At 51.8% G+C, this 57,671-nt stretch carries 44 protein-coding genes and 1 tRNA gene; 23 read left to right on the top strand and 22 right to left on the bottom strand.

Annotated features, from left to right (window positions below; all coding sequences use genetic code 11):
• Positions 1-43 precede the first annotated feature (43 nt).
• On the bottom strand, positions 44-1,651 hold the full coding sequence (gene murJ, locus JWJ90_RS15180; RefSeq protein ID WP_205228085.1) for a murein biosynthesis integral membrane protein MurJ: 1,608 nt from the start codon (positions 1,649-1,651) through the stop codon (positions 44-46).
• A gap of 366 nt (positions 1,652-2,017) precedes the next feature.
• Between murJ and fusA the strand changes: the two genes are divergently transcribed.
• Both fusA and JWJ90_RS15170 read left to right on the top strand, forming a co-directional pair.
• Positions 2,018-4,087 (top strand): elongation factor G, encoded by a 2,070-nt coding sequence (gene fusA, locus JWJ90_RS15175; RefSeq protein ID WP_205228084.1) that lies wholly within the window; start codon positions 2,018-2,020, stop codon positions 4,085-4,087.
• A gap of 4 nt (positions 4,088-4,091) precedes the next feature.
• On the top strand, positions 4,092-4,607 hold the full coding sequence (locus tag JWJ90_RS15170; protein ID WP_205228083.1) for a MogA/MoaB family molybdenum cofactor biosynthesis protein: 516 nt from the start codon (positions 4,092-4,094) through the stop codon (positions 4,605-4,607).
• A gap of 85 nt (positions 4,608-4,692) precedes the next feature.
• On the opposite strand, the gene purM is transcribed toward JWJ90_RS15170, so the two are convergent.
• Positions 4,693-5,742, bottom strand: coding sequence for a phosphoribosylformylglycinamidine cyclo-ligase (purM, locus tag JWJ90_RS15165; protein ID WP_205228082.1), 1,050 nt, complete (start codon positions 5,740-5,742; stop codon positions 4,693-4,695).
• 157 nt (positions 5,743-5,899) lie between these two features.
• Between purM and JWJ90_RS15160 the strand changes: the two genes are divergently transcribed.
• The 3 genes from JWJ90_RS15160 to JWJ90_RS15150 all read left to right on the top strand — a co-directional run bounded on the left by JWJ90_RS15160 (position 5,900) and on the right by JWJ90_RS15150 (position 8,399).
• Positions 5,900-6,136 carry a DUF2065 domain-containing protein gene (locus JWJ90_RS15160; protein WP_240194969.1) on the top strand — a complete coding sequence of 79 codons (237 nt, stop codon included), beginning with the start codon at positions 5,900-5,902 and terminating at the stop codon, positions 6,134-6,136.
• A 199-nt stretch (positions 6,137-6,335) separates the two neighbouring features.
• Entirely contained in the window at positions 6,336-7,268 is a 933-nt protein-coding gene (corA, locus tag JWJ90_RS15155) for a magnesium/cobalt transporter CorA (RefSeq protein ID WP_205228081.1), read from the top strand.
• Between the two features lie 39 nt (positions 7,269-7,307).
• Positions 7,308-8,399 carry a S1C family serine protease gene (locus JWJ90_RS15150; protein ID WP_205228080.1) on the top strand — a complete coding sequence of 364 codons (1,092 nt, stop codon included), beginning with the start codon at positions 7,308-7,310 and terminating at the stop codon, positions 8,397-8,399.
• 15 nt (positions 8,400-8,414) lie between these two features.
• Here the strand turns inward: JWJ90_RS15150 and JWJ90_RS15145 are convergent, their stop codons facing one another.
• Together JWJ90_RS15145 and JWJ90_RS15140 are read right to left on the bottom strand one after the other, a co-directional pair.
• Positions 8,415-9,140, bottom strand: a complete 726-nt coding sequence (locus JWJ90_RS15145) for a TIGR04211 family SH3 domain-containing protein (protein WP_205228079.1) — start codon at positions 9,138-9,140, stop codon at positions 8,415-8,417.
• Positions 9,141-9,161: 21 nt separating this feature from the next.
• Positions 9,162-10,202 (bottom strand): CNNM domain-containing protein, encoded by a 1,041-nt coding sequence (locus JWJ90_RS15140; RefSeq protein ID WP_205228078.1) that lies wholly within the window; start codon positions 10,200-10,202, stop codon positions 9,162-9,164.
• 163 nt (positions 10,203-10,365) lie between these two features.
• Here JWJ90_RS15140 and JWJ90_RS15135 point away from each other — a divergent pair, with 163 nt between their 5' ends.
• The 4 genes from JWJ90_RS15135 to JWJ90_RS15120 all read left to right on the top strand — a co-directional run bounded on the left by JWJ90_RS15135 (position 10,366) and on the right by JWJ90_RS15120 (position 15,541).
• The gene (locus JWJ90_RS15135; RefSeq protein ID WP_205228077.1) at positions 10,366-11,919 is read left to right on the top strand and encodes a leucyl aminopeptidase; all 1,554 of its coding nucleotides are present in this window, start codon (positions 10,366-10,368) and stop codon (positions 11,917-11,919) included.
• Between the two features lie 112 nt (positions 11,920-12,031).
• Positions 12,032-13,051, top strand: coding sequence for a class 1 fructose-bisphosphatase (fbp, locus tag JWJ90_RS15130; RefSeq protein WP_205228076.1), 1,020 nt, complete (start codon positions 12,032-12,034; stop codon positions 13,049-13,051).
• 285 nt (positions 13,052-13,336) lie between these two features.
• Entirely contained in the window at positions 13,337-15,028 is a 1,692-nt protein-coding gene (gene leuA / locus JWJ90_RS15125; RefSeq protein WP_205228075.1) for a 2-isopropylmalate synthase, read from the top strand.
• 6 nt (positions 15,029-15,034) lie between these two features.
• A complete protein-coding gene (locus JWJ90_RS15120) occupies positions 15,035-15,541 on the top strand; it encodes a CreA family protein (RefSeq protein ID WP_205228074.1) in 507 nt (168 codons plus the stop codon).
• A gap of 155 nt (positions 15,542-15,696) precedes the next feature.
• Here JWJ90_RS15120 and JWJ90_RS15115 read toward each other — a convergent pair whose 3' ends face one another.
• Both JWJ90_RS15115 and JWJ90_RS15110 read right to left on the bottom strand, forming a co-directional pair.
• Entirely contained in the window at positions 15,697-17,007 is a 1,311-nt protein-coding gene (locus JWJ90_RS15115) for a methyl-accepting chemotaxis protein (RefSeq protein ID WP_205228073.1), read from the bottom strand.
• Positions 16,970-17,749: an MCP four helix bundle domain-containing protein gene (locus JWJ90_RS15110; protein ID WP_205228072.1), complete on the bottom strand. Its 780-nt coding sequence runs from the start codon at positions 17,747-17,749 to the stop codon at positions 16,970-16,972. The genes JWJ90_RS15115 and JWJ90_RS15110 overlap by 38 nt, the downstream gene beginning before the upstream one ends.
• 761 nt (positions 17,750-18,510) lie before the next feature.
• Here JWJ90_RS15110 and JWJ90_RS15105 point away from each other — a divergent pair.
• Positions 18,511-20,667 carry a methyl-accepting chemotaxis protein gene (locus JWJ90_RS15105; protein ID WP_205228071.1) on the top strand — a complete coding sequence of 719 codons (2,157 nt, stop codon included), beginning with the start codon at positions 18,511-18,513 and terminating at the stop codon, positions 20,665-20,667.
• Between the two features lie 171 nt (positions 20,668-20,838).
• On the opposite strand, the gene JWJ90_RS15100 is transcribed toward JWJ90_RS15105, so the two are convergent.
• Positions 20,839-22,653 carry a SulP family inorganic anion transporter gene (locus JWJ90_RS15100; RefSeq protein WP_205228070.1) on the bottom strand — a complete coding sequence of 605 codons (1,815 nt, stop codon included), beginning with the start codon at positions 22,651-22,653 and terminating at the stop codon, positions 20,839-20,841.
• A 261-nt stretch (positions 22,654-22,914) separates the two neighbouring features.
• Entirely contained in the window at positions 22,915-24,552 is a 1,638-nt protein-coding gene (locus JWJ90_RS15095) for a fatty acid--CoA ligase (protein ID WP_205228069.1), read from the bottom strand.
• A 648-nt stretch (positions 24,553-25,200) separates the two neighbouring features.
• On the opposite strand from JWJ90_RS15095, the gene JWJ90_RS15090 reads away from it, so the two are divergent.
• The 8 genes from JWJ90_RS15090 to atzF all read left to right on the top strand — a co-directional run bounded on the left by JWJ90_RS15090 (position 25,201) and on the right by atzF (position 35,494).
• Positions 25,201-26,178, top strand: a complete 978-nt coding sequence (locus tag JWJ90_RS15090) for an ABC transporter substrate-binding protein (RefSeq protein ID WP_205228068.1) — start codon at positions 25,201-25,203, stop codon at positions 26,176-26,178.
• Positions 26,179-26,200: 22 nt separating this feature from the next.
• On the top strand, positions 26,201-27,247 hold the full coding sequence (locus JWJ90_RS15085) for an ABC transporter permease (RefSeq protein WP_205228067.1): 1,047 nt from the start codon (positions 26,201-26,203) through the stop codon (positions 27,245-27,247).
• A complete protein-coding gene (locus JWJ90_RS15080) occupies positions 27,234-28,127 on the top strand; it encodes an ABC transporter ATP-binding protein (protein WP_205228066.1) in 894 nt (297 codons plus the stop codon). Before JWJ90_RS15085 ends, JWJ90_RS15080 begins: the two co-directional genes overlap by 14 nt.
• Before the next feature lie 15 nt (positions 28,128-28,142).
• Entirely contained in the window at positions 28,143-28,604 is a 462-nt protein-coding gene (gene nikR / locus JWJ90_RS15075) for a nickel-responsive transcriptional regulator NikR (RefSeq protein WP_205228065.1), read from the top strand.
• Positions 28,604-29,329, top strand: coding sequence for an urea amidolyase associated protein UAAP1 (locus JWJ90_RS15070; protein ID WP_205228064.1), 726 nt, complete (start codon positions 28,604-28,606; stop codon positions 29,327-29,329). Before nikR ends, JWJ90_RS15070 begins: the two co-directional genes overlap by 1 nt.
• Before the next feature lie 24 nt (positions 29,330-29,353).
• Entirely contained in the window at positions 29,354-30,001 is a 648-nt protein-coding gene (locus JWJ90_RS15065; protein WP_205228063.1) for an urea amidolyase associated protein UAAP2, read from the top strand.
• A gap of 120 nt (positions 30,002-30,121) precedes the next feature.
• Entirely contained in the window at positions 30,122-33,718 is a 3,597-nt protein-coding gene (gene uca, locus JWJ90_RS15060; protein WP_205228062.1) for an urea carboxylase, read from the top strand.
• Between the two features lie 3 nt (positions 33,719-33,721).
• On the top strand, positions 33,722-35,494 hold the full coding sequence (gene atzF / locus JWJ90_RS15055) for an allophanate hydrolase (protein ID WP_205228061.1): 1,773 nt from the start codon (positions 33,722-33,724) through the stop codon (positions 35,492-35,494).
• Positions 35,495-35,574: 80 nt separating this feature from the next.
• Here the strand turns inward: atzF and JWJ90_RS15050 are convergent, their stop codons facing one another.
• The gene (locus tag JWJ90_RS15050) at positions 35,575-36,888 is read right to left on the bottom strand and encodes an MFS transporter (RefSeq protein ID WP_205228060.1); all 1,314 of its coding nucleotides are present in this window, start codon (positions 36,886-36,888) and stop codon (positions 35,575-35,577) included.
• Between the two features lie 328 nt (positions 36,889-37,216).
• Here JWJ90_RS15050 and JWJ90_RS15045 point away from each other — a divergent pair, with 328 nt between their 5' ends.
• On the top strand, positions 37,217-41,146 hold the full coding sequence (locus tag JWJ90_RS15045) for a GAF domain-containing protein (protein ID WP_205228059.1): 3,930 nt from the start codon (positions 37,217-37,219) through the stop codon (positions 41,144-41,146).
• Between the two features lie 84 nt (positions 41,147-41,230).
• Here the strand turns inward: JWJ90_RS15045 and JWJ90_RS15040 are convergent, their stop codons facing one another.
• The 3 genes from JWJ90_RS15040 to JWJ90_RS15030 form a co-directional block, all read right to left on the bottom strand.
• Positions 41,231-42,115 carry a GNAT family N-acetyltransferase gene (locus JWJ90_RS15040; protein ID WP_205228058.1) on the bottom strand — a complete coding sequence of 295 codons (885 nt, stop codon included), beginning with the start codon at positions 42,113-42,115 and terminating at the stop codon, positions 41,231-41,233.
• Between the two features lie 247 nt (positions 42,116-42,362).
• Positions 42,363-42,482 carry a helix-turn-helix domain-containing protein gene (locus JWJ90_RS23965; protein ID WP_205228057.1) on the bottom strand — a complete coding sequence of 40 codons (120 nt, stop codon included), beginning with the start codon at positions 42,480-42,482 and terminating at the stop codon, positions 42,363-42,365.
• Positions 42,451-43,161 carry an AraC family transcriptional regulator gene (locus JWJ90_RS15030; RefSeq protein WP_205228056.1) on the bottom strand — a complete coding sequence of 237 codons (711 nt, stop codon included), beginning with the start codon at positions 43,159-43,161 and terminating at the stop codon, positions 42,451-42,453. The genes JWJ90_RS23965 and JWJ90_RS15030 overlap by 32 nt, the downstream gene beginning before the upstream one ends.
• Before the next feature lie 87 nt (positions 43,162-43,248).
• Between JWJ90_RS15030 and JWJ90_RS15025 the strand changes: the two genes are divergently transcribed.
• Positions 43,249-44,010, top strand: a complete 762-nt coding sequence (locus JWJ90_RS15025) for a class I SAM-dependent methyltransferase (protein ID WP_205228055.1) — start codon at positions 43,249-43,251, stop codon at positions 44,008-44,010.
• Between the two features lie 300 nt (positions 44,011-44,310).
• On the opposite strand, the gene JWJ90_RS15020 is transcribed toward JWJ90_RS15025, so the two are convergent.
• From JWJ90_RS15020 to JWJ90_RS15000, 5 genes are all read right to left on the bottom strand, one after another.
• Positions 44,311-44,384: transfer RNA gene (locus tag JWJ90_RS15020), tRNA-Gln, on the bottom strand.
• A 128-nt stretch (positions 44,385-44,512) separates the two neighbouring features.
• Complete coding sequence (gene amrB, locus JWJ90_RS15015; protein ID WP_205228054.1) at positions 44,513-45,319, bottom strand: AmmeMemoRadiSam system protein B; 807 nt, start codon at positions 45,317-45,319, stop codon at positions 44,513-44,515.
• A 154-nt stretch (positions 45,320-45,473) separates the two neighbouring features.
• On the bottom strand, positions 45,474-46,934 hold the full coding sequence (gene cysS / locus JWJ90_RS15010; RefSeq protein WP_205228053.1) for a cysteine--tRNA ligase: 1,461 nt from the start codon (positions 46,932-46,934) through the stop codon (positions 45,474-45,476).
• A gap of 84 nt (positions 46,935-47,018) precedes the next feature.
• Positions 47,019-48,248: an AmpG family muropeptide MFS transporter gene (locus tag JWJ90_RS15005; protein WP_205228052.1), complete on the bottom strand. Its 1,230-nt coding sequence runs from the start codon at positions 48,246-48,248 to the stop codon at positions 47,019-47,021.
• Positions 48,249-48,329: 81 nt separating this feature from the next.
• Positions 48,330-49,517: a TIGR03790 family protein gene (locus JWJ90_RS15000; RefSeq protein WP_205228051.1), complete on the bottom strand. Its 1,188-nt coding sequence runs from the start codon at positions 49,515-49,517 to the stop codon at positions 48,330-48,332.
• Positions 49,518-49,531: 14 nt separating this feature from the next.
• On the opposite strand from JWJ90_RS15000, the gene mutY reads away from it, so the two are divergent.
• Positions 49,532-50,641 (top strand): A/G-specific adenine glycosylase, encoded by a 1,110-nt coding sequence (gene mutY, locus JWJ90_RS23630; protein ID WP_205228050.1) that lies wholly within the window; start codon positions 49,532-49,534, stop codon positions 50,639-50,641.
• Positions 50,642-50,972: 331 nt separating this feature from the next.
• Positions 50,973-52,457 carry a sigma-54 interaction domain-containing protein gene (locus JWJ90_RS14990; protein ID WP_205228049.1) on the top strand — a complete coding sequence of 495 codons (1,485 nt, stop codon included), beginning with the start codon at positions 50,973-50,975 and terminating at the stop codon, positions 52,455-52,457.
• Positions 52,458-52,566: 109 nt separating this feature from the next.
• Here JWJ90_RS14990 and JWJ90_RS14985 read toward each other — a convergent pair whose 3' ends face one another.
• From JWJ90_RS14985 to JWJ90_RS14975, 3 genes are read right to left on the bottom strand one after another with little or no spacing between them, the layout of a single operon-like run.
• A complete protein-coding gene (locus tag JWJ90_RS14985; RefSeq protein ID WP_338032338.1) occupies positions 52,567-52,818 on the bottom strand; it encodes a type III PLP-dependent enzyme domain-containing protein in 252 nt (83 codons plus the stop codon).
• The gene (locus tag JWJ90_RS14980; RefSeq protein WP_205228047.1) at positions 52,715-53,782 is read right to left on the bottom strand and encodes a type III PLP-dependent enzyme domain-containing protein; all 1,068 of its coding nucleotides are present in this window, start codon (positions 53,780-53,782) and stop codon (positions 52,715-52,717) included. Before JWJ90_RS14980 ends, JWJ90_RS14985 begins: the two co-directional genes overlap by 104 nt.
• Positions 53,779-54,258, bottom strand: a complete 480-nt coding sequence (locus JWJ90_RS14975) for an SET domain-containing protein (RefSeq protein ID WP_205228046.1) — start codon at positions 54,256-54,258, stop codon at positions 53,779-53,781. The genes JWJ90_RS14980 and JWJ90_RS14975 overlap by 4 nt, the downstream gene beginning before the upstream one ends.
• A 766-nt stretch (positions 54,259-55,024) precedes the next feature.
• Between JWJ90_RS14975 and JWJ90_RS14970 the strand changes: the two genes are divergently transcribed.
• Positions 55,025-56,023, top strand: a complete 999-nt coding sequence (locus JWJ90_RS14970) for a TIGR00266 family protein (protein ID WP_205228045.1) — start codon at positions 55,025-55,027, stop codon at positions 56,021-56,023.
• Between the two features lie 105 nt (positions 56,024-56,128).
• Here the strand turns inward: JWJ90_RS14970 and JWJ90_RS14965 are convergent, their stop codons facing one another.
• Positions 56,129-56,593, bottom strand: a complete 465-nt coding sequence (locus JWJ90_RS14965; protein WP_205228044.1) for an REP-associated tyrosine transposase — start codon at positions 56,591-56,593, stop codon at positions 56,129-56,131.
• 118 nt (positions 56,594-56,711) lie between these two features.
• Positions 56,712-57,401 carry a DUF533 domain-containing protein gene (locus JWJ90_RS14960; RefSeq protein ID WP_205228043.1) on the bottom strand — a complete coding sequence of 230 codons (690 nt, stop codon included), beginning with the start codon at positions 57,399-57,401 and terminating at the stop codon, positions 56,712-56,714.
• Between the last annotated feature and the right edge of the window lie 270 nt (positions 57,402-57,671).

The following is a 57,671-nucleotide window of genomic DNA, read 5'->3' as shown; positions in this document are numbered from 1 at the left end:
TATTCACCGCCCCACTAACGTTACATCTTTTGTCTATCGTTATTTATCTCCGACCAAATCGGCTGTGCACCTTATCGGTGAGCAGAGTAAACTCCGGCAGCCCAAGAACCTGCAACCCCACCGCATAGACACCCATCGATGTAGAAATCACCACGCCAAGGGTAACAATCTGCATTCCCATATTGCCTGTCATCCAGTCTCCCAGCCCCAGCTTGAGCAGCAGAATCCATCCCCCCATACAAGCGGTTGCCAGGATAATCTTACCCACTCCTTTCAGGACATATCCAAGGGGATATCCCCCCAGCTTGCGGTAGAGAATCAAACTTAAGAAAAGAAAGTTGAGAATCATGGCGCAGGAGGTGGACAGGGCTATCCCCCGGTGCTGGAGAAAATCAATCACCAGGGTAATGGTGAGGATATTGGCTGCCACGCCTATGAAGGAGCCGATTACCGGAAACTTGGTATTGCCGATCGCATAGAAGACCGGCACCATCACCTTGATGGCGGAGTAGGCAAAAAGACCTACCGCATAAAAGGCGAGGGCATCGGCGGTTTGAGAGGTGTCAAAGGTGCTGAAGGCTCCATGTTCAAAGATGAGGCGGATAATCGGCTCGGCGAGCATGACCAATCCGGCAGTGGCTGGAATCGCCAGGGAGAAGACCAACACCAGGGAGGAGGTAAAAGTCTCTTTGAGGCTGGTGAGATCTTTTTGGGCTGCCTGTTTTGCCAGCACCGGCATCACCGCGATGGAAAGGGCCACTCCAAAAACACCAATGGGCAACTGCACCAGACGGAAGGCGTAGTTGAGCCAGGAGACCGATCCTTGGGCGCAGCTGGCGGCAAAGTTTGTATTCACAAAGATGTTTATCTGGGTGGCGGAAAGACCGATGGTGGCGGGCAGCATCAAGAGCAGTATGCGTCGCAGTCCCGGATCAGCGGGCCTGAAACTCAAGAATAAACGAAACCCAACCTTGAAGAGTGTGGGCAGCTGCATCATCAGCTGCAGACAGCCGCCAATCAGCGTGCCCCAGGCCATGCCGGCAATGGCGGGCTGGCCGAAATGCGGCAGGATAAAGGCAAGCGACAAACCACCAACAATGGAGCCCAGGTTAAAGAAGGTAGAACTCATGGCGGGCACAAAAAATTTGCCCTTGGTGTTGAGCATCCCCATCACCACCGCTCCCAGTGAGACGAAGAGGAGGAAGGGGAACATGATCCGGGTCAGGCCAACGGTGAGCTCAGTCTTGCCGGCAACCAGAGCGAAGTCCGGGGCCAGCAGGTTCACCAGTGGTTCGGCCCAATAAATCCCAATCAGGGTCAAGGCGCTGATCAGGAGGGTGAAAAAGACCAGAACATTGCCTGCTAATCGCCAGGTGGCCTCCTCTCCTTTGTTGGTGCCGTATTCGGTAAAGACGGTGACAAAGGCGGCTGAAAGTGCTCCCTCAGCAAAGAGGTCGCGCAACAGGTTCGGAATACGAAAGGCAACGACAAAGGCATCATAGGCAAATCCCGCACCAAACATTCCGGCAAAGACCTGTTCACGCACCAGACCCAGTACGCGGCTGCACATGACAGCAACGCTGACAGCACCTGCTGAGCGGGCTATTTTTGTGGTTTCCCCGGAAGGTTTGGCAGAAGTTTTGTCGCTCATTGATCGTACAACGGTATCAGTAGGTTATCACTTGACTTTGCAATATTAATACGAATATAACAAAAGCTCGTTTTTGTGGACACGATGGTTACCATTCTTGCCCGGAAAGAGAAAGGGCTTTTCACCGGTTAGCGAATGAGCTTCGGTGAGAACTCATCTTCTTGGGGCTTTCCCCGTGATCAGTTCTTGCGTCAATTTCTGGCTGGAAGGAGGCCGCTTCATCGCAAATCTTGCAAAAAATACACAAAAAAGAAGGCTGCACACCATAATGAGTTGATTTTTTTGGAATGTAGAGTTTTCATTTTATTAGTTTTTGCAAGTTTGTCCCCCCTATAACAACACCCGTTTCATTCACTGGAGGTATCCATGCAGGACGTACATCAGATTAGGAATGTGGTTATTCTTGGCCATGGCAATAGTGGAAAATCGACGCTTGCCGAGGCCTTACTGTTTACTGCAGGTGTGGTGAAACGGCAGGGGAAGGTTGATGAGGGAACCTCTTCCATGGATTTTGAGCCGGAAGAAGTCAAACGCCAGATTTCCATCGGCGCTGCCTTTAACCAGATTCCCTGGCAGAAAAAAGATATCTTTCTCACCGATACCCCAGGTGATGATAACTTCTTCAATGAGAGCCGCTTTGCAGCCGCTGTAGCCGATAGTGCCATTTTGACCGTTGGAGCGGTGCTTGGCGTTCGCCCTCAGACAGAGCGATTTGTCGATCTGGTGCGGGAAAATGAACTACCCTGCCTGATCTGTATCACCAAAATGGATCGGGAGCGGGCCCAGTACCAGAAAACGGTTGATGCCATCCGGGAAACCACCAGTCTCAATCCTGTTACTCTGTTTTTGCCCATAGGAGCGGAAGATAACTTCAAGGGCGTGGTTGATATTGTCGGTAAGAAGGCGGTCATGTTTGAAGAGGGGGGGAAGACCAGCCTCACTGATGTGCCACCCGAGCTTGCCGAGGAGGTTGCCACCCTGCGGGAGAACGCCATGGAGTATGTGGCGGAAACCGATGACGATCTTCTTGAGAAGTTCCTGGAAGAGGGGGAACTGACCGACGAAGAACTCAAATCTGGACTGGCAGCTGCCATTAAAAAGGCTCAGATAGCCCCGGTCATCGCCTGTGCGGCCTTATCCAATTTGGGCTCAAGTGTGATTCTCGATGCCATTGTGGAGCTGCTGCCTTCTCCTGCGGAGCGTCCTGCCCGTATCGGCACCAACCCCAAAAATGACGATATGGTTGAGCGCGGTGCCGCAGCTGACGAGCCTTTCTCTGCCCTTGTTTTTAAGACCATGGCAGACCCCTTTGCCGGGCGCTTGACGATCTTTCGCGTTTTTTCCGGTACGCTGAAAGGCGATGCCTTTTATAACGCCAATAAGGAGACCTCCGAGCGGTACGGGCAGTTGTATGTCATGTCCGGCAAGGAGCAGAAACCCGTTGAACAGGCCATTCCGGGAATGATTGTCGCGGTCGCCAAGTTGAAAGAAACCGCCACAGGCGATACCCTCAGTGAAGAGGCCAACCCGATCATTTACCCCATGATCGAGCCGTTGCCCACGGTTATCTCCTACTCGGTCAGCGCCAAGAAAGGCGATGAGGAAAAACTCTTCTCCTCCATTACCCGCCTGCTTGATGAAGATCAGACCCTCAAACTGACACGTGAGCAACAGACCCATGAAACCTTGATTTCCGGTGTGGGCCAGGTGCATCTTGAGGTCATTGGCGAGAAGATTAAACGTAAATTTAGTGTCGAGTTGGAACTTAAAGCCCCTCGCGTACCGTATCGTGAAACCCTCAAAGGCAAGGTCACTGTTCAGGGGAAACATAAAAAGCAATCCGGTGGACGTGGTCAGTTTGGCGATTGTACCATCGAGATGGAGCCCTTGGCCCGCGGCGAGTATTTTGAGTTTGTCGATAAGATTGTTGGTGGTGTTATTCCTCAGCAGTATCGGCCTGCCGTTGAAAAGGGTATTCTTGAGGCCATGGAAAAAGGTGTTATCGCAGGGTACCCTTTCGTCGACCTCAAGGTGAACCTGGTTGATGGTTCCTACCATACAGTCGACTCCTCGGAGATGGCCTTTAAGGTTGCCGGTTCGCTCGCCTTCAAAAAAGGTGTGGTCGATGCCAACCCGATTCTTCTTGAGCCGATTATGGAGGTCGAGGTGCGGGTACCCAAAGATTTTGTCGGCGATGTCATGGGCGATCTCAACAGCCGTCGGGGACGCGTACTGGGGATGGACTCCTCGGATAAGGCGGAGATTATTAACGCCCAGGTGCCCCAGGCGGAGATTCAACTCTATGCCCTGGATCTGACTTCCATGACCGGTGGACGTGGTGCCTTTACCGTTCAGTTCTCCCATTATGAGGAGGTTCCGGCACAGATCGCCGAGAAGATCATCGCCGAGTATCAGAAGGAGAAGGCGGAGGAATAAAGGTATGGCGCAGGCAACTTCCCCGGCATACAGATGCGGGGTCCTGACCTTGAGTGACAAAGGCTCACGTGGTGAACGTGAGGACACCAGTGGCCCTATGCTGCAGGAGATGTTACGGGCTCAGGGCTTTTCTATAGCCCTGGCCCAGATTATACCTGATCAGCAGGCGCTGATCGAAAAAACGCTGATAGACTGGGTGGATGAACAGCAGCTCGATCTGATCGTCACCACCGGCGGAACCGGTGTTGCGCCTTCGGATCAGACGCCCGAGGCCACCCGCGCTGTCATTGAGCGTGAGGTGCCTGGCCTTGCCGAAGCCATGCGTATGGCCAGTCTTGAAAAGACGATTCAGGCGGTCTGGTCTCGCGGGATTGCTGGGATTCGCAAAAACTGTCTGATTTTGAATCTGCCTGGAAGTAAAAAGGCGGCGAAGGAAAATCTCGAGGCAGTACTCCCGGCGCTTACCCATGGGCTGTATAAGCTGCAGGGGGGGAGACAAGACTGCGAAAACATCATCTAGAAAGTGTTTCTTGGGTAACGAGCATAAAAAAAATGCCCGGATGAATCATCCGGGCATTTTTTTTTGCTCCATGGCTCAGTCGATGTTAGGCGATAACAACCTGCTCTTCGGAACCAGCCGTCAGTGATTTTATCTCGCCGATGAGATAGGGCTTTTCGCCATTAGCCTCGAACTGGTGCATCAGGTCCTCGATGTTTTCGTCCGGGACAACAGCCATCATGCCAATGCCCATGTTGAAGGTGCGGTACATCTCCGCCTCGGAGACGCCACCTTCGTTTTGGAGAAAAGAGAAAATCGGCAGAAGAGGCCAACTCTCTTTTTTGATGTGGGCAGCACAGCCGCTGGGAAGGATACGGGGGATATTGTCGATAAAACCGCCACCAGTGATATGAACCAGGCCGTGGATCTTGAAGCGGCGCATCACGTTGGTTAAGCTCTCCACATAAATGCGGGTGGGGCGCAGGAGTTCTTCGCCAACGGTGCAGCCAAAGCTCTCAATAAAATCATCGACTTTCTTGCCCAGCTCTTCAAAGAAGATTTTGCGGACTAAAGAGTAGCCGTTGGAGTGAATACCCGATGAAGCCAGGCCGATTATTTTATCGCCGACGCGAACATCGCTGCCATCAATCAGGGCATTACGATCGCCAATGCCGACAACAAAACCAGCCAGGTCGTAATCCTCTGTCTGATAGAGGCCCGGCATCTCGGCGGTTTCTCCACCAATAAGAGAGCACTGGGCCTGTTTGCAGCCCTCGGCGATACCACGGACGACGTCGGTGGCCACTTCCAAGTCAAGCGCGCTGCAGGCAAAGTAATCAAGAAAGAAAAGCGGCTTAGCCCCACTGACAATGACATCGTTGACACACATGGCAACCAGGTCAATACCAATGGTATCGTGCTTGTTACACAGTTTTGCAACACTGAGCTTGGTGCCCACGCCATCGGTTGCGGCAAGCAAAACCGGGTTTTTCAGATCCTCGTTGCCGATGGCAAAAAGGCCGGCAAAGCCACCAATATCCGTGAGGACGCCTCGGCGGTGGGTGCTGGAAACAATATCTTTGATGCGAGAGACAAAGTGGTTCCCTTTGTCTATGTCGACACCGGCCTCTGTATATTTCGAAGGTGTTTGCGTCATGAAAGTACGTTAGTCAATCTGCCGGATTTGAGAAAATGGTTGCGGAAAATGGCCACGCTAACCTCGTGAAAGGCAGGATACAGGGAAAACAGAAAAATTGTAAGAGTACTCGAAAGGTACTTTTTTTACCAGCCCATTGTCAATAGGTTTGTGCAGCTTGCAGACCTTGGCGCTTTCTGGTATTGCTGCCGCCATGAAACTGCTTATCACTCTTATTGGGCTCATACTTATATTAGAAGGGCTTCCCTATGTGGCCTCACCTGAATCCATGCAGCGGTGGCTGCGCCAGATTCAGGAGTTGGCACCTGGGCAACTGCGCCGTTTTGGGCTGTTTGCCATGGCACTCGGCTTTCTTCTTTGCTTTCTTGCCCAGCGAAGCCCCCTGTTTAACTAATACTTGAATCCGTGACGACGGGTGAAACTGAACAAGACATAAAATTTCCCCCAAAAACGTCACGTTGGAAGGATGCGTTGTTCAGTGCTCATCCGCCATCACTATTCAGGTAATATTCCCATCTTGTCGCAGGCCAGGAAAACAGGCGAGCGGGGCGACAAAACTTATCCAAACACCATTTTGATTCAGGGGTGTTGTAATGGTCAATTATTTTTTTCTCGATAACAAGATGGTAATGATGGAGAGTGGAAACAGCTCCATCAGTCCCAATATTTTTTGGATTGACCTGATTAATCCCACCCAGGATGAAATTGCACAGGTGGAACAGGATTTTCGGGTTGAACTATTCACCAAGCAGGAATCCGAAGAGATCGAATCCAGTTCGAAATATGTGGAAACGGAAGATGAGATAGGTATCAACCTGAACTTCCTCATTCCCGAGGAAAATACCTTCTCAAACGAGCCGGTCTCGTTCATTCTCAAAGATAAGATTCTGATTACCCAGCGTTCCCATGAATTCCGTTCGTTTTCTGAAACCTACCGAAAACTGCGTGCTATTAAGCCCGTGGATGGTGAAGATATTTTTCTGGCCATCCTCGAAACCCGCATTGACTACGATGCCGACCTGATCGAGCATATCACCGATCAGATTACTGCCATCAGCCGACAAATCAGTGTGGACAAGGATCCGGATCGAGAACTGCTTTTAAATATTTCCGCGTTGCAGGAAACGACCATTGCCATCCGCGAGAACATTGTGGAGAAACAGCGCATTATCTCCTCGCTGCTCAAGAGCAAGATGTTTCCCAAGGAAGATTACGAAAACATGCGCATCATGATCAAGGACGTAGGTTCGCTTCTGGACCATACCTCCTTTAACTTTGAGCGCTTGGAATTTCTCCAGAACACCTTTTTGGGTCTGGTCGACATGGAGCAGAACCGGGTTATCAAGATCTTCACCGTTGTTACCGTAATTTTTATGCCACCAACCCTCATTGCCAGTGCGTATGGTATGAACTTTAAGTTCATGCCGGAGCTTGGCCAGGTCTGGGGCTACCCCTTTGCTATTTTACTCATGATGCTTTCCTCGGCCATGACACTGCTCTTTTTTAAACGCAAGAAGTGGCTCTAGAAATCTCACGGATTCAGGCATATATTTGAGGTCCGTCGTATGAAAACCAAAACACTCTATATTATTGCTCTTATCGGTGTCATTGTCTGGCTTGCTGTCCAGACCTTCCAACCCTCGCTCCACGATCCCAATGCTGTCCCGCGAACAGTGACCGCGCGGGGCGATCTCGCCAGCGACGAACAAAATACCATTGATATCTTTCGCAAATCTGCGCCTTCGGTGGTCTACATCACCAGCATCGCAGTGCGCCGTGATTTTTTCAGCCTGAATGTCTATGAGATTCCCCAGGGAACCGGATCGGGCTTTATCTGGGATACACAGGGGCGTGTTGTCACCAACTACCATGTGATCTCCGATGCCAGCCGTCTGGAGGTTACCCTGGCTGATCATTCGACCTGGAAGGCTGTGCTTGTCGGCGCGGCCCCTGACCGGGACCTGGCTGTCCTGCAGATCAATGCACCGGCGGACAAACTGCAGGCCATCGCTATTGGCGAATCCGACAATTTACTTGTCGGCCAGAAGGTCTTTGCCATCGGCAACCCCTTTGGTTTGGACCAGACCCTGACCACTGGTGTGGTCAGCGCCCTGGGGCGTGAGATCAAGGCCGTGACCGGACGGACGATCCATGATGTTATCCAGACCGATGCTGCCATTAACCCTGGTAACTCCGGTGGGCCGCTTTTGGATAGTGCGGGCCGTCTGATCGGGGTAAACACTGCTATTTACAGCCCTTCCGGCGCCAGTTCAGGCATTGGCTTTGCCGTGCCCGTGGGCGAGGTGAACCGCGTGGTCCCGCAGATCATCAGCAAGGGAAAGATGATTCGACCGGGGCTTGGTATCACCCTAGCGAACAGGCGTCTGACTCGGGAGTTGGGCCTGGAAGGAGTGATGGTGTTGCGGGTCTTGCCCGGATCAACAGCGGCCAGGGCAGGTTTACGTGGGACCACCCAGAAGCGTGAGGGATTGGTCCTCGGGGATATCATCCTGGCGGTGAATGGCAAGGCTGTCAAAGATTACGACAGCCTACGTGATGCAATCGAACGCTATGATGTCGGGCAGCAGGTCACGCTCACCCTAATGCGGGATACGTCCCCTATTGATGTGGCGGTAGAACTGGAGGCGATGGATTAGATCCTTCCCGCTCTCTTAAGAGAGCAGGGAGGAGGACCGGCGTTTCTTGTTATTGCGGCTGATGCGGCCGATGATCCAGCCGACGAGCAGCACCATGGAGCCTGTGAAAAACCACTTGATCGATTGATTTTTGCGCAAGACCGTATTCTCGATCTCTGCTTCGGAGAGCTGTTGTTGTAATGACTCGATCTGTTCTTTGGCGCTGTTGAGTTCCCTGCGGGTATTGAGCGCACTGGTCGGGTCCCCCACCACTGTCTGGTATTTATCGGCCAGGGTACTGCGATCGGTGGTGCAGGCCGTGAGTTCTTTTTTCAGCCCTTCATTTTCTTTGTTCAGTCGCTCGGATTCAAGCACCGGGTTGATAATATTCCCCTCCGCATCCTTTTGCAGGTGGATGTTGGCCTCGGGAATCACCGGTTCATGGTCAAGGTAGCGGGTTCGAACCCAACCTTCCATGTGGTTTTGGAGCTGCACATGGGACCAGATTTTCTCCTTTTTTAATACTTCCACAGAGGTGCCCATGTTGATAATGGCAACGGCTTTGGAGTTGTCGCTTTTACTTGTCCGCACCGCAATGTTCATATTGGGCTTGATGTAAAAGGTTGTATCCACCGCCTGTGCAGTCGATGCCAGGAAGAGACCCGCTCCGCAAAGCAACGGCAGAATGCGGTTTGTGGGTACTGCTCTTCTCCGGGGTTTCTTTGTCTTTTGTCGAGGTACGCTGTCCTGCTGGTTTAACACAATCTCTCCTTTTGGGTTTTATTATCCCTGGGTAGCATGCAGTTTCTTTTTTCGAATCAGGGCCAATTCACGCATGTTTCGGGCCTTGTCCGATTCATCGACAATCTCCCGCCCGATGATCTCTTCGATGATATCTTCCATGCTGATGACACCGGTGATACTTCCGTATTCATCAACCACAACAAAAAGGTGCTGGTAACGTTCAAAAAAATCAACAAAGATACGATCAAGCGGGGCTGTTTCCGGCACAAAATGAACCGGGCGCATGATCTGTGAGAGTTTGACGCTCTCCTGACCGACAGCCATGGCCATGAGAACATCCTGACTCATGACCAGCCCGACCACATTATCAAACTCGCCATCGTAGACCGGGACACGGCTGTGCATCCGCCATTTTCCTTCCATCTTGGCCGCCTCCTTGATGGTTAAACTCTGTGAGGCCGTGAAGGTAACGGTGCGCGGGGTCATGACCTGGCGGACTGTTTTGTCGCCGAGCTGCAGAATGTTGGCAATCACCTTTTCCTGGTCTGCTTCGATCTCGCCTGATTTACAGCTGAGACTGGCAATGGTTTTAAGCTCTTCCGCGGAGATATGATGAGTTTTCGGACTGTTGGGGACCAGCTTGGTCACAATTTTCGTCATCCAGATAATGGGCCGTAAGACCAGAATCATCACATGCAGGGGCATGATGATAAAGGGGGCGACCTGACGAGAAAAGGTGACTCCAATAGTCTTGGGCAGTATTTCTGCAAAGAGCAGAATAGAAAGGGTAAAACAGACCGAGAACCAGGCCAGTCCCTGTTGCCCGAAGAGGGCAACTGCCGAAGCTCCGGCCACCGTGGCACCAATGGTGTTGGAGATAGTGTTCAGTGCTAAAATCGCGGTAATGGGCTGCTCGATATTTTCTTTAAACTTACGCAGTTCAGCAGCCTGACGCGGATGGGTCTGCGTCATGAGTTCAACCTGCGTTGTTGAAAGTGAAAGCAGCGTGGCCTCAAATAAAGAGCACATCAACGATGTGAACAGGGCACAGCTGATGGAAAGAATAAAGACGATGAGCAATGGTGCCTCCACGAAAAAGAGAGAAAAATACGGTCAGGTATCGTGAGTGTGGAAAGTTTTGTCGATTGAGCTTCGATCTATTTTTGTGTAAGAGACTACAATAAACAGTTCTCGCAGGTTTTAAAAGCGCGAATGTACTACTAGTATAGGAGGAAAACGTCCCGTGGACACCGACACATTGACAATCCAGGTCTTTGCGCAGAACCCCAAAGATTTTTCTGGAGATCTTCTCGTTTACTTGGTGGAGGAAGATATTGCCCACCTGGGAGATTTCGGAAAACCGCTCAATCCTGTTCTGCAGCAGATCTGGAGTACCGGAGACTTTAAAGGAAGCAAAAAACAGACTTTTCTTTTTTATCCGGCGTTACTTGATAAAAAGCAACCTGTGGCTGCAAAGCGGGTGCTGTTGGTTGGTCTGGGGAAGCAGGACGATGATATTAATATCCGGCGGGAACAGCTGCGTCTTGCCTGTGGCACCATCGCCAAACAGGCGGCCTCCATCAAAGCAAAGGATGTCTTGCTGGTGTTGGCCAAGGAGTTTTTGCTGGATGCCGAGGAGATTGCCCAGTGCAGTGTCGAGGGGGTGATGCTTGGGAGCTATCGTTTTGATACCTACAAGCAGGACAAAGAAGGTGATGATGCCCCGGTACGCTTGGAGCGGTTTGCGCTGCATCATGGCGGGCTTTCAGCATCAGCAGTCCAGAAAGGACTTGAGCGGGGACGTATCATCGGCCAGGCAACTTTGGCTGCCCGCGACATGGCCAACCAGCCGGGGAACGGCTGGACTCCGAACCATTTTGCTGAGTATGCCAAAAAACTGGCCAAAAAGACCTCGCTCAAATGCAAGGTGCTCGATAAATCTGCCCTGCAGAAGCTCGGCATGGGAGGAATCCTCGGGGTAAATCAGGGCTCTGCCCAGCCACCTGCCCTGGTCGTAATGGAGCATAAGACCAGTAAAAAGAATCCAACCATTCTTCTGGTAGGAAAAGGGCTCACCTTTGATTCCGGTGGTATCAGCATCAAACCGGGCTCAGGCATGGAAGACATGAAATATGACATGTGCGGTGGCGCTGCCGTTATGGGGGCTATGCAGGCCATTGCCGAGATCGGGCTTGCCAATGTCAATGTCATTGGTCTGGTCCCGGCAACGGAGAATTTGATTGGATCTGCCTCGCTTAAACCAGGCGATGTGATCCGCCATTACGGCGGCAAAAGCTCAGAAATAATCAACACCGATGCAGAGGGACGCTTGATTCTTGCCGATGCCCTGGCATATGGTATTGAAACCTTTGAGCCTGATGCAGTGATAGATCTGGCCACCTTGACCGGTGCCGTCATCATTGGTTTGGGACACCATCATACCGGCTTGCTTGCCAATAACGATCAGTTGTGCAATCGTCTTCTTGATGCTGGCTCCCAGGTGAGTGAGCCGCTCTGGCGTCTGCCGCTTGGTCCTGAGTACCGCAAGCAGATGGATTCGCGTGTGGCGGATATAAAAAATGCAGGCAGTGACCGCAGCGCCGGTTGTATCACCGCAGCCTGTTACCTGCAGGAGTTTGTCGGTGAGACGCCCTGGGCCCATATGGATATCGCTGGAACAGCCTGGGATTTTACCGAAAAGACATATATACCCAAAGGCCCTTCCGGTACAGGCGTGCGTACGTTGGTGGCCTGTCTGAGTCAGTGGGAACCATTGAAGCCAGCGGAGAAAAAATAACCTGAGCACTCACGGGTTCAGATGTGAAAAAACTGAATCCGTGACGGTCGGTTGTTATTGAACAACGTAGGTATCTTCTCATTTCGCAACCCGCTTATACGAGGGAAATAATATGCTATCAAAACGAAAAGGAATTACGGTCAGCCGCCAGATTATGGATGATCAGCAAATGCATCCCGATGCAACCGGTGAGTTGACCGGTCTGTTGAACGATTTGGTTGTTGCCGGAAAAATTATCAGCGCTGAGGTCAATATGGCCGGGCTTGCCGATATTCTTGGTCAGTCCGGACGGACCAACATTCAGGGTGAGGACGTGCAGAAACTCGATGTCTTTGCCAACCAGACCATCAAACGGCGTATGGAGCAGTGCGGCCATGTCTGCGTTATGGCCTCGGAAGAAGACGACGATATTATTCCGGTTCTTGACGGCTATGAAGGGAACTACACCATTGCCTTTGATCCGCTTGATGGTTCCTCAAACATCGATGTCAATGTCAGTATAGGCACCATCTTCTCCATTCACCGCCGCGTCAGCGCATCAGGGCAGGGGGATGAGGGGGATCTTCTGCAAAAAGGCAGCAGGCAGGTTGCTGCGGGCTATATCATCTATGGGTCTTCCACCGTTATGGTGTACACAACTGGCAATGGTGTGCATGGGTTCACTCTGGACCCTTCTGTGGGCGAGTTTTTTCTCTCCCACCCGGATATCAAAATTCCGGAGACCTCACTCTATTACAGTGTGAACGAGGCCTATGCACACCACTGGTTCGACTCGACCCGGAACTACATCGAGTATCTGAAAACCGGTGGCGGTGATCGTAAACCCTACAGTCTGCGCTATATCGGCTCCCTGGTGGCGGATTTTCATCGCAACTTGGTCAAGGGCGGTGTTTTTCTTTATACCCGGGATAAAACCAGCGATGAGAAATCCGAAGGGAAACTCCGCCTTTTGTATGAGGCCGCACCACTGGCCATGATTGTTGAGCAGGCCGGTGGTCGTGCCATCACCGATGATGGGCGGAATATTTTGGAAATTGAGCCCAGGGGACTGCATCAGAGGGTCCCCCTGATCATCGGCTCCAAAGGGGATGTTGACCTTGCGGAGAAATTTCTTCGCGGCGAGATGGGCTGATAGCTATTCATGCTTGACAAATACCACCGGCGCTTTACTATGGTGGAAACTATTACACCAAGGGATTTTATCATGACACGTTCACTTGCTCTTCTTCTTCTCCTTAGCCGACTGCACAGGGAAACTGTGGCAGAGAGGGGAGGCGTGTCCTGACGGACCCCATCGTAACAGAGCCCTCAAAGCCACGGTTTCCAAACCGTGGCTTTTTTTTTGTGCTTTTATCGGAGAATGATTCACCCCGTAAGGCATAAGAGTGTCATTTTTGACTTTTTGACGGAGAACACAATGGATCAGGAATCGTTGAAAAAGTATCGTCCTTACCCGCAGGTCCAGTTAAAGGATCGGACCTGGCCGGATAAGGTAGTCAGCAAAGCGCCAACCTGGTGCAGCGTCGACCTGCGCGATGGCAACCAGGCACTCATCCAGCCGATGAACCTGGAGGAAAAACTGGAAATGTTCCAGCTTCTGGTTGAGATCGGTTTCAAAGAGATTGAGGTTGGCTTTCCCTCAGCTTCGCAGATTGAATACGATTTTCTTCGTCTCTTGATCGATGGCGGCCATATCCCTCAGGGAGTCGTCCCGCAGGTGTTGACCCAGGCACGCGAGGGCTTGATCCGCAAGACCTATACGGCCCTGAGCGGCTCCCCTGAGGGTGTTGTCCACATGTATAATTCCACCTCCACCTTGCAGCGAGAGGTGGTCTTTAAAAAGGGTCGTAAGGAAATCATCGACCTGGGGGTGGCCGGGGCCAAACTGGTGCATGCCCTGGCCAAGGATGTGGATACCAAGATTCGTTATGAGTATTCGCCCGAGAGCTTCACCGGAACCGAGTTGGACTTTGCCTTGGAGATCTGTGAGGCGGTGATGGATGTGTTTGAACCGACTCCGGAAAATCCGGTTATCCTCAATCTGCCTGCCACGGTGGAGATGTCCACACCCAATATATACGCCGATCAGATCGAGTGGTTCTGCCGTAACCTGAAAAATCGAGACTGCGCCATTATCAGTGTACATACCCACAACGATCGGGGTGCGGCGGTTGCAGCCTCCGAACTTGCGTTGATGGCGGGGGCTGACCGGGTGGAGGGAACCCTGTTCGGGAATGGCGAGCGGACCGGCAATGTCGATCTCCTGACCCTGGCTTTGAATATGTTCTCCCAGGGTATTGATCCGGAGTTGGACTTCTCCTCGATCAACCGGGTTGTCAATGTCTATGAGCGCTGTACCAAGTTAAAGGTGCCTCCGCGTCATCCCTATGCCGGTGAGTTGGTCTACACCGCCTTTTCCGGTTCGCATCAGGATGCGATCAACAAGGGCATGACCGCGCTTGATTTGACCCAAAGTTCGCTCTGGGAGGTTCCCTACCTGCCCATTGATCCTCAGGACCTGGGGCGGACCTATGAGTCCATTATCCGCATCAACTCCCAGTCGGGAAAAGGAGGAGTCGCTTATATTATGGATCATGAGTTTGGCTATAAGCTGCCCAAGGCGATGCATCCGGGATTTGGTCGGGTGATTCAGGAGGTTTCCGATGCAATCGGTGACGAATTGAGCCCGGATATGATTCTCCACACCTTTGAGAAGGAATACCTCTTTAATGCCAACGGATACGCCCTGAAATCATTCAATGTCATCAAACGGCATATTGAAGAGGAAGAGGAAAAATCAGTAGCCGAGATCGAAGCTGTTGTCGCCGTGCATGGAGAAGATAAAACCCTGCATGCTGTGGGTAATGGCCCGCTGGATGCTTTTTGTGAGGCATTACGCTCCGGTCTGGGGATGCAGTTCGTCCTCCACTCCTACCACGAGCATGCCCTGACCCAGGGAAGTTCGTCCAGGGCGGTGAGTTATATCGAGGTGTTGGATGCCGATAAAGAGAGCTGGTGGGGCGCGGGAATCGATACCGATATCATTGTCGCCTCGATTAAGTCGTTGTTGAGCGCTCTTAATCGCTCTTCTGCGAAAAAAAAGGAGTAAATCGATATGAAGCGATGTTGGAGTCTGATTGCCGGTGTTCTCATGGTGCTGGTTGCTGTGCAGCAGAGTGTAGCCGATGAGATCGGAGAGGTGAGCACCACCTTTAAGCTGATCGGTGCCAATAATAAGATCGTGATCGAGGCCTTTGATGATCCGGACATCAGCGGAGCTACCTGTTATGTCTCGCGGGCCAAGACCGGTGGTATTAAAGGCAGTCTTGGCGTGGCCGAGGATAGGTCCAATGCCTCAATTTCTTGCCGGCAAACCGGGCCGATTGTTTTGCCCGCTGATGTGAGAGCAGGCAAGGAGGATGGGAAACGGGTTTTTCGTAAATCCACCTCCCTGCTCTTTAAAAAACTGCAGGTAGTTCGCTTCTACGATAAGAAGCGTCACACCTTGGTCTATCTCTCCTATAGTGATCGCATCATTGATGGATCACCTAAAAATTCTATCTCCACCATTGTCCTGCCCCAGGCCTTTGCCGGGCAGCGGGGAATGATTCAGGGAAATTAAAGCTGTGTTCCTGCCTGCTTGTGCAGGCAGGTTTCCAGAAAGACGTAGCGCAGAGAAATAGGGGGCAGCCCAGGGGTTAGTTTCGAAACTAAACCCTGGGCTGCCCCCTATTTTTTTCCCTTCGCTACGGATTCAGGTTGTGCGTTGTAGGATTCCTATACATTAAATTTAGAAATCAGGAGTTGCAGTTGCGCTGCAAGTTCAGAGAGCGTCTCTGCGCTGGACTCCACTTGGAGAGCCCCTTCACCGACCTGATTGGACTGACTGCTTATGTCGTTGACATCCGAGGTTATATTGCCAACCTTTACAGAACTGTGAGCAACGTTTTGATTTACTTCAGAAATGCCCAGGGAGGCTTGGGCAATATTATCTGCTATTTCGGCGGTTGCAGCGGATTGTTCTTCAACCGCCGTGGCAATGGCATTGATAACTGAATTTATTTCCGTGATAACACTAGAAATTTGATTGATATCGTCAACAGTACCATTGGTTGTAACCTGCATCTCACCTATCTGATCTTTGATGTTGACCGTGGCTGCCGCTGTCTGCCGAGCCAACTCCTTAATCTCGTTGGCAACTACGGCAAATCCTTTTCCGGCCTCGCCAGCTCGTGCCGCTTCAATGGTAGCATTCAAAGCCAGTAGATTGGTTTGTTCTGAAATCTCTGTAATGGTTTCCGTGACCTGGCCAATTTTTTTAGCGGAATCGCCTAATTGTGCCATCTTGGCGGTGGTCGTCTGTGATTGCTGTACTGCCTCTTCTGTAATCACTCGTGCCTTTTCGGCATTATGAGCAATCTCATTGACCGTAGCGGTCATTTCCTCGGTAGACGAGGCGATCATATTAACGTTGGAGGTGGACTGCTCCATGGCTGCAGAAACAGATTGAATATTGTTATTCGTCTCTTCACTGGCTTGAGCCACCTCGGTGGATTTTTTCGCACTGTTTTTTGCCGATGACGACAGTTGTTTGGAGATAGAGGCCAGGTCGTGTGAGGAAGAGGATAATGTCGTAACTCCATTGGAAATATCGGTGAACATGGAACGCAAGTTAGTGGCCATACTATTCATGGCATCAAGCAGTTGCCCGGTTTCATCCTTGCTGTTTACCTGCATGCTGACGTTTAAGTTGCCCTTGCTCAGTTCACCGGCAACCCCAACAGCTTGTCGCAGGGGGGTGGTAATTGCACGGGTAACCAGAAAAGCGATGCCCAAGGCCAAGATCAAACCGCCGAATGAAGCCGTCAGCATGGTCTTTTTCAGGGTATCGGCAGAGTTCATGGCTTTGATCACCTCGCGCTCCGCGGTTTGAGAGTTAATCTCAATGACCTTGTCAAGCATGGCAGAGGCTTTGTCCTGGGAAGATTTGGCCACAACAACAAATTGATGCTCGGCTTCATGAGCCATTTCGTGGGCATTCTCAGCCAGCTCAATCAACCCATCGATCTTTTGTAACGTCTTTTCCATATTGGTGTAGACCAGAGTGGTGTAGACGGACCGAGCCTCCTCCAAATTGCCATTGGCAACGATTTTTTTTGAGATGCTTCACGCTCTCATGGAATTCCTGATGAACACTATAGATGTCCTGTAAGCGTTGTTGCAGAGCAGGGTTAGATGTCTCTAACGTTGCCATCCATTTTCCCATATTACACATTGTATGGTCCTCACCACCTTCGAAGACCTTGCCGCTTATCAGCATGTTTAAAAGAGATGTTGCCAGTTTGTAATGATCTCCACGAAAACGCTCCAGATCCTTATAGAGATCCATGGGGTTGCCTATGTCGAGCGCATCTATTTTTTTAATAATCTTCAGATAGGCGTTATTGTCTTTTTTCGCATCTTCCAAGGAAAGAATAAATTGTTGCCAGGCCTCGGTTTCTTCTTTGCCCTGTGGAAGTTCACTGTACTCTTTCCAGGCCGCCAAATATTTTTCGCGAGCTATGAGGATGTGGTCATACTGTTCTTTTCGTTGAGCTTTGTCTAATTCCAAATCTAGCAGGATGCCTAAAGAAGTCCTTACTTCATTACTATGTAACTTAATGCCCAATAAATGCTTAAGGGCAGGGAGACGCGTACTTCCTATTTCTGTTATGGATTTATCATTTTGAGTCAATCCGAAAAATCCAGTCAGCCCTAAAGACAGGGCGATAACTGCGAGTATTCCAAATGATAAAAACATCTTGGTTGCTAATTTTGCATTCTTCAACATCTTGAGTTTACTCCTCTTCGAAAAAAAACCATGGGCCAAGAAGGCCCATGGTTCTGTTTCAGACTTTTTTACTTTGGGGAATCTTGAATACTTGCTTTGATGTCCTATCTCGCGGAGTATACGCTTACCTGACCTTGAAAAAAATCCTCACTTCTAACCGGACACTCTCTAGTTTTTTGAGGTACAGGACGTTTCCGCATAGGATCTGTGTGTTACGACCTATTGGTACGTTGTATGTAAAAACAGGAGCGTCTGTCCATAAGGGAAATCCCGTATTTTTCATCAATACAAGTTGTCCTTGTGCCCGTGAGTGGAGATATTGGTTCACTCGTACGTCCAACTGAAAGTGGTCTATCATATTGATAGAGCAGGGCGTTTTATCGTATCATTCTGACAAGGCTTTCTTTTTCTTTTTCATGAGATTGGAAATATTTTTTGTAGTTTCAAGGTGTTGTCCTGTGTGAATTTTCTGGTGTGGATTTTGCTGCTTTGTAAGCAGGTTGAGCAAGCGGGCCCTGATCAATGAGGGCTAAGAGCGGAAAGCCTCTGGCTTGTAAGCGGTCAGGGGGGAGCACCAAAAAAAGACCGGCATTCTCGGATTTGAAAGTGATTGCGGGGTGCCGGAGATGCTGGGCATCGGCCTGTGCAGCGTACACCTGTACGTAAACAGGCCGATAACACCGCAGGTTCGGTGCCCCGTGATCGCTCTCTCTGGCTTTCCAGCAGTTTCCCCTTTAACCTATTGTGCAAAGGAATAGATCATGAGTGTTTATAAGAAAATTATCTTCGTATCCCTCGCCGGACTTATCCTTCTGGGCGTCGTCGCCATGATGCTCTCTTTGCGGTCTTTGCATGAAAGGGGGCACGAGGAAATAGCTTTCGTCCGTTCAATGATGATGGACGAGAAAAAGACTAAGCTGCAGGACCTCGTTCAAAACACCTACGCTATCATTCAGGCACATTATGATTACGCTCACGATCCTGAAAAGGTCGCAGCCGCATATCAGCAGCAACTCCAGAGTATTGTTGATGTTGCCTATGCAACCGTCGAGCAGATTTATGATCGGAGTGACATCGGTGAAGCGGAAAAGCAGCGCCTGGCGGCCCAGGCTGTGGCAGCTATGCGCTACAATGAGAACGACTATCTCTGGATTAACGACATGACACCCAAAATGGTCATGCACCCCTTCAAGCCAGCGTTGAATGGTAAAAACCTGGCCAGTTTTAAAGATCCGAAAGGAAAAAGGTTGTTTGTCGAATTCGTGAATGTCTGCCGTCAAAAAGGAGAGGGGACGGTTGATTATTTCTGGCCCAAACCGGGCCACGATCAACCTGTTGCCAAACTTTCCTATGTTAAGCTTTTCAAACCCTGGAATTGGGTTATCGGTACCGGCGTTTACCTCGAGGCAGCCGAACAACGGTTTATGGCAGATGCCAAAAAGGCGATTGCCCAATTACGTTATGGACGCAAAAACAGTGATTATTTTTGGATCAACGATATGTCCCCCAAGATGATCATGCATCCTGTCAAGCCTGAGCTTGACGGCAAAGATCTCTCGGCTAGTCAAGATCCCAATGGTAAAAAATTGTTTATTGAGATGATCAATATTTGTCGTGATAAAGGCGAGGGTTTTGTCGATTATCTCTGGCCCATGCCCGGCCGTGAAAAACCGGTGCCGAAGCTTTCGTATGTCAAACTTTTCAAACCCTGGGGCTGGATTGTAGGTACTGGAATTTATCTGGACGATGTGGAGGCTGCTGTCACCGCCAAAAAAGAGGAGATTGCAAAGGCCATTGCTGTGCAGCGCAATGAATTATTCCTCCTCCTCGCTCTTGTATTGGTCGCTACTGCCGCCGGAACTGCGTTTGTCAGTAAACGGATTACCCGGCCCATTACCGATGCCAGCACAATGCTCAAGGATATCGCGCAAGGGGAAGGTGACCTGACCGCCAGGATGGTTGCTGATAGCCGTGATGAGGTCGGGGAGATGGCAGGCTGGTTTAATGTGTTCATCGAAAACATCCAGACGATCATAGCAGCGGTCCAGAATAACGTGAGTCAACTGAACGACTCTTCCAATGAATTGAGCACCATTTCGCAGCAAACCTCGGCAGGTGCGAACCAAACATCGGAAAAAGCAAATACTGTGGCGAGCGCCTCGGAGCAGATGAGTGCGAACATGAACAGCGTGGCCGCCGCCATGGAACAGGCTGCCACCAACGTTGGGATGGTGGCTTCAGCGGCCGAGCAAATGACCGCAACGATCGGAGAGATTGCCAAGAACACCGAAAAGGCAAATAGTATCACAGGTTCAGCGGTCACCCAGGCAGACAACGCCTCTACTCAGGTGCATGAGTTGGGAACTGCGGCCCAGGAGATCGGTAAGGTCATCGAAACCATCACTGAGATTTCTGAGCAGGTCAACCTGCTGGCGCTCAATGCAACCATTGAGGCGGCTCGAGCAGGTGAAGCGGGCAAGGGGTTTGCGGTTGTGGCGAACGAGATTAAGGAATTGGCCAGGCAGACAGCCGAAGCAACCGGTGAAATTAAGGTCCAGGTGCAGAGCATCCGCAACTCAACAAACGGTACGGTTGCCGAAATTAATAACATCACCCAGGTCGTCAACGAGGTCAACGAAATCGTGTCGACCATCGCCGAAGCCCTTGAGGAGCAAAGCGTTACCACCAACGAGATTGCCAGTAATGTCTTTCAGGCTGCGCAGGGGATTGAGGAGGTGAATAAAAATGTCGCTCAGAGCTCGAATATGTCCACCGATATTTCTCGTGATATCACTGAAGTAACGTATGCGGCCAAGGAAATTTCCACAGGCAGTGAACATATCAATCTGAGTGCCCGGTCTCTGAGTGAACTAGGCCAACAACTCAACAATATGGTGGGACGTTTCAAGACATGCTGAAGTTCAGTAGCGGCAGAGCAAATCGCATGAGAGAATTTTGAATACTCTTGCTCTTCCAAGCTTTCGGAGTCTACGCACTAACTTCGTTATGCTCAAAGGGGTATGCGTGGACTCCGATATTCTGTGTATACCTGCGTTACCTTTTTTAGCTATCCAATAATCCAAGGCGCTTCACGAGAGCGCTTTGGCAATTTTTTCAGTGCTGAGCTCATTTTCACATTCAAGAAAGATGCGTGCTTTGCAATTTTTGCAGTAAGTCTTATCGAGCCTGGGGTAAATTTCGGCAATGGCTTCCGGTTTTGTCTCAAAGATATTTTCCGCACCGATTTCCAGGAAATACTGTGCCAGGCGAAAATGGCTACAGATTCCTTCCTTGACTCCCAGCATATAGAGGGTGCCGCCGTTTTTGCGTATCTCCTCGGTGAGATGCAACAGGTATTCAGCTCCCGCCATATCAATGAAGTTCATTCCCTCTGCCACAATGAGCAGATTTTTCTGGTCCGGGGACTGCTCGCGAAGTCGTTGTATCGCTTCACGAACATGGTTGACCGCACCAAAGTAGAGTGAACCGTCGATACGCACGATTTTGAGCTGTGGGCATTCCGGCAACTTGGGATCGGTGGTGAAGGGGCGGTAGGGATAGCTCTTATCCGGCACCCGTACCAGGACATGGGGATGTGAGGTCCGATTGAGGTAGATGAGCAGCGAGAGCATGATGCCCAGTAAAATGGCAAACTCAAGCGCTAAGACCAGGGTACCAACAAAGGTCACGGTCAGAATGACTGCCTCGGAAAAACTTGTTCGATAGATTTTAAGAATATGGGGCAGATCAAAGAGGCTCCAGGCTACGACCAGGAGAATGCCCGACATAACGGCGTTGGGCAGGTATGCCGTGAGAGGGGCAACCAGGAGGCCCAGAAGGATGAGGATGCTTCCACCGAATATGGCTGCCATGGGGGTTTTTGCCCCAGCCTGATAGTTGAGTCCACTCCGATTAAATGAGCCAGTGGCCACATACCCGGAGAAAAAACTACCGACAATATTGGAAAGTCCTTGGCCAATGAATTCCTGGTTGCCGTCCAGGTTCTGGCCGGTACGATCGGCCAGTGAGCGGGCAATGGAGACCGCCTCGGTGAGGGCAAAGAGGGTGGTTGCCAGGGCCACCGGAGCCAGCTTGCGGAAAATATCCAGGGTGAAATGGGGGGCGGACAGGGGAGGGAGCGTTGCCGGCAGGGCTCCAACCGTGGCTATCTGCACCGTCTCGGCTCCCAGAAGCCATTGTAGCAGCAGCGCAAAAAAACTGCCAAAGAGCATGGAGGCGATCATGGATGGGAATTTTGGGCAGAGACGGGTGCAGGTGATACCAGCAATGATGGTGACACAGCCCACTGCAAAGGTGTAAGGATTAAGGCCCTCTATGTTGAGGAGAAGGGCGTGGATCGTTTCATGAAAGTGGTGAGTGCGTGGAATGATCAACCCAAGCAAATGTTTGAGTTGGCTGGTTGCAATCAGCAGGGCTGCTCCGGCAGTGAACCCGACAACCACGCTGTGGGAGATGAAGTTGACCAGTGCGCCGAACCGGGCCAGTCCCATAACGAACTGCACCAAGCCCACCATCATGGTCAGTGTCAGCGCCAGCTGCACGTATTCGGGGGTGCCGGGAGGTGCGTGTACGGAAAGCGCAGAATAAAGAACAACTGATGCCGCAGTAGTTGGGCCGGAAACCAGGAGCCAGGAGGAGCCGTACAGTGCGGCGATGATCGCCGGGATCATGCCGGTGTAAAGTCCGTATTCGGGCGGCATGCCAGCGATGGTGGCAAAGGCGACCCCCTGGGGCAAGGCGACGATAGCCCCGGTCAAGCCAGCCAGCAGGTCGGCACGCATGGTGGTTCGCGTTACCTGGCCTTTCCATTTGAGGAAGGGAAAGAGCGTGTCCTTCCAATTTTTTTTGGGAGTGATTCCACATCCCGCCAACCCGTCTTGCATAAGCGTCTCCTCTGCCAGAATGGCCGTGTCTACACCTCAAAAAAGGTTTCCTCTCCTTTGAGGTGTAGCACATTTTGACCAAGCAGCCAAAGAGTCAACTTAGAGGGTGTCTTGAATAATTAGATTTTTCAATCAAGGCCAGATAAGCGCAGACTTCGAGGATTGCGCAAAATTTTACCGCAGGCATATATGTGATATTCCGAGGATAAAATTTTAAGCCTGACGCAGGGATTGGCAGAAAAAGCAATTATTCGAGATGCCCTAGAGATACTTCAGGCGCAGGTTCTTTTTATCAATCTTACCGACACTGGTCTTGTCGATGTTTTCCACTATCTTCACCTTCAACAGCATGGCCTGTTTGGAAAGCAGCCCTTTTTCGATAAAGTTGTTGATATGACTCACCAGCTTGCGAGGCGTAGGGGCTTCTGTTTCCGCTTTGGGGACGACCAGGGCCAGGGGACGTTCTCCCCATTTGTTATCCATCATCCCTATCACCGCCACCTCGGCCACTGCCGGGTGCAGCCCAAGCACATCCTCAAGCTCCAGAGAGCTCAACCATTCGCCACCGGTTTTTATCACATCCTTGATGCGATCTGTAATGGTCACGTAGCGTTCTTCGTCGATATTGGCCACGTCACCCGTATGCAGGTACCCACCCTTCCACAGATTTTCCGAATTGCGCTGGTCTTTGAGATACCCCTGGGTCAGCCAGGGAGCACGGACCACCAACTCTCCCACCTGCTCTCCATCAAAGGGGACATCGTTTAACTCTTCATCCATCAGCCGCATCTGCACCAGAGGGATGGGGCGGCCGGTCTTGCAGCGCAGGGCCAAGTCTTCATCGTCACTCAGGTCGTCCTTGTTCACATGGGCAATGGTGAGGATGGGGCAGGTCTCCGACATGCCGTAACCGGTGAACACATCCGCTCCCGTTGCCAGCACTTTGGCACACATTCCTTTGGTCAGGGCTGAGCCGCCAATTAAGACCTTCCAGTTGCTGAGGTCGGTTTCGGTAAACCTCGGGTGAATGATCAGCATATGCATGACCGTGGGTGCGCAGTGGGAGAAGGTCACTCCCTCGCGGGCAATGAGTTCCAAAATGGGGCCTGGTGCGTATTTCCCGGGGTAGACCTGTTTGACGCCCAGGGAAGTGGCAACATAGGGGAGTCCCCAGGCATGGACATGAAACATGGGCGTCAGAGGCATGTACACATCGCCCTGATGCACGCGCCCCTGGGAGACAGGGGTGCCCAAGGCGGCGAGGTTGCCCAGTGTGTGCAGGACTAACTGGCGGTGGCTGAAATAGACGCCCTTGGGCATACCGGTGGTGCCGGTGGTGTAGAAGGTGGTTGCCCGCGTGTTTTCGTCGAAATCAGCAAAGTCGTAAACGGCGTCGGCCGCTGCCAGTATATCCTCGTATTCACCGGAGAGGGGCAGTGACGTTTTGGGCGTCTCATCCAGGTCGGTGAGGAGTACATATTTTTTAACCGTATCGATGCGGCCTTTGATCTGCTCCAGGATGGGCAGAAACTCGTCATTGATCAGAATGTAATCATCCTCGGCGTGATCAATGGTGTAAAGGATCTGTTCCGGTGAGAGGCGCACATTGATGGTATGGAGAACGGCCCCCAGCATGGGGACGGCAAAGAAACATTCCAGGTAGCGGTGGGAATCCCAATCCATGACCGCAACGGTATCGCCCGGTTTGACACCGAGATCACTGAGGGCATTTGCCAGGCGATGGACTCGACTGCGCATATCCGCATAGGTGTAGCGCATCTGATCGCGGTAGACGATTTCCTGGTGAGGGTTATCGACCGTGGGGGCCAGAAACAGGTTTTTTATCAGAAGAGGATAATCATAGGCCGAGGCAGTGCGTTGGATAAGGGTCGCGGTCATATTCTATTCCTTTGCTATTCGTCAGTGGCGGTTTTGGGGGCAACGCGAACGGCTTGAGGGGGCGAGAGGAAGAAAGCCGTCTGCTTGAAAGCTGGTGGTTGCCAGGTTGAAACCGTTTGTTTGCAAGTGATCGCGAAAGGGATGCGTATCCAGTCACAGGGGGGCCCCATGTACGTGAACTCTTCCCTTGTCGAGGAAGTGATTGCATGGTGCCTTCGACGACAGGCATCGACCTCTGTACCGTGCATGTGTATGGACTATCCGATGGCACGGCAGGTTTGGAAGTCCGTGATCGCTTGCGAGCAGACGGGTGCTCACCAATACTGAACCAGGGGCTGCTTGTCAAACAAATTGGCGAAACGAGTGTGAAAACAGGGGGAGCGCAAGTGCAAGCGGTGCAGGTGGGGGCAATAATGGGGAGAGAGGATGGATTTTATTTCAAATTTGTATTTTTACTATGCTTTGCAATACGTAATTGTTTTGTTTTTCTGACTTTGTCCTCTCCCTTCCTCTGCGGCTCCAGGAGGAAAGACTCACTTTGGACCTGTGTTCAGGTAGTTATTTAAAAAAGATAGAGTTGGCACGCCTTTTGGAAAAAGTAGGAAGAATTAGTTAAAAGTTCATAATAAAAAGAACGGAGGGAGACGAATGAAGTTTGGATATAAATTCCTGATTGGTGCATTCATGCTTGTGATGATTTCCTGTAACATCCATGCGGAAACATTGAAGATTGGCTACAGCGACTGGCCCGGTTGGGTGGCCTGGGATATTGCCCAGCGCAAGGGATTTTTCAAGAAACATGGGGTCGAGGTTGAGCTGAAATGGTTTGAGTATGTTGCCTCCATGGATGCCTTTGCCGCTGGCAAAGTAGACGCAGTGTGTGTGGCCAATGGGGATGCGCTGGTGCTTTCCGCATCCGGTGCCAAAAATATCATGGTTTTGGTCAATGATTACAGCAACGGCAATGACAAGATCGTGGCCAAGCCCGGTATAACCTCCGTCAAAGAGCTCAAGGGGAAAAAGATCGGGGTTGAGCTTGGTGTTGTCAGTCATCTGCTCTTGATCAACGCCCTTCAGGAAAACGGAATGACCGATAAGGATGTCACGCTGGTCAACGTTCCCACCCACCAGACCGCCCAGGTACTGGCTTCCGGTGATGTCGATGCCATTGTTGCCTGGCAGCCCAACTCCGGTCAGGCGCTCAAGTTTGTTCCCGGGTCCACTGCCGTCTATACCAGTGCCAACGCGCCTGGCCTCATCTACGATACCTTGACGGTTTCTCCCTTCTCCCTGATGAAGAACCGCGACGAGTGGCAGAAGGTGGTTGCCGCCTGGTACGACGTGGTTGCCTATATGCAGGACCCGGCCAATGAAAAAGAGATGCTTGAAATCCTCTCGTCCCGCGTTGATCTCAAACCCGAGGAATACAAACCCTTTCTCCAGGGAACAAAAATTCTTTCTCTGCCCGAGTCCCTGACCGTCTTGCAGAAAGGTACCGATCTATCAAGCCTCTATGGTTCCAGCGAGAACGTGAACACCTTTTTTGTCGCCAATAAAGTCTATACCGAGCCGGTCAAGGTCAAGAGAACCATCGACAGCTCCTTCACCAAAGCGCTTTCCAAGTAAGTACAGGGAAAAGGAATTTACCATGTCCTGGTTTGTCATTCAGAAAGATCTGCCGCCGCGCAAGAGGGCAGTGCTCATACTGCTCTCCTTTGTGTTGCCTATAGTCCTCTGGTCGCTGGTCAGTTATGTGCCCGTTGTTTGGCACCCGATGATGGAAGTGACCGACCCCGGCGACAGCCCCTATCTGGAGCAGGGCCAGTTAATTAAGCGCGATATCTTTGACCAGGAGAACAAACGGCTGCTGGAAAACGGCGATGCGCCCATTGCGGGTTTTCGGGCGAATCCCGTGTATCTACCAGCCCCCCATGAGGTACTGGTCGCGGTCTATACAGCCTTTAAAACCCCGCCACGCAGACCAAGCGAGCCCTGGCTCCACCAGAGTCTGGCCCACAGCATTCGGGTGGTCTTTTACGGGTTTTTCCTTTCCTCTGTGATCGGTGTTCCCCTGGGGATCTTTTGCGGTGTGTTTAGTTTTTTTTCCAAGCTGTTCGAACCCTTTTTCGAGTTTTTCCGCTACATGCCGGCGCCGGTTTTCGGCGCCCTGGCTGTGGCTATCCTTGGGATCAACGACGGTCCCAAGATTGCGATCATCTTTATCGGCACCTTTTTTCAGCAGGTTCTGGTGATTGCCAATACCACCCGGCAGATGGATCCTTCTCTTTTAGAGGCCGCCCAGACTCTGGGGGCCAAGGGGCCGACCCTACTGCGTAAGGTGGTTTTGCCTGCCGTCGCGCCTACGGTTTTTCTGGATATGCGTATCCTTTTGGGCTGGGCCTGGACCTACCTGATCGTGGCCGAGGTGATCGGGACCAGCACGGGCATCACCTGGTTTATTACCCAGCAGGCCAAGTACCTGGTGTACGAGAATGTCTATGCTGCCATCCTCCTGATCGGGGTGATTGGCCTGGGCACGGATATGCTGCTCGCCTGGCTTGGCCGGAACCTCTTTGTCTGGAGTGGTGGCAAGCGGGGCCCTTTCTTCCAGTTCCTTCATGAACTGGTCACCGGCCCCTGGGATGAGCCCTTTACCTTTGTCCAAAAGAGAAGAGAACGCAATGCATGCAATTGAACTGCCCAGTTACAAAGAACAGAGCCCCAAGGTCGCTGAGCGGTTTGCCCGCCTCAAGCAGCGCGAGGTGATCATGGAAGCTGAGGGGATCAGCCGAATCTTTTCCTCGGAAAAAGAGGAGATCACTGCGCTTTCCGATGTCTCTTTCAAGGCGTATCGCCGGGAATTCCTCTCGGTGATCGGTCCCTCGGGATGCGGCAAGTCCACCCTGATCCGCATCCTTTCCGGGTTGGATCAGGCCACCTCCGGGCAGGTTCTTCTGGATGGTAAGCCGGTGGCCGAGCCAGGCCCGGAGCGGGGGATGGTCTTTCAGGGCTACACCCTCTTCCCCTGGTTGAGTGTGAAAAAGAACGTCATGTTTGGGCTTGAGGTTGCCGGATTAAGCAGGGCCACGGCCGAGTCCGAAGCCATGCAGTGGATTGATATGGTTGGACTGGCTGATTTTGCCTCCCATTATCCGGCCCAGCTCTCCGGGGGCATGAAACAGCGGGTGGCCATCGCCCGCGCCCTTGCCAACCAGCCCAGAGTGCTGTTGATGGATGAACCCTTTGGAGCCCTGGATGCCCAGACCCGGGCCAAGATGCAGTCGTATCTGATGCAGATCTGGCGCAATGTCGATATCACCATCATCTTCATTACCCACGATCTGGATGAGGCCGTCTATCTCTCGGACCGTATTCTGGTACTGGATGCTCATCCCGGGCGGGTACGAGAGATGGTGGAGGTGCCGGTTGAGCAGCCGCGTTCACCAGCTCAGCATTTAAACCCGGAGTTTCTGGCCACCAAAAATCATATTGAGGAACTGATTCATCCACCCAGCGAAGAGGAAGAAAACTTGCCCATGATTCGTATGACCACGGTGCAGGACGAGATCTTCTAACCAAGAGCCAGAATCATGAAACGTAAAAACAACAAATCTGACAAGGTGCAGCGCATATCTGTCTCGCTGCCCGATAGCCTGATCCGTGAACTGGATCAGCTGGTGGAGGCTGGCGTCTACGGCAACCGCAGCCAGGCTGTCACCCAGATGGCGCGTAATAGCCTGCTTGAGGTCCAACGGCAAGACGATGCCCAGGTTATGGCCGGGACCATCACCCTGGTCTATGACGAATCCCGTCCCACCCTGCGGTCGCAGTTGGTCCAGATCCAGCGCAAACATATCGATACGGTGATCTCCTCGCTCAATGTGCTGTTGGAGAATCACCATTCCCTTGAGGTACTCCAGGTGCAAGGCCCGGTTTGTACTCTCAATACAATAGTTGAAGAAATTCGTGCCTGTAAGGGGGTGGAGAGCTGCAAGGTCGCGCTCACAACCACGATTATGCCCCCTATTCATGGGCCGAAAGGAGAAGAATAATGAGTGCAACAGAGAGACAAACAATACGCTATGAAAAGGTCGTGGCCGGTGGCTGGAACTGGTCCCATATCGTTAAACGGGGCACTATCCTGCGTATCGAGGATATCGAGGGTGGAGCCAATGTTGCGGCACTGTTCTACAACGGGGCCAACACCACCGAGCGGTACAACATGGGCGATACGCTCAAGATTCAGCACATCTCCTTTTTGAAACAGGGACAGTGCATCTATTCGGATATGGGGCGCATTCTCATGTCGCTGGTGGAGGAGGATTTGGGCTGGCACGATGTGATCTGTGGGGTTTCTGATGCAGCGCTTATTGCCAAACGTTTTGGGGATAAGCCCTACCAGGAGGCGCAGAACGATTTCTACCGCAACGGTTATGATTCGCTTTTGATCGAGCTTGCCAAGCATGGCCTGGGGCGGCGTGATTTTACCGAGACCATCAATTTTTTCAGTAAGGTCGCCGTGGATGACGAGGGGAACCTGGGTTTTGTCGAAAACCATTCCAAGGCTGGTGCCTTTGTCGAGTTGCGTGCCGAGATGGATACCCTGGTGGTGCTCGATACCGGCATGCATTCCCTCAATCCGGCATCGAACTATCTGCGTAAACCTGTTCGCCTGACGATTCGGCCTGCAGAGCCTGTACAGGAAGATGACCCCTGTCGGTTGTTTTGCCCGGAAAACGAGCGCGGTTTTATCAATACTGCGGATTATTTTTGTTAATTGTGCGGGGGAAGGAACGAAATCATGCAACAGACATTACAGCCAAGCACCCTGAAACCAGAGCAGGCCACCTCGATTCATCCCATTGCCGCTGGCGAGGGCTGGATGCACATTGTCAAAAAAGGGGAGGTGTTCCGTATCACTGACCTGCACGGCAACCAGGCGGTGGATACCATCTTTTTTAACGCCGAGCGCATTGAGGAACGGTACAACGCGGCCAACACCATGCGCGAGCAGGGCAACGTTTATATCACCACCGGTAGCGAGATTCGCTCCAATGATAACAATGTGCTCCTGACCGTGGTGGCAGATACCTGTGGCCGCCACGACACTCTGGGCAGCGCCTGTTCCTGCGAGAGTAACACAGCCCGGTATGCCTTAGAGAAGCGGTACATGCATTCTTGCCGTGATATCTTTTTAAAAGCACTGCTGGACTGGGGGCAGGGCATGGATAAACGGGATCAGGTCTGCAATATCAATTTTTTCATGAACGTTCCGGTCAACCCGGAGGGCGGCTCAAATTTTGAAGACGGTATCTCCGAGGCCAACAAATACGTCGAGCTGCGGGCGGAGATGGATGTGATCGTGCTCATCTCCAACTGTCCGCAACTCAATAACCCCTGCAATGCCTACAACCCAACCCCGGTTGAGGTGCGTATCTGGTCAAAATAATATCTGATTGTCCCCATTGCCCACGTACAATCTCCCCTGATCAGAGCTGTAGGAGCGGGCCATGCCCGCGACAAAGGTGGTGCACCAAGAGCTGCACACGATAGAAAAAGGAAAGAAACAATGTTTACCAAGGTCCTCGTTGCCAACCGCGGAGAAATCGCCTGCCGCATTCTCCGTACCCTCCGTGTTATGAATATATCTTCTGTTGCGGTCTATTCAGAAGTCGATGACCATGCTCGCCATGTACTCATGGCTGACGAGGCCTATCTGCTCGGTCCGGCACCGGCGAGTCAAAGTTATCTCGATGGGGAGAAGATCCTGGCCATTGCTCAAGAATGTGGGGCTGAGGCCATTCACCCCGGGTATGGTTTTTTGAGCGAAAATGCCGAGTTCAGCCGTCGCTGTGAAGAGGCGGGGATTGTCTTTATCGGGCCTACATCAACGCAGATGGTTGACTTTGGCCTAAAACATCGGGCCCGTGAGTTGGCGGAGAGCTTTGCCGTTCCCCTCTTGCCTGGCTCCTCACTGCTTGGTTCCGCCGAAGAGGCCGTAAACGAGGCAAAGAGGATCGGTTACCCGGTCATGCTCAAATCCAGCGCCGGTGGCGGTGGTATCGGTATGGCGCTCTGTGAGAGTGATGCAGACCTGACGGAGTCCTTTGATCGTATTCGTAGGCTCTCGGAAAACAACTTCAGCGATACCTCCATCTACCTGGAAAAGTTTATCACGCATGCCCGCCATATCGAGGTGCAGATCTTTGGCGATGGCAAGGGCAGGGCGCTGGTGCTGGGCGATCGGGACTGCTCGGTGCAGCGCCGTAATCAGAAGGTGGTCGAAGAAACTCCCGCACCTGGACTTGCCTCTGCGCTGCGCACAGATTTGCACCAGACGGCCCAGCGTCTGGCAGAAGGTGTGCAGTATAGGTCCGCTGGGACAGTGGAGTTCGTGTACGATGCCGATGCTGCCCAGTTCTACTTTCTGGAGGTCAATACTCGGCTGCAAGTGGAACACTGCGTAACAGAGGAAGCTTTTGGAGTGGATCTGGTCCGATGGATGGTTGAGCTGGCCGCAGGTGAACTCCCGGATTTTGCTGCCGCCAACGAACAGCCGCAGGGCGCCTCCATCGAGGTACGTATCTATGCGGAAGATCCAGGCAAAAATTATCAGCCCAGCTCAGGTGTATGCACAGAGGTGGTTTTTCCCGAGAATGTTCGCCTGGAAAGCTGGATTGTTCGCGGTACCGAGGTCAGTGCCTACTATGATCCGCTGCTGGCGAAGTTGGTCGTCAAGGGCGAAGATCGCAGCGCTGCGGTCAAGGCTTTGCAAACCGCTTTAAGTCAGTGCAAAATTGCAGGTTTGGAAACAAACCTCCTGCTCCTGCAGCAGATCGCCGCTTTGCCTGAATTTGTCAGCGGGGCGTATACCACCCGCGTGCTGAATGGACTGATCTATTCGGCGCCGACCATCGCGGTTGAAGTTCCTGGCATGCAGACCACCATTCAGGATTATCCTGGGCGGCAGGGATACTGGGCGGTTGGAGTGCCTCCCTCAGGCCCCATGGACAGTCTTAACCATAGACTGGCCAACCGCATCGTCGGTAACGGTGAAGAGGCGGCGACCTTGGAGATGACCGTTCAGGGACCAACACTGAGCTTTAATACGGATGCCTTGATAGCACTTGCTGGCGCGGATATGCAGGCCCGGCTTGATGGGCAACCTGTGGAGCGGTTCCAGCCCATATCGGTTACGGCTGGGGCGGTGCTCAGTCTTGGTGTCAGCCAGGCTGGACAGCGGGGCTACCTGGCGGTGCGCGGCGGTTTTGATGTGCCCGAATATATGGGCAGCCGATCCACCTTTACTCTGGGACAGTTTGGTGGGCATGGGGGGCGTAGCCTCAAAACCGGTGATGTGCTCCGTATTGGCAACAGTGTCGAGCGTGAACCACAGGCCTTGCCGCTGGAGGGCCAGCCTGTTTTTCCCACCACCTGGGAGATCGGGGTACTCTACGGTCCCCATGGATCCCCGGATTTTTTTACCGATGAGGACATGACCACCTTCTTTGCCACCGACTGGGAGGTGCATTACAACTCCTCCCGGACCGGCGTGCGTTTGATCGGTCCCAGCCCCCAGTGGGCCCGCTCCGACGGGGGCGAGGCAGGGCTGCACCCGTCCAATATCCATGATAACGCCTATGCCATCGGTGCGGTGGATTTCACCGGTGATATGCCGGTCATTCTTGGGCCGGACGGCCCCAGTCTCGGTGGATTTGTCTGCCCGGTAACCGTGGTCCAGGCGGAACTCTGGAAGGTGGGCCAGCTGCGTCCCGGAGATCGGATTTGCTTTAAACGGATCACATTACAACGAGCAGAAGAGCTGGAAGCCCAGCAGGAAAGCTTCATTCACAATTTGATGCAGCAGGAATCCCTGGGGGTGAACGATCTGGCAGGAGGTGAAGAACCGGCTATCCTGGCAGAGGCTCATCACCATGGCGACCGTGTCCTCTATCGGCGCGCAGGAGATAAATATCTACTGCTTGAATACGGTGCCCTTGAACTGGATCTGCGCCTGCGCCTGCACGTACATGCGCTCATGTTGGCCCTGGAAAAAAGACAGATACCCGGTATTATCGACATCACGCCTGGCATTCGTTCGTTGCAGCTTCATTATGATAACCGTTTGCTGGCACTGGGCGAACTGCTGCAGCTTTTGGAGGAGCTGGAAGAGGAGATTACCGGTTTTGAGCAATGGGATATTCCGGCGCGGGTGGTTTCACTTCCCCTAAGCTGGGATGATCCCGCAACCCATACAGCTATCGACAAATACATGCAGTCGGTGCGACCGGATGCACCTTGGTGCCCTTCAAATATTGAGTTCATCCGTCGTATTAACGGCTTGGATTCCACCGAGGAAGTCAAGGAGACGCTCTTTAACGCAAGCTACCTGGTTATGGGATTGGGCGATGTCTACCTGGGCGCACCGGTGGCCACGCCCCTTGATCCGCGTCACCGGCTGGTCACCACCAAGTACAATCCGGCCCGGACCTGGACTCCTGAGAACGCCGTTGGGATTGGTGGGGCCTACCTCTGTGTCTATGGCATGGAGGGGCCAGGAGGCTACCAGTTTGTCGGGCGGACGGTGCAGATGTGGAATCGATACAATACCACCCGTGAGTTTGAACCGGACAAACCCTGGTTGCTGCGATTTTTTGATCAGATAAGGTTCTACCCGGTCAGCCACGAGGAGTTGATGCAAATGCGCCACGATTTTCCTCATGGAGCGGCAGGCCTCAAAATTGAGGAGACCAGTTTTAACCTGAGCCAGTATCAGAGTTTTCTTGCGGCCAACGAGGAGGCTATTGCTGCTTTTAAAAAACGGCAGCAGGATGCCTTTGAGGCCGAGCGCCAGGCCTGGATTGCCAACGGCCAGCTCAACTTCCACTCAGAGGACCCACTGGAGAGTGAGCCCGAAGAAAGTGTGGCCCTGCTTGAGGGGTGTGCACCGGTGGTCAGCCCGGTGGCGGGAAGTTTATGGAAGTTGCAGGTAGAGGCTGAAACCGCTGTACAGGCGGGCGACACCATCGCCATTGTCGAGTGCATGAAGATGGAGATCAGCCTCAAGGCCCACTGTAGTGGCATCGTCAAGCAGATTCTTTGCGCAGAAGGGGAGCGGGTAGCCGCCGGACAGTGTCTGGCCAGTCTTCTGCCCGAGGAGGTCTGAACCATGCAACTTGATATCGCCTATCTTCAGAGCTGTTATCGCAAAGGTTCGCTGACGCCCACGCAGCTGATTGCGGAGCTTCGTGCGGCATGCCAAAAGGCCGATCCGACTATCTGGATTTATCTGCTAACAGAAGAAGAACTGACTCCCTACCTGGAACGGCTTGCTCGAGCCACGATGGAGGAACTGCCTCTCTACGGGATCCCCTTTGCCATCAAAGACAATATTGATTTCGCTGGTGTCCCCACCACGGCTGCCTGCCCGGAGTACAGTTATCTGCCGCAGCAGTCTGCCACAGTTGTTCAACTGCTTGTTGATGCCGGGGCCATCCCCCTGGGCAAGACCAACCTGGATCAGTTCGCCACCGGGCTGGTGGGGACGCGTTCACCCTACGGAGGTTGTACAAACAGCTTTGATCCGGATTATATCTCCGGTGGGTCCAGCTCCGGTTCTGCCGTGGCTGTGGCCAAGGGGCTCTGCAGCTTCGCGCTGGGCACAGATACCGCTGGCTCCGGGCGGGTTCCCGCCGCCTTTAATAATCTCATTGGGCTCAAACCTTCCAAAGGGCTTATCAGTACCCAAGGGGTGGTGCCCGCCTGCCGTAGCCTGGATTGTGTATCCATCTTTGCTCTCTGCACGGGTGATGCCGAGACTGTATTGCAGGTGGCTGCCCAGCCCGATGCGGGAGATCCCTATTCGCGCCAGATCACACACAGTAGTGGGAAATATTCAGGGAAGGAGAGCTGTATCTTCGGGGTACCTCAAGAAGATCAACTCCAGTTCTTTGGTAATGCGACCTATGAACAAGCCTATCACCAGGCTGTTGCCCGGCTGGAAGCAATCGGGGGAAGCAAGCGGGTGATTGACCTGCAACCCTTCCTTGATGCTGCCAAACTTCTCTACGAAGGCCCCTGGGTGGCAGAGCGAACCGCAGCAGTGGGTGGCTTTCTTGCCGATCATCCAGAGGCTGGCTACCCGGTCACGCGGAAAATCATCTGCGAGAGTAACACCTTCAGCGCGGTGGACTGCTTTCAGGCCCAGTACAGGTTGCAGGCTTTCAAGGCGACCACTGATAGAGTCTTAAACCAGCTCGATTGCTTGGTTCTGCCCACAGCCGGAACCTGCTACACTATCAAAGAGGTGGAGGAAAACCCGATTGCACTCAACTCAAACCTGGGGACCTACACCAACTTTATGAATCTGCTGGATTACTGCGGTATTGCCGTCCCCACGGCCCTGACAGAGTCTGTACCCTTTGGAGTGACCCTGGTCGGAGAAGCTTTCGGTGAAGAGCGACTATTGGCACTAGCTGCGAGACTCCATGAGGCCTCCAATCTCCCCATGGGAACAGGCTGGGCCTTGCCCCCCCAATACCGCGCTGTTGAAGCAAGCGACCGAACCCTGTTGATGGTCTGCGGTGCGCACCTGCAAGGGTTACCTCTGCATTTTCAACTGGAAGAGCTGAATGCTTACCTTGTTGAGCGCACAACTACTGCCCCTAACTATCGGATGTTTGCCCTGGAGACGCAGCCACCCAAGCCCGGTCTTGTTCGGGATACTGGGCAAGGGGCTGCCATTGAGGTGGAAGTCTACTCTATTCCGCTTGAAAACCTTGGCCCTTTTGTTGCCCAGATTCCCCATCCATTGGGAATCGGGAAAGTAGAACTGGACAACCGTACATGGGTAACCGGCTTTATTGCCGAGCCTGTGGTCATGGAAGAGGGGAGGGAGATCACTGAACTCGGGGGCTGGCGAAAATATCTGGCAACCAAATGAGAAGAAAGTGAAGCGATTTTTTGTCCCCCCCCCCTGAATTCGTGAGCGTCCAGGGGGAAGCTAGCTGCAGAGGGGCAGGTTTAACCTTGTTTACGTTTGATCATCTCTTCAGCCTCCGGCATGGAGTGCGCCATCACTGCTCCCGCAAATCCTGTCAGCCCAATGGCGATTATTGCTGTATGAGTGCCCAGGTGTTGCGCAACAACACCAAGAATGCCTGTCGCAAGAGCCAGTACTCCAATGACACTGTTGCTAAACGCCGTAAAAGTCGCCCGATCAGCCTGTGGTGTGGCATCAACCAGATATGTCTTTCGTCCAAGACGTACACCCGATTCAGCAAGGCCAACCATGAGAAAGGCCAGTGCCACAAGGGCGAAGGAGAAGGTGTCATTCGGGACCAATGTGGCGGAGAGGGCCGTGACTGCGGCAAGAAAAGTTATCATCCCACTGTACATCATCACTGTTTTACTGGTCCTGTCAGCCAGTTTCCCCCAAAAGGGGCTGCTAATCAGTTGGGAGACGCCAATGCTCGTGATAAAAAGGCCCACCGAACCGGCAGTGCTGGGAATGCGCTCATGGGCGAAGAGTACATAATAAGGGATAGCAACTTCGGCAAAGAGCAACATGGCCCGAACGTATAAATACGTTCGAAATCCTTGATACTGCCTGAAATGTTGTGCACCCGCACCTGCCTCTTGTATGGCATTGCGCCCCCCCTCGGTTGCTCCCGGTTGTTCCCTGATGGCGACAAAGGCCATGGCTGAACAGAACCAGAGCAGTGCACCAAGCCCTATCAGCCCGTAAATTATGTGACTCTCTGTTGTCTCCGGCTTGCCAATGACAATACCCGCCATAATGGTCAGTATTCCACCAACCAGTGCCCTCGCCGAAAGCAGGGCCCCTCTTTTTCCCTTATCAATGGTTTTTCCAAGAACATCCTGAAAGGCTATGGATGCCGTACCACTGGCAGTGCTGAACAGCGCGAGTAAACCGAGGATGGCGAGTGCTGCCGCGAGGGGACTCAGGTAGATACCTGCTGGAATCATCAAAAGGAGGCAAAGCGTTTGCAATATGCCTGCACCTGTCCAGACATATTTCCGTAAAGAAAGAGTCCGTATGTATCCGGCTGCAATGATTTGGGGTAAAAGGGAAAAGGCCTGTTTGATCGGTAGGGCCAAACCCATTGCCCCAATAGGGGCTCCCGTCATTTGCAGCAGCCAGGGAATGACTATATTAGGGCCTGCGACCTGCTCGGCCAGTTTTGAGAACGAACCATTGAGCAGGTTCAGGCGGAAATTGACTTTTGAATGGTAACAGGCTGATGCCGGGATGTCTTTGCAGGCCCTGTCCAGGCTGTCGTCACCAGTGAGTATCCCTCTGATATCAGTGTTCATGTATGTACCTGCTTTCTTCCTCAATACTGCCGTGCTTGGTTGGAGCTGTGAAATAATTCCAATCCCCGAAGTCAGCGTTTATCTGATCTCGATTGAAAAATCTATTTTTTCACTACATACTTGATAGAGAGCGTCATCCGATCTGTTGAGGATGAACTCTGTAGTACATATTGATCCAGGCGCGAGGAATTTTTTTCGTGCCTCTGACTGTCTGGCGAGTAACGCTTTTCTTCATCCGAAACAGGTGTGTAACGTACCTTGTATTCTCAGGTGCGGCAAGTGCGCGCTTGTCGTCTGGCATATCTTCCCCACTTGTTGGTGTGGAGTTATGCCCGGAGGGCAAATAGAAATGATCACCATTGACCATAAAAAAATATTGGATCTGATGACCGATAGCATCACCATTCAGGATCTTGAATTCAATATTATTTATCAAAATCGTGGAATGCGGGAAGGCTTCGGCAGTCATCTTGGTGAAAAGTGTTATGCCGTCTATGAAAAACGGGACAAAATCTGTGAGGGCTGCGGCCTTCGAAAGGCCTTTGACACGGGCGAGGTCACGGTGGTTCTGCGGAATGCGGTTTCGGTCACTGGGCAACTGATCTCCTGGGAAAATGTTTGCATTCCCCTGTATGACGATGAGGGCAATATGGTTGCGGGGATGGAAATTTGCCGCGATGTGACCACCCGTGGGGCCTTGGAAGAAGAAGTTAGAGAACGTAATATCCAGCTTGGTCAACTCAACGATCAATTGGAGCGTAACAAGGTCGAATTACAGGAGGCTCTCAAGCAGCGTGAGGAACTGGCATTACACCTTGAGCTGGAGATGGAAGAACGCATCCAACAGAACAAGGAATTCATTAAAAGCAAGCTTGCCGAAGAAGCCCTCAAAGCCTCCGAAAAACGGTTGGCGGATATGGTCAACTTTATGCCGGATATCGTAGTGGCCATTGATCTGGAGGGGAAGATAATCATCTGGAACCGGGCCGCAGAGGAATTGAGCGGTCGCAAAGCCGAAGATATGCTGGGCAAAGGCAACTATGAGCATGCCATTCCCTTTTACGGTGAAAGGCGTCCGGTTTTGCTTGATCTCGTCATGATGCCCATTGAGGAAATCAAACGGTTTTATCCAAATGTGTCCATACGGGACGGCGTTATCAAAGGCGAAAGCACCACCAGAAGCGAAAAAGGTGATGTACATCTGCTGGGGACGGCAGCCCCACTCTACGACTCCGATGGGAATGTCATTGGTGCCATTGAATGCGTGAGTAATATCACCGAACGCAAGCAGGCCGAGGAAAGGATTTACCAATTGGCTGAGTATCAAAAAGCCATTCTCGATAATGCCGGCTACATCGTTATAGCCACAACCGAGGATGGTGAGATTACCACGTTTAATCCTCAAGCGGAACAGGCGTTGGGATACAGCGCCGAGGAATGCATTGGTAAACTGACCCCTATGATTATTCATGACGAGAAGGAGATCATTGAACGCGCTCACATTTTTTCGGAAGAACTGGGCACCTCTCTTGAGCCGGGAATTGAGGTGCTGGTCGCCAAGGCACGTCACAACCTACCCAACGTGCACGAGTGGACATATATCCGCAAAGACGGCTCACGCTTTCCAGTTATGCTGTCGGTGACCGCCCTGCGCAATCCCCAGGGGGAGATCCTCGGGTTTCTTGGAATGGGCAATGATATATCACGGAGTAAACAGGTGGAAAAAGATCTCCACCTGAGTGCAGCGCGTACCGATGCCTTGCTTAAGTTGAGTCAGATGAGCGGCTCTTCTTTTGATGAAATTACTGATTTTGCCTTGGAAAAAGGGGTCGCTCTTACCGAGAGCAAAATAGGCTATCTCGCCTTCATGAACGAAGATGAAACGATTCTGACCATGCATGCCTGGTCCAAGCAGGCTATGAAAGAGTGCGCCATGATCGACAAACCGATCGTGTATCCTGTGGAGGAGACAGGGCTCTGGGGAGAAGCTGTTCGCCAGCGTAGGCCAGTCATAACCAACGATTACCATGCCCCCAATCCCTTAAAAAAAGGTCATCCGACCGACCATGTGGAAATACATCGACATATGAACGTCCCCATCTTTTCCGCGGGACGCATTGTTGCGGTTGCGGGCGTTGCCAACAAACAAAATGAGTATAACGACGGTGATGTTGCTCAGTTGCAACTGCTCATAGGCGAGATGTGGAAACTGGTGGAAAAAAACCGGGCCGAAGAAGAGTTGCTCCTCAACGCCGAACGCATGGATGTCTTGCTCCAGTTGAATCAGATGGCTGAGGCAACAACCAAGGAGTTGACACGTTTTGCCTTTGACTCCGCCCTACGCCTAACCCGGAGCCCGTTGGGCTATCTGGCTCTTGTCTCAGAGGATGAAGCCATCATGGATTTCAAGCTTTGGTCCCATGAGGCAATGGAAGAGTGTAAAGTGGCAAAATTTTCACAAAAATTTCAGGTGGCACACCTTGGTTTACTGGGCGAATCCATCCGCAAACGCCGCCCGATTATTACCAACGATTATGAAGCTGCTCAAGCGAAGATAAACGGCTTGCCCAAGGGCCATGTTCAACTGAAGCGACACATGAGTCTGCCGGTAATTGTTGATGGCAAGGTCGTGTTGGTGGTCGGAGTTGGCAATAAGGAGGAGGAATACAACGAGACCGATGCAGGCCAATTGGCTCTGGTCATGGAAGGCATGTGGCGGTTGGTCGAACGCAAGCGTGCCGAGGAAGAGCTGGCGGCAAATCTCTGGTTTTTTGAAAGCATGGACCGGATTAACCGAGTGATACAGGGGGTGGACACGCTGGAACAGGTGATGAGTGATGTCCTTGATGCCATGCTGTCTATTTTTACCTGCGACCGGGCGTATATGGCTACCCCCTGCGATCCGGAACAACCGGAATTCACCATTGCCATGGAGCGCACCAATCTGCTCTATCCTGGAGCGTTTTCCCGAGGGGAAACTGTGCCGATGTCTCCTGAGGTGAAAAAATTGTTCATTGCGCTTCTGAGTAACCCAGAGCCCACCGAGATGTATATTGGAAATGGTCTGGACCCGGAGGATGTGGTTTGGAAAACCTACGGCATCAAATCGCAGTTGGCAATAGCCATTCATCCCAAAGTCGGTACGGCCTGGTTATGTGGTCTGCACCGCTGCGCGGAAAACCAGGAGTGGAAACCACAGGAAAAGAAACTCTTTCTGGAGATCAGCAGACGTCTGGGAGATATGCTAACGAGTCTTCTCTCCTATCGTGATCTGAAGGAACTCAATGACCAGTTGGAAGTTCGGGTGGAGCAGCGAACCGCTGCCTTGACGCGAGCCAATGCACAGATGCGGCTTGAAATCGCCGAACGCGAAAAGGCCGAGGAAGATCGCGCCAAAGCGCAAACCGAACGCGACATCGTGGAAATACAACTCCGCCAAGCACAAAAGCTTGAGGCCGTCGGCCAACTGGCAGCCGGTATCGCCCATGAGATAAATACGCCCACGCAATATGTGGGCGACAATATTTTATTCTTGAAGGATTGCTTTGAGAGTATCGCTACCCTAAACCAAACCTGCAACGAGTTACTCTCCCGCGCCAAAGACGAAAGCTTAACCCCGGAGCTGGTTGCCCAGGTGGAGAATGAGCTTGCTGAGGCTGACCTTGATTATCTTTTCGAGCAAATTCCTTCGGCTATCCAGGACACCTTGGATGGTGTGGAGCGGGTGGGTAAGATCGTTCGCGCCATGAGAGAGTTCTCCCATCCTGGCGGAAAGGAAAAAGTTTTCGCAGATTTGAATAGTGCCATAGAGACCACGACGACGATAGCCCGCAATGAGTGGAAATACGTTGCGGAACTCGATCTGGACCTTGCCCCGGACCTGCCCCTTGTTCCCTGTTTTCTTGGCGAATTCAATCAATGCATTCTCAACCTCGTTGTGAACGCCGCGCACACGATACGGGAAGTGGTCGCGCAGCATCCCGGCGTAAAAGGCCGGATCACCATTAGTACCAGATGCCACGACGATACTGTGGAGGTGAAGGTCAGTGATACCGGTTCCGGTATTCCAGAATCGGCCCGGCCTCACATTTTTGAGCCGTTTTTTACGACCAAAGACGTGGGCAAAGGAACGGGCCAGGGGTTGAGCATTGTCTACAACACTATTGTCACACAACATGGCGGCACGGTCTCTTTCACCACGAAGACGGGCAAAGGCACTACTTTTACCCTCTGTCTGCCCGTGTCACCGCCGCAATAATCCGTAAAGCATAGCGGCTTTTGCGTCTTGTAAAGACACAAACGATTACCATGCATCCTTCGAGTGTATCCTCAATTTTGGAGGTTACTCCTCTGGTTTAAAATTTTCTTTTGTGATGAGCATTGGCGTGACCGGTTCTCCGAAGAAATCTATGGAAGGACCGGTCTGGATGCCTCCAAATTTTTTTATTATTCCGACTGTTATATCTCTTGCTTCGATAACGATATTGTCTGTTACATTTTCAAAAACAGCAGCAATTGACTCTCTGGCTAATTTTTTCCCCAAGCGTAAACCTCGAAAATTTTCATCGATGGCAAACCTCCCCCAGTGCCATTGCCCAGCATCTTGCCACGCAGCAGCCACACCTATTACCTCCTCACCGATTCTGATGATCCAAAATGAAGGCAAATAACCATCAGGGACAGGTACAAGATGCTCTGGGATATCTTGCTCTCGGGAAAAGATCTTTTTGAGCAAGAGCATGGTTTGCTCCATGTATTGCTCCCGAAGCGGTTCGACCTGGACTCGTTGCGGTATTGTTTTGATATTATTTCGAAGTGCAGCGATACGAAGTAACTTGAGAGCCTCGCTCACCTTGATCCATTGCTTTTCATCAAAGCCTTGTAAAACAGAATCCAAAGTTTCATGAGCGGAAGTTTCTGCTTCTCGAAGGGCAGTTAAACCTTGGGGAAGAATTGCTGCAGATCGAGACCTGCGATCAGAGGGGGGCTGGGCAACATTCAGATACCCCTTTTTACTCAGCGTTGTTATCGCCCTGCTGAGTGAGGCTTTATCCATGCCCAATTGTGTCTGCAATTCAAAAAAAGGCGTTACTCCATTCCTGTCTAAGTATGTAAGGATATGCGCCTGCCTGAGGGTCATTCCTGAATTCAGGCAATTCCTGTTCATAAGCCCCAACTCGCGGACTAAACACCTAAGCTCGGTTCGTATTCGCGCAACAACTGTCATTATGCCTCCTCATTCTTTCAAATTCAGAAAGAGGATATCTAAAATTGTTGATAGTATCAACTAAAATTTTATCTAGACAAAAAACGTGCATGCGTCATTCAGGATTAGGCCTATGATTTGCGTTTTTTGTTCTGAAATTGCCGCAGGAATCGAGCTTTATTTTGCTCTTTTTTAGATATGAATGAAATTGATGCGAAAAGTGACACCTCTTTTGGGACCACTTTTCAGTGTGTCCTTGGCGTCCTTTTCAATACCTCCTCCGCAGTGATCCCGGCGAATAACCTACTTCTCGTTGAAACATTTCTATGAAAGCGCTCAGGCTCTTGTATCCCAAGTCAAAGGCGACGTCTGTGACTGACTGGCTCATCTTGGCTGATTCTGGTGATTGCTTCCTGAAGAACAAGCCTGGTTCGCCACCCCCGAAAGGTTAAACCTGTTTCGGCAACGAAAAGTCGGGATAAAGTTCGATCACTCGCCCCGGCCAAGATTCCCCATTGCTTGAGGTCTCGCGCATCGCCAGGGTGTTGCAGAAGAGCCTCCATTACTCGTAAGAGACGTGGGTCGCGGCCCATGGGGAGATGTAATGGAGTCGCTTCCGCATGCTGCAGTTCGTCCAGGAGGACCAGCATCACACGCCAGCCAGAGCTGTCGATTTGATACCCCTCGCCAATCTCCACCGCTCTTCCTATTAATTCACGCAAAAATGAACTGACTTTGAAGATCGTGCATTGTTCCGGCAACGTACCGGTCCAAGAAGGGTCAACGAAGAGGTTCCTCAAAAGAACTTTCCCTGGAAAATAAACTTCATGCTTTTGTAGAGGGGGCACCCAGACCGCTTGCGACGGTGGCACAACCCAGATGTCATGATCGCAAATGACCCGCATGGTACCGTGACTGGCATAGATCAGCTGTCCACGTGGGTGCGCATGCCCCGTAGCGCAACCTGCTTGTTCAACCTCCATGGCTAATGGGATGACAGGCAAAGAGCTATCGAGGCGATACCCGATGGTTACAGGATCCAGCTTTGTCAGTTTCTCGGTATTCATTGTCACAGTTTAGAAAGTAGGACAAGGAAAAGCAAGGTATAGATGGAGCCATGAGATAAACAAGTCAATCGTAACGGAGGTTCCATCATGCACTCGCATCAACAAAAAATAATTGAACAATTTACCCAACAAGCTGTGCCGTTTACGCAGGTGGCCGGACATCACGACGCCATTGACCTGCTGGTTGATGTAACACATCCTGTGCCCGAAGATACGCTGTTGGATGTCGCCTGTGGGCCAGGGCTCGTTGCCTGTGCTTTTGCCAATTATTGTAGGCACGTTACCGGCCTGGATGTAACCCCGGCAATGATCGAACAAGCACAGAAAAAGCAAATTGATCAAGAGCTGACCAATGTTACCTGGAAGCTGGGCTCTTGCTTGCCCGTGCCTTTTGCGGATTCGAGTTTTTCTATGGTGATAACTCGATATAGTTTTCATCATTTTTTTAACCCCAGTGAAGTGCTGGCAGAGATGATGCGGGTCTGTCGACCTGGAGGCAAAGTTTTGGTTGCCGATGTTGCCATGTCTCCTGATAACGCAAAGGCTTTCGATCAAATGGAGCGCACTCGCGATCCCAGCCATGTTCACGCGTTGACAACGACGGAATTTGAGAGATTGATGCATCAATCAGGGCTGAAGGAATGTTCATTAACCAGATACAAGGTGGATATCGAACTTGAAGCACAGATTAAAGCGTCATTTCCATTGCCGGGAGATGCTGAGAAATTACGATCGATGATTACCGAGGACGTCGGAGTAAATCGCTTGGGCATTGCGCCAGAAAGGAAAAATGGCCAAATTTGGTATTCTATCCCAATAGCTGTCTACGTGGGCAGTAAGGCAAGTTGAGAAGCGTTCGCATCCATTGGAGAAGGTTCTCCCTGCTATAGGTGACGCTAGTTGAGGTGATCTCAAAAAATGGGGCTGTGGTGGAGACAGGGAGTTGCCCGGTCTGGTCCTCAGACGGGAATCCGAGGCGACATTGTTCCCTGCATTGCTGAATAATAGAGAAGCGAAAAGTGTTGCCTGTGAACATCGGCCGGGTAGGGGCAGAAAACAAAAAAGCCCAGGATTTCTCCTGGGCTTTTTCTATATCCAAAATTGTCCGAAGCCCGATTTCTCGTCAACTTCATAAACAATTGATTTCACTGGCTGGGGGACAGGGATTCGAACCCCGATAAGCGGAGTCAGAGTCCGCTGTCTTGCCATTAGACCATCCCCCAGCAGGCAATTTTGCTGCGCGGCAAAATAGCTGAAATGGTTGTGGTTGTCAAGATAAAATCTCGTCTTGATTTGCTCAAAAAAAGAGCAGTAGAACACGTAGCGTGTTGTTCACCACCAATTCAGAGAGTTAGCTTATGAATAACCCTGCATAGCCAACCACCTGGCTGGTGTCTCCACTGGCTTCACCGGAATCTGTATAGCGTACAAGCACGGCTTTGGTGGCTCCGAGTTCCTGGGCTGCCAGCAGGGCAATGGTGGTGGGAATAATCCCGCACATGGAGATTCGCTGGCCGACCACCGTGGAGTAGAGTCCTTGGGCGTCCATGGCCAGGATATGCTCAAGAGCCATCTGGTCCTTGTGGCTAGCCTCCTCTCGTGACTCGTAATGGCTCATATCCGTGGAGGCGAGCATGAGCACCGGTCTGCGCAGGCTGCCGATAGCCAGCGCCAGTTCACGGGCGAACTGTTGACAGGTAGCGAAGGGGAGTGCGGAGACCACTAGTGGCACGATCTTGAGTTCGGGTTGCATTGCCTGCAGAAAGGGTACCTGGACTTCAAGCGAATGCTCGTAGAGATGTGCCTCCTCATCAGCTTGAACAAGCGATGAGGCGTGAAGCAGGGCTTCGGCCAACTGCTGGTCGATGGGGACTCTTCCCATGGGCATTTGCCAATCTTCAGTGGCCAGGGCTAGAGCGGCACCGCGGCCGTGGTGGTTGGGCCCCATGATCAGCACCGTTTCCGGTACCTGAACACGGGCGATGGTTGCCCCGGCAGTGGAGCCGGAATACACATAACCCGCGTGAGGCATGACAACGGCCAATGCCCTTTGTTTCCTTGCAGCTTCAATATTGGGCGTTAGCTCGGCAATGGTTCGGCGTAAAACATTGGGCTCACCAGGATAAAACCGATCTGCAACGGCTGGCATTCTGGTCATTGTGCCCTCCTTTGAAGTGGGCTTGAGAGCGTTCTTTTTTTTAATAAACGCCTTTAAGTCGAGCAGTTGTCGCGGGCATGGCCCGCTCCTACAGCGCCACAGCATATGCGTATTTCGTAGGAGTGGGCCATGCCCGCGACAGGGGATACTGTTTTTATTTTTTCACTTCCCAGGTGGTCCCTTCCGGTCCATCCTTGAGCACAATCTTATGGGCCAGCAACTGGTCGCGCACCTCATCCGAGGTGGACCAGTCCTTATCTGCACGAGCCTGATTTCGTTTGGCGATGAGCGCGTTGATTTCCTCTTCGCCAATGGTCATTTCAGCTAGCACCTTGGCTTTGTTCTGGGAGACCACCTCCGCCGGATTATGCTGGGCCAGGCCCAGTACTTCGGCCAGCTCTCGGAAGGTCGCTGCTGTTTTCTTGAGCAGATCAACATCAGCTGCGGCCGGTTGTTCCGGGAGCACTCGCAACACCTTGTTCATCCCCTTGATAGCCTCGAAGAGATGCCCCAATGCCTGGGCGGTGTTGAAGTCGTTGTCCATTGCCTTATGAAAACGCTCGGGCAGCGATTCAAGACTTTTTGTATCCTTCGCACTTGCAACCGGCTCACCGTCTCCTGTCGTCGCAAGCTCATCAACCTTGGCCAAACATTCATAGATGCGGGCAAGGCCGGTTTCCGCATCCTGCAGGGCGGCTTCAGTGAAGTCGAGGGGGTTGCGGTACTGGGTCGAGAAAATGAACAGACGTAAAACCTCGGGCTCGTACTGCTTGAGTACGTCACGGATGGTGAGGAAGTTGCCCAGCGATTTGGACATCTTTTCATCCTTGATGGTTACAAAACCGTGGTGCATCCACATGTTGGCAAACTGTTTCCCCGAGGCGCCGCAGCTCTGCGCGATTTCGTTTTCATGGTGAGGGAAGACCAGGTCCTTGCCGCCGCCATGAATGTCAAAAGTATCACCCAGGTATTTCCGGCTCATGGCCGAACACTCGATGTGCCAGCCAGGACGGCCGTCGCCCCATGGGCTTGGCCATTTGGGCTCACCGGGTTTTGCCCCTTTCCAGAGGACAAAATCCATGGGATGCTCTTTTCGGTCATTCACTTCAACCCGGGCACCTGCTTGCATGTCATCCAGGCCGCGACCGGAAAGCTGCCCGTAGCCTTCGAATTTGTTGACGCGGAAGTAGACGTCGCCATCCACCGGGTAGGCCATGCCCTTGTCGACCAGCTCTTTTACCAGGTCGATCATTTCTTGAATATGTTCTGTGGCCTTGGGCTCGAGATCGGGGCGCAGGGTGCCCAACGCATCCATATCTGTATAAAATTCGTTGATGAACCTCAGCGCCAAGGCACTGCTCTCAATGCCCTGCTCGTTGGCCCGTTTGATGATCTTGTCATCAATATCAGTAAAGTTGCGCACAAAGGTCACTTTAAAGCCACGGTGGCGTAAGTAACGAACCACCATGTCAAAGACCAGTGCGGAACGGGCATGCCCTATATGACAGTAATCGTAGGAGGTGATTCCGCAGACATAGAGTTTAACATGGCCCTCTTCGATGGGGCGCAGCGGTTCCTTCTTACGGCTTAATGTATTGTAAATTTTTATCGACATCTGTTTTTCCAAATGGGTTGGTACAACCTGTTAGGCTTCTTACGTAAAAAGACAATGTACTACAAGTCGGGCAGAACTCAAACCTTATTGCGCATCTCTGTGGTACTGTCTGGAAACCATAGGGAGCAGCATGAGTCCTGGCAAGGCCGCCAGGGTGCAGCCAATAAAGAACAGGGGCCAGCCGGTGTGCTCGGCTATCCAACCAGCCGGTGCGGCAATGATAACCCGGGGAACCCCCATACAGCTTGAGAGCAGGGCATACTGGGTGGCGGTAAATCGTTTGTTGGTCAGAGAGGCCATGTAGGCCACATAGGCGCTGGTGCCCATTCCGCTGGTGAGTTGTTCCAGGATGATGGCCACAGCCAGAGCGGTGAGGGAGTTGCCGATCAGGGCCAGGCCGGTAAAGCTGAGAATGGCCATAGCCTGGAGGATGCCAAAGATCCAGAGGCTACGAATGATGCCTATGCGCAGTAAAAGAGTACCGCCGACCAGCCCGCCGACAATGGCCGACCAGAATCCAAAGAGTTTGGCCAGGGCACCTATTTCAGTCTTGCTGAAGCCCAGGTCCAGATAAAAGGGGGTGGTCAGGGTGGAGGCCATCTGGTCCCCCAGTTTGTAGAGCAGTATAAATAGAAGCAGCAGAAGGGCGCGGTCTCGATTGAAGTAATCGACAAAGGGTTCAACCACGGCCTCGGTAAAGGTTTTTGGTGTTCCCTGTGTGAGCTCTGGCTCGCGGCAGAGGAGGGTGGTGAACACCCCTATGAGAAGAATGCCGGCCATGAGCATGTAGACCTGGGAAAAGGACACCAGGTCGGCCAGGATAAGCCCGCCGCTTCCAGCCAGCAGCATGCCCACTCGGTAGCCATTGACATAAAAGGAACTTCCCAGGCCCAGTTGGTTGTCACGTAAGTCTTCGCGGCGATAGGCATCAACCACAATATCCTGAGAGGCTGAGAAAAAGGTGACGAAGAAGGCGGCAAGGGCCACCAGCCAGGGCGTTTGTGCAGGATCGGTCAGCCCTAAAGCAATAAGTGCGAGAATGAGGATCAGTTGCAGGGTAAGCATCCAGCCACGCCTGCGGCCAAACAGCGGGAGGGTGAATCGGTCAAAAATGGGCGCCCAGAGAAATTTCAGGGTATACGGAAGCCCCACCAGGGAATAGAGGCCAATCACGGAGAGGTCGACCTGGGCATCTGTCATCCAGGCCTGCAGGATTGTGGAAGTGAGCAGGAGCGGGACACCACATGAAAACCCCATCAAAAAGGAAACAAGCATACGGGGCGAGAAAAATTCACGCCAGAGAGTGGAGGTCATATTGTTGGAAATTGAGATAATTGTGTTGAGAGAATGAGCTGTAAAAAACTCTGCGATTGGTGTTGGTGTCAGGTGTACGTGTTAAAGAGGATTAAGCGGTTGAAACGGCTGGTAGAGCGGATCGCCTATCAACACCATCTGCCAGGAAAGAAAAGGCAGGGTGATGAGATAGGTTTCCCCCAGGCTAAGGTACCCCTCGGCCAGTTTGGAGAAAAAGAGTTCGGGCAGGGGGAAAGCCTGAACATAGGGCTCATATACAGGGCCTATGGTTGCGGTGATACCACGCTCCAGCATGCGTTTACACCAGACCTGTGAACCTTCCCGTTTGAGTGTGGCGCATTCGCCGCTTGCGATATGATAGCCAATGGCCCCGCGCACCCAGGTAAAGGCATCGATGTAATGGGACAGGCTGTACCAACCGCAGTAGAGTGCAGCCTTGGGGCAATTGCCCGGTTGAAACAACTCCGGCTTTTGATCAAGGGTAACCGTCATTCGGCCACTGGCGCTGATTTTTTTTGCGGCTTCATGGATTGAAGCGTCGTACAAAGCGTACCCCTCTAATTTTTTTTCCTGGGGCAGGGGCCAACGCGCATCAAAATAGGCTTTGCCCTTGAGCCCTTTTTTCTCCGTGGCTATGGCATCGTCAATGATGCGCCGTACTATCCTGGGATCCGGGCCATCCAGGCGGCTGACGATGAGTACCTCATCTCTTTTGAGCAGTGTCTTTTGCTGTTGAAAACCAAGGAAGTAGGGATTGGGCAGCCATCCATCCAATGGATATTTTTGGGTGAGCACGAGCGCAAGTTCCGAGTCCACCGAGGCCCTGCTGTCCATTTTTTTGGGGTGTTTTGCTTTGGGAGCATTATACGGCGGTAGCTGTGGTTTGATTGCCAGGGGGACCCCGTACATGCTGACCAGGCAGCGAATGCGATGCTGAGGATCGCGTCGAGCAAGTGCCTCATGCACTGGTTTGAGAATACTTTGGGTGAACTCCTGGCGAGAGCAATGTTCTTCCCAGGTCGCAGAGATTCTAATAAGATTCGCTTGCGGAATATCCCGTTTTTTCATGTAATAGCGCGCAAGGGCCAGGCTGTTGCTGGCGCGCACGTTGGCGATTACCATAACTTCTGTCGGTGCAAGGGCGAATGCGTTGGTTGTAAAACAGAGAGAACCAAAAAGAAGAAAAAGAAAGATTCTTAGAAATTGACTGGCAAGCTTGACCATAGCAGGGTACCTTGAAGGTTGAATTTGCTCCACAATTTGCAGCATAGAGGATACCCTTGGTGATTGACAAGAACAATGAGGCAGACATCACGGACTTTCGTCGTCGGCTGCTTGTCTGGTTTGAAGCGAACCAGCGCCCTTTGCCCTGGCGCGCAACCTACAATCCCTACCATGTCTGGATTTCAGAAATCATGGGGCAGCAGACCCAGATGGACAGGGTGGTCCAGTATTTTAATCGGTGGATTGAGCAGTTCCCCAATGTTGCCGCCGTTGCCCGCGCTTCAGAGCAGTCGATCCTTAAGGCCTGGGAAGGGTTGGGGTATTACAGCAGAGCGCGCAATATTCAGCGGGCCGCTCAGCAAATGCAGGAGCAGTACGGCGGGCACATTCCTTCAGACCATAAAGCGCTTTTGGAGCTTCCCGGTATCGGCCCCTACACGGCTGCTGCCATTCTTTCCATTGCCTTTAATTTACCCTTTCCGCTTAAGGATGCCAATGTGGAGCGGGTTTTTGCTCGCCTGGCTGATATTGATCGTCCTATTAAACAAAGTGCGATCCAAAAGCGAATTGGCGCCATGGCAGAGGCCTTGCTTGAGCCTGAGTTGCCGCGTTTCTATAACCAGGCGCTTATGGAGTTGGGCGCTCTTATCTGCACCCCCAAAAAGCCTGCCTGTGAACTCTGCCCGGTGCACATGCACTGCCAGGCCCTGAAGAAGGATACGGTGGAGTTTAGGCCTCTGCCCAATGATAAGCAAAAGAAAATTGAAATTATCATGGCCTGCACCATCCTTCATATTGATGGCCTCTTTTTTGTGCAGCAACGAATGGCAGATGATATTTGGGGCGGTTTGTGGGAGTTCCCCGGTGGCCGTCTTGAAGAAGGCGAGCAGCCCCTTGAGGCCGCCCGCCGTGAGTTGGCAGAGGAGACCGGCTATCAGGCAGGCGATCTTGAGTTTTTTAAGACTGTCGTGCATCACTACACCCGCTATCGGGTAACTCTGCACGGTTTTTTGGCAGCAATGAAGACAAAGCCGGAAAAGCCAATCCTCAGTGCCGCCCAGGATTATGCCTGGGTATCGCTCACAGGGTTGAGTGATTACCCCTATCCTGCGGGGCATCGAATGTTGGTGGCAGCCCTGCAAGAGACAGCTTTTCCGGAAATTAGGTAGAATTACCTAACTGAAAATGCATGAAACTATAAACTGTTGCGGTTTTTTTTTACATAGATTTACGTATTATCGGAAATTGATTTGTATTCTCTGGCTAAGAGTGGTACATATGTCAATTATTTATCGGGTTTTTCTATGCCATTAGGTCTTTGGGGCCTATAGAATCTTTTTTTGATGACAGATTTCAATTTTATATCTGAATCCGGGAGCATTCATCGGTGCGTCAGTTTCGTTGTTTACTGACCACCCGCCGTCACGGATTCAGGTTTTATTCAATCTCCCACAACCCTACAAAATATCTGTGTCAGATAACGTTCTCAACATAGCGAACATGCAAGAGGAGGTTGATCGCCTCACCACCAACTGGCGGACACTTCTCGATGCCATGCCGGAGATGGTGTTTCTTCTTCGTGACGATGGCGGTATTGAATACTTGAACCGCAGCGCCAGAGATTGCTTTGGCCACCCCTGTGGGAAAAAAGTCGCTGCCAGTCTGGCAGGAATAGGGCAATCCTGTCGCGATAAACTTGCCGCCAGCAAGACGCGGCAAAAAGATTCAAAAGTTGTCGAGACCATGGTGGACACCACCCCGGTGGAATACTCGTCGGTTCCCTTTGTGGGCTATACTGGCGAACAGCTTATTATGCTGGTGATGCGCGATATTACCGAGCGTAAAGATTTCGAGCAGGAGTTACTGCAGTTCAATACCAGTATTGAGACCATTCTCGAATCGAAAATAGACGAGTTGCAGGCTAGTGAAGAGATGCGTAACAAACTGATGCGTCAGGTCAACAGCCTGAAAAGTCAGCTTGGCCATCATCACCATGCCGATAAGATGGTTGGCCGCAGCCGTAAGATGCGAGAATTGCGCGAGATGATTCATCAGGTTTCAGGCTCTGACGCCACCATTCTCATCACCGGCGAATCAGGCACCGGTAAAGAGTTGGTTGCGAACTTGGTCAAAGCCACCAGTGGCCGTGAAGACAAGCCTTTTTTAAAAATCAACTGCAACGCCATTAACGACTCCCTGCTTGAGGCGGATTTGTTTGGCTACGAGAAAGGTGCTTTTACAGGTGCGACTGGCCGTAAGGTCGGGAAATTTGAGGTGGTGGATGGTGGGACCATCTTTCTCGACGAGATCGGTGATATAAGTCCCCGCATGCAGGTAGCCCTGCTGCGCGTGCTGCAAAATGGGGAAATTATTCGGGTGGGCGGTACCGAGCCGGTCAAGGTGGACGTGCGAGTTATCGCCGCGACCAATGTCGATCTGACCCAGGCGGTCAAGGAGAAAAAATTTCGATTGGATCTCTATTACCGGCTCAACATCATCAATATAGATATTCCTCCGCTTAGAGAACGCAAGGAAGATGTCGTCGGGTTGGTCTCCCACTTCGTCAACCATTACCGGGAAGCCTTTAAAAAAGAGATCGACTTTGTCCCTAAATCAATCATTAACCGGCTGCTCGAGCACGATTGGCCGGGGAATGTTCGTGAGCTGGAAAACCTGATTCAGCGTGCGGTGCTCATGGCCAAAGGGAAGATGATTACAGAGAGCGATCTGCTCTTTGATCAGGACCCGCGTATCGAGCAGCAGGGTGGTGAACTTGTCGAGATTGACGATAAACTTGGACTCGTTTCCCTTAAATCTATTCTGGGAGATTTTGAAGCCACCATCATTCGGCGTGCCCTCTCCAAATACAGCGGTAACGTGGCCACCACGGCCGGGCATCTCAGCATCGGAAAGACAGCCCTTTACGACAAAATGAAACAGCACGGTATTTCTGCCAAGAGCATTAAAAAGAAAAAAACACCGTAAGCTTACCTCCTCCCTGCAGGTCATCCCGAATGCCTGTGAGGGCTCTCAAACGAGCTGCTTTTTTTTACTGTTTCCCCCCACCGGGTTCTAATCAGCACACGATGTATCTTCAAAACAGTAAAAATTCTTTAAAGCTACCTCGCATGCAGTGATTCGATGCCATGGATGCTGAGTAGGCACCGGCATTGATGAGCGCTATATATTTCTGCTCATGCAGGTCCGGAAGTAGTGCATCCTCATACCAGACATCAAGTGCTTCATTTATATTGCCCACCAGAGTCTTGATTGTGCATGGCTCTTGGTTGTAATGAAGAGGCAGGGGCTGAAAGGGGAGGGTGTAATAGGCAGGCTCCGGAGCAATGTTGAACCCCGCGTCGACACCGACAAAGGTGGTCGCCTCTTTTTTTTTCTACAAAGGTTTTTTCCAAAAGAAGAAGCCCCGCATCCTTGACGATATAATCTCCCGGCTCAATCCTCAGGTGCAGGTCTGTTGCGCCAAATTGCCTTTGCAGGACCATTGTCCACCGCTCCAGATCAAGGGGCGCATCAGCAGGCAGGTGCGGTACCCCTAATCCCCCACCGATGTTCACATATTTGATTGTGCCCACTTTTTCGATAAAGCAGAAACAGTGCGCTATAATCCGTTCAAGCCGATGGAGTTGCTCTGTAAGATAACCACAGCCGGTATGAAAATGGATGGTGTCGACTTCCAGATTATACTGAGCTGCAACCGCAAGCGCCTCTGCAAACTGTTGCCAGTAGATGCCGAATTTGGTGGTTTGCGAACCCGCGTACTGCAGTTTGTCGTTGTCGACGCGGCCAATCCCCATACCTGGATTAACCCGCAGTCCAATTGTTGTGTGAGGTTTGCGTTGTCCCCATTGATGGATCGCATGGAGGGAGTCGCAATTCATGCAGAGACCGTCATAGCGGGTTATGACATCCAGGTCTCGAGTTGACAGACTCGAAGCGGTAAAAGATATCTCCGCAGGTGCGAAGCCACAGCTTACAGCCAACTCGATTTCAGCCGGGGAGCAGGCATCAATACCGCAGAGTCCGCTTTGCTTGAGCATGGCTAGCAAAGGGGCAAAGCGGTTTGCTTTCATTGCATAGTACAGTGAGAAACGTTTGGCAAAACCAGCCTGGTTCAGGCTGGTGCGAAGCCGAAGAAGGTTATCTTGTACACGGGGGGCTGAATAGATAAAAGCGGGAGTGCCGCATTGAGTTGCAAGCCCCTCTACAGCTTTCCCCGCAAAATAGAGGTGTCCCTGCTGGTAGCAGAGATCCTCTCTCTGCCACCAGCGATAATATTGCTGTTGGTTCATTGCAGGATAGTCCCACTTTGTTCAACAAGCTTTGGCTCCGCTAAGGCTGCAGGATGCAACTCCTTGCGGCCGGTGATCCACCCTCTGCAGTTCGCGGCCCCGCAGGAGCAGGGGAATTGCTTGAAGAGGACATCCTCTGTCTCTGCATAGTCCATGTACAGGTAACTGTTGGCAGCAATTTCCGCCAATGCAGTTACGGTCAGGTTGACCATATCAAGCGAGATGTTGGGTGCACAGGAATGCAGAAAATAACCGCTGAAGTAGGGATCGAAAAGATGAGTTTCAGGAGTGATTTGCAGGGTGTGCTGACGAATTTCAGGGACGATATGACCAGCCATACGTGCAATCACCTTTCCTTTTTTAAAAGAGCGATAGGTGATAACGCCTTGGCCGACAAGTTGATTGATAAAGACAACAGCGAAATCGGAATGTTTCGGAAACAGAGGATCTCTGCCGAATTGATCGGGATACAACATGGGAATACTCTCCATAGAGTCCTGTCAAGCCAGCGCTTGTGGAGACGGATGAGTGCCCCGTGAGATAAGAAGAAGACGGAAGCACAAGCATACACGCAGGTGTTGTGGCGCAGGCATGACAACATTCAAGAAACAAAACCTGTCAACCATTAAGCGGGGACAGGCAACAAAACCCAAAAAGAATGCGCCCGTGCATTGATGCAGGTGAGCAGACATTCAACAACGAAAAATAAGAACAACGCTCCAGTGAGCACTTACTTTGCAGCAAGATCCTAATCCCTTCGAGATTATGGTTGTTCATCGTTGACTCCGCAAGTAATCCGGTCATGGCAATTGCCCGGAGGCAATGACCCGCCTTAAGCTTTGTTTCTCGATGCACTTCCAATCTGTTCGGTTGTACCCTCCTTGCCACCAGCTGTCTGAGGCCTTGTTTGTAGTACGATTCTGAACCCGTGAGTATTCACGGCTCCGTCTCGAATTCAGGACGATTTTATATATCTTCTTTGGCCATTTGCAATCTCAAAAAGAAGGCGAATGTGAAAAAAATGCATAGTTACTCAAATTCCCAACTACTACGGATTCGGGCCATACTTTTGCCACCAGCTCAGCTGTTCACTTTGTACAGGCAAATTTTCTTTGACTCACACTCGAATCCGGATAGTATTCATTTAATTTAAAAATCCTTGTCCTATTAATTGGATATGCTGTTCAGTGACCACCCGCCGTCACGGATTCAGGTTAAAATTTTTTTAAATAGAGGTGTATTATGTCAAACTGGTTTGTTGCCATTAATGGCCAATCCCTTGGACCTTTTAGCCAGCAGCAGATACTTTCCGGTATCGCCAGCGGGCAATACAGCGAGTCGACCATGGTCTGGCGCGATGGCTTTGGCGACTGGATGTGCATTGGACAAGTTGCAGAATTGCAGGCAGGGCAGGGAGGGGCACCGGTACCGCCGCCCTTCTCTGGCCAGGAAGCCCACGAGATTGACTACACTATTTTCGGCAACGAGATGCAGTTTGTCGAAGTAGAGCTTGATCCTCAAGAGAGCGTAGTGTCCGAGGCTGGCGCCATGATGTACATGCACGATCAAATCGTTATGGAAACCGTGTTTGGTGATGGTTCAAGGAGTTCCAGCTCGGGCGGATTTCTCGATAAGATGTTGGGCGCAGGGAAGCGGTTGATCACTGGTGAGGGGTTGTTTATCACCATGTTTACCTACACCGGTCAGGATAAGGGGAAGGTTGCCTTTGCCGCGCCCTATCCAGGCAAGATTATTCCGCTTGATTTACCCACGTATGATAATCGGATTATCTGTCAGAAAGACGCCTTTCTCTGTGCTGCGAAAGGGGTTTCCATTGGTATTGCCTTTCAGAAAAAAATAGGGGCTGCTCTCTTTGGTGGGGAAGGATTCATTATGCAGCAGCTCGATGGCGATGGGCTGGTGTTCGTCCACGCCGGAGGCACCATTGTGGAAAAAGAGCTGGCTGCCGGTGAGACCATGCGGGTGGATACAGGCTGTTTGGTGGCCCTGACCTCATCTGTGAATTATGACATTGAATTTGTCGGGAATGTGAAATCAGCATTATTTGGTGGCGAGGGATTCTTCTTTGCCAACCTGCAGGGCCCTGGTCATGTCTGGCTGCAATCGCTACCATTCTCCCGTTTTGCTGGCCGCATCTGGGAAGCAGCTCCCCAAACCATGGGGGGGAGTCAGGGCGAGGGCTCGGTGCTGGGCGGGCTGGCCAATATGTTTGAGCGGTAAGCGAGAAAATTTTTGTATTTTGCCGCGGGCATGGTCCGACTCCTACAGGTCCAAAGTGACTACGCGAGTTGTAGGAGCGTGGCCATGCCCGCGACCCCAAATTAATTACAACCAGATGGCATCCCAAAAGGGATAATTATGCACATTATCGACCAGCCCAGCTCGTAGCGGATTGGCAACAATATACCGAGCGATTGCTCGTACATCCTCCTCCGCACGTAAGGCATGATCATGGAACGATTTCTGCCAGATGGAGCCCTTTTGCCCAAGGATTTTGTTCGCACGACGGCTGCTGGCTGATTTGAGCCGATTGACCACCGACGATAAATCGTCTTTAGCCCCAAGTTGAAGCAGCCAATGCACATGATCAGGCATCAATACCCAGGCGAGCATTTGTGCATCACCCAAAAGAAATTTGTTTTCACAGCAGCTCGCAACGGCAGTGGCTACGGAAAAATCACGAAAGAACTCTCGTCGATCAACGGTTGCCGTGGTGACATGATACATCTGGTGAGGCAGAGAAACCCGCCCTTTACGTAATGCCCGTTGTCCTGAGGATATCTTCTGCATATTTAATTTCTACATTTGTCGCGGGCATGGCCACGCTCCTACAACTCGTGCAATCACCTTGGACCTGTAGGAGTCGGGCCATGCCCGCGACCAAAACACCAGCTCGCTCAGTCCTTCCTCACACCCCCTGATCCTCAATAAACCCCTGCATCTCAGTACTGAGCCCCAGCCGTCCTGCAAGAGTATCTAACCAGGTGCGTTCTGCTTCGGTATCTATTTCTATAGCGGCCACAGCAAGCATGTACATGGTTTTGGCCACGGCCGGATCGTTAATCCCCTCGACCAGCTCATCAATTGTTTTGGGCTGGTGCAGTTCACCAAGCAAAAACATTTTTTCTTCCTGACTGAGTTCGGCCCCCCGCAATTTTTCCAGAACTGCACGTTCCTCATCTGCATCCATCTCGCCATCGGCGTGGGCCGCAGCTGCCATGACCTGAATCAACCGGGTGGCCAGGTCGCTTCCTGAGATCGATGTCGTTGCAGGTGTTAGCGGAGTTGCAGCCGCTGGTGGTGGAGCAGGTGTTCCCCCCGGAACAGGTGGAGGCGGTGTTGAAGCTGTCCCACTGCCCGGAGGTGGAGGCGGTGCCATGGTTCCACTACCACCTGGAGGCGGTGGAGGAGCCTGAGGCGATGTGCCACTGGCTGGCTGTTGCCCCTTTTGTTTGAGGATTTCATAGGCTCCGACGCCCAGGCCGACCATGGTCATCAAACCTGAACCCGCACCCAAGCCGCCGAGTCCGGATTTTTTATCTCCAGATCCCATGACCTCGCCCACAATCTTTCCTAATAATTTTTCTGCATCAAACATGATACCCTCATATAATGTGAAAAACGAAACGATACTGCGCTAGCTTCTCGATATTGCTTGTGTGTTCTTTGTTTGAGGTAAAATAAGACCGTAACTTTGAGTAGATTTGCTCTTGTCACGTTTTGTACAGCCATTCCCGGAGCCCCCACTCTAATGGCACAAGAAGCGGCTTTGTAGTGTGTAAATCGCCTCAAATTCATGACGGGCATGCGGCAACAGAAGCAATCGGATAATTTCAGGGATTATTGACGAAAAAGCGTATTTTTTAGG

The sequence above is a fragment of the Desulfobulbus rhabdoformis genome (genome assembly GCF_016919065.1).
Classification (GTDB): domain Bacteria; phylum Desulfobacterota; class Desulfobulbia; order Desulfobulbales; family Desulfobulbaceae; genus Desulfobulbus; species Desulfobulbus rhabdoformis.
Note: the sequence above shows the minus strand (reverse complement) of the source record. Positions and strands in the feature narration are given on the sequence as shown.

What these genes read in the sequence shown, in the direction of transcription:
- murJ (WP_205228085.1), bottom strand. Translation starts at nt 1,651, where the DNA reads ATGAGCGACAAAACTTCTGCCAAACCTTCCGGGGAAACCACAAAAATA.
- fusA (WP_205228084.1), top strand. Translation starts at nt 2,018, where the DNA reads ATGCAGGACGTACATCAGATTAGGAATGTGGTTATTCTTGGCCATGGC.
- JWJ90_RS15170 (WP_205228083.1), top strand. Translation starts at nt 4,092, where the DNA reads ATGGCGCAGGCAACTTCCCCGGCATACAGATGCGGGGTCCTGACCTTG.
- purM (WP_205228082.1), bottom strand. Translation starts at nt 5,742, where the DNA reads ATGACGCAAACACCTTCGAAATATACAGAGGCCGGTGTCGACATAGAC.
- corA (WP_205228081.1), top strand. Translation starts at nt 6,336, where the DNA reads ATGGTCAATTATTTTTTTCTCGATAACAAGATGGTAATGATGGAGAGT.
- JWJ90_RS15150 (WP_205228080.1), top strand. Translation starts at nt 7,308, where the DNA reads ATGAAAACCAAAACACTCTATATTATTGCTCTTATCGGTGTCATTGTC.
- fbp (WP_205228076.1), top strand. Translation starts at nt 12,032, where the DNA reads ATGCTATCAAAACGAAAAGGAATTACGGTCAGCCGCCAGATTATGGAT.
- leuA (WP_205228075.1), top strand. Translation starts at nt 13,337, where the DNA reads ATGGATCAGGAATCGTTGAAAAAGTATCGTCCTTACCCGCAGGTCCAG.
- JWJ90_RS15120 (WP_205228074.1), top strand. Translation starts at nt 15,035, where the DNA reads ATGAAGCGATGTTGGAGTCTGATTGCCGGTGTTCTCATGGTGCTGGTT.
- JWJ90_RS15115 (WP_205228073.1), bottom strand. Translation starts at nt 17,007, where the DNA reads ATGGAAAAGACGTTACAAAAGATCGATGGGTTGATTGAGCTGGCTGAG.
- JWJ90_RS15110 (WP_205228072.1), bottom strand. Translation starts at nt 17,749, where the DNA reads ATGTTGAAGAATGCAAAATTAGCAACCAAGATGTTTTTATCATTTGGA.
- JWJ90_RS15105 (WP_205228071.1), top strand. Translation starts at nt 18,511, where the DNA reads ATGAGTGTTTATAAGAAAATTATCTTCGTATCCCTCGCCGGACTTATC.
- JWJ90_RS15100 (WP_205228070.1), bottom strand. Translation starts at nt 22,653, where the DNA reads ATGCAAGACGGGTTGGCGGGATGTGGAATCACTCCCAAAAAAAATTGG.
- JWJ90_RS15095 (WP_205228069.1), bottom strand. Translation starts at nt 24,552, where the DNA reads ATGACCGCGACCCTTATCCAACGCACTGCCTCGGCCTATGATTATCCT.
- JWJ90_RS15090 (WP_205228068.1), top strand. Translation starts at nt 25,201, where the DNA reads ATGAAGTTTGGATATAAATTCCTGATTGGTGCATTCATGCTTGTGATG.
- JWJ90_RS15085 (WP_205228067.1), top strand. Translation starts at nt 26,201, where the DNA reads ATGTCCTGGTTTGTCATTCAGAAAGATCTGCCGCCGCGCAAGAGGGCA.
- JWJ90_RS15080 (WP_205228066.1), top strand. Translation starts at nt 27,234, where the DNA reads ATGCATGCAATTGAACTGCCCAGTTACAAAGAACAGAGCCCCAAGGTC.
- nikR (WP_205228065.1), top strand. Translation starts at nt 28,143, where the DNA reads ATGAAACGTAAAAACAACAAATCTGACAAGGTGCAGCGCATATCTGTC.
- JWJ90_RS15070 (WP_205228064.1), top strand. Translation starts at nt 28,604, where the DNA reads ATGAGTGCAACAGAGAGACAAACAATACGCTATGAAAAGGTCGTGGCC.
- JWJ90_RS15065 (WP_205228063.1), top strand. Translation starts at nt 29,354, where the DNA reads ATGCAACAGACATTACAGCCAAGCACCCTGAAACCAGAGCAGGCCACC.
- uca (WP_205228062.1), top strand. Translation starts at nt 30,122, where the DNA reads ATGTTTACCAAGGTCCTCGTTGCCAACCGCGGAGAAATCGCCTGCCGC.
- atzF (WP_205228061.1), top strand. Translation starts at nt 33,722, where the DNA reads ATGCAACTTGATATCGCCTATCTTCAGAGCTGTTATCGCAAAGGTTCG.
- JWJ90_RS15050 (WP_205228060.1), bottom strand. Translation starts at nt 36,888, where the DNA reads ATGAACACTGATATCAGAGGGATACTCACTGGTGACGACAGCCTGGAC.
- JWJ90_RS15045 (WP_205228059.1), top strand. Translation starts at nt 37,217, where the DNA reads ATGCCCGGAGGGCAAATAGAAATGATCACCATTGACCATAAAAAAATA.
- JWJ90_RS15040 (WP_205228058.1), bottom strand. Translation starts at nt 42,115, where the DNA reads ATGACAGTTGTTGCGCGAATACGAACCGAGCTTAGGTGTTTAGTCCGC.
- JWJ90_RS23965 (WP_205228057.1), bottom strand. Translation starts at nt 42,482, where the DNA reads ATGAGCCAGTCAGTCACAGACGTCGCCTTTGACTTGGGATACAAGAGC.
- JWJ90_RS15030 (WP_205228056.1), bottom strand. Translation starts at nt 43,161, where the DNA reads ATGAATACCGAGAAACTGACAAAGCTGGATCCTGTAACCATCGGGTAT.
- JWJ90_RS15025 (WP_205228055.1), top strand. Translation starts at nt 43,249, where the DNA reads ATGCACTCGCATCAACAAAAAATAATTGAACAATTTACCCAACAAGCT.
- amrB (WP_205228054.1), bottom strand. Translation starts at nt 45,319, where the DNA reads ATGACCAGAATGCCAGCCGTTGCAGATCGGTTTTATCCTGGTGAGCCC.
- cysS (WP_205228053.1), bottom strand. Translation starts at nt 46,934, where the DNA reads ATGTCGATAAAAATTTACAATACATTAAGCCGTAAGAAGGAACCGCTG.
- JWJ90_RS15005 (WP_205228052.1), bottom strand. Translation starts at nt 48,248, where the DNA reads ATGACCTCCACTCTCTGGCGTGAATTTTTCTCGCCCCGTATGCTTGTT.
- JWJ90_RS15000 (WP_205228051.1), bottom strand. Translation starts at nt 49,517, where the DNA reads ATGCTGCAAATTGTGGAGCAAATTCAACCTTCAAGGTACCCTGCTATG.
- JWJ90_RS14990 (WP_205228049.1), top strand. Translation starts at nt 50,973, where the DNA reads ATGCAAGAGGAGGTTGATCGCCTCACCACCAACTGGCGGACACTTCTC.
- JWJ90_RS14980 (WP_205228047.1), bottom strand. Translation starts at nt 53,782, where the DNA reads ATGAACCAACAGCAATATTATCGCTGGTGGCAGAGAGAGGATCTCTGC.
- JWJ90_RS14975 (WP_205228046.1), bottom strand. Translation starts at nt 54,258, where the DNA reads ATGTTGTATCCCGATCAATTCGGCAGAGATCCTCTGTTTCCGAAACAT.
- JWJ90_RS14970 (WP_205228045.1), top strand. Translation starts at nt 55,025, where the DNA reads ATGTCAAACTGGTTTGTTGCCATTAATGGCCAATCCCTTGGACCTTTT.
- JWJ90_RS14965 (WP_205228044.1), bottom strand. Translation starts at nt 56,593, where the DNA reads ATGCAGAAGATATCCTCAGGACAACGGGCATTACGTAAAGGGCGGGTT.
- JWJ90_RS14960 (WP_205228043.1), bottom strand. Translation starts at nt 57,401, where the DNA reads ATGTTTGATGCAGAAAAATTATTAGGAAAGATTGTGGGCGAGGTCATG.